Genomic DNA, 57671 nt, shown 5'->3' with positions numbered 1-57671 from the left:
AGCGCGCCACCATGTACCCGTGCGAGCAGCCCTGCTTCCTCCAGCTCGACGATGTCGCGGCGAATGGTCACCTGAGCTACACCCAGTTCAGCGGCGACGTCCGCGGCGACGACGCTGCCATGCAGTTCCAACTGACGGAGCAGATACTCATGTCGAGCGCGCGGCAACACGTGACCTCCCGTTGCGGGCGTGGGCGGCGGTGAAACGTCTGCCCGACCTTAGCTGGTCGCTGATCGGAATAGTCGCCTAATGTCCGCTCGTGCGCGTTCGGGTACCGCCAGGAGTCGCCGCCGTCAGGATCCGCCGTCGCGCGCCGTCGGGACGGAGCACACTCCGTCGACGCACACGCCAGCCCCAGCGTCACCCATGACAACGAGCCCGCTGACCGGCACGTCCTCAGGCGAGGCGTCGTCCATCGGGTCAGCAGCGCGGTCCTGCATGGCTACCCCTCCTTGCCGGCGACACGGTTGAGCACATCGACGAACACATCGGACGGCTGCGCACCGGACACCCCGACTTGCCCGTCGAAGACGTAGAACGGCACCCCGCTGATACCCAGAGTCCGTGCCTGGGCAATGTCCGCGGCTACGTCGGCGGCGAACTTGCCGGACTCCAGCGCATCTCGTGCCGCTCCGGGCTCCAAACCGACCTCCGCCGCGAGCGCCGCCAAGTCATCGATGCGTCCAACGTGCCGGCCCTGCTCGAAGTACGCCTTCAGCAGCCGTTCCTTCAACTCGGCCTGCCGGCCGATCGTCTTGGCGTGATGCAGCAGTTCGTGCGCCTTGAGCGTCTTCGTGTGCTGCAGCGCGTCGAAGTCGAACGCCAAGCCTTCCTCGGCGGCTACGGCGGTCATCTGCGCCAGCATCTGCTCCACGCGCTCACGGGGCATCCCCTTGTGCCGCGCCAGGAAATCCACCTCGGAGCCTTCGAAATCCACCGGTGTATCCGGTGCGAGCTCGAACGAGTGGAACTCGATCGAGGTCTGCCCGCCGAACGAGGCCAGCGCCCGCTCCAGCCGGCGCTTACCCACATAGCACCATGGGCAGGCCACGTCGGACCATATATCGATCTTGATGACGGAATCAGTGGATGTGTTCACACTCTGGCTCAACCAACGCTGTCCAGCCCGCATTCCACCTTGCCGGCCCAGGTCCGGCACCATGCGGACGGATGATCGGAGCATGTTCGGCCCGTTGACGGGTACCGGCGTTACATGACACAGCGACCCGAAGGCATTCCCGCTCAAGAACTGGATGACGACGACCTACGGCGCGAGGTCCGGCACCTGCACGACACCCGGCACGACACACTGCTCGACGGCAGCCAGTCGGCGCTGGAAGCACACACCAAGCGCATGCTGGAGCTGGAGGCGGAGTTCCTGCGGCGATTCCCGGCCGAGACGGCTCCTGATCCTCGCCGCACCCGTGCCGGCAGCCGGAGTGCCGCCGGACGGCCTACGTGACCAGGCTAGACGGGTAGGCACGCGGACACGACCTGCGGGTGGTGTCACCGGGCCGGATTCGTGGCCTGACCGTCGAGCCACAGCACCGCCGACTCGTCGCGGTGCACTCCGTCGCTGCCCACATGCTTCGTGCTGATGCGCTCGCCCTTGGTGATGACGTGCACGAGAGCCATCGCGTGGCCACGGCCGAGGCCGTAGTCCTGCTTCAGCCACTTGAGGATCGGCGTCGCCTTCGTGGAGGCGTCGAATCCACGCTCGCGAGCGAGTGCGATGAACTCGCGCGGTGTGATCCCGGTTTTCGTCTCGATGTTGTCGAGGTAGGCCTGGAACGACATGGCTGCTCCTGTCAGTCACGCAGTGGCGTGCCGGCGAATCGCTCGTCCGCGGTATCGAAGAACGTTTGCTCGATACGTGACGAGGCGTGAATACACATCATCCGTAGAGGCTCCGAGCCGGTGGCTCGGAAGGCGTGCGTGGTACCCGCGCCGACGACCAGTATGTCACCAGCGCAAATATTCGCTTCGCCGTCGTCGGTCCGCACCAAGGCCGAGCCCGACAGCACCACCCACGTCTCGCTGTAGGGGTGGACGTGCGGGTCGGGTCCCTGTCCCGGCTCGTTGTGCACGTGAAAGAACGAGATGCCGGACCCGTACCGCTCGCCCTCGAATCGCACGCTCTTTCCCGATCCGATGCGCAGGTCGGATTCCTTCGCAGCCACCAGCACGCCGGCTCCCTTCGGTGAGGTGACCGGCCTTTTCCGGTCACGTGATTCATCCTGCAGCGCCGGCAGCCGCGGCGAATCCGTAGTGAACACGGAACCACCACGGAACCACCACTCAGGCGTCCTCGAGCCGGCCGCCTGAGTGCCAGCCGCGATAATGACGCAATGGTCGCGCCCACACCCACCGTCTCGCCCCGGGAGCGAGATGTGCTCGCAGCTATTGCCCGCGGCGCGTCCAACGCCGAGATCGCCCGTGCGCTGGTCCTCTCGGTGCGTACCGTCGAGTCACATGTCTCGGCGTTGCTCAGGAAGCTCGGCGCCGCCGACCGGCACCAGCTCGCCTCCATGGCGGCCGGGCTCGTCGACGACGTATCCCGTTCTCCCGGCGGCATCCGCGGGGTGCCCGCGGCGCGCACGAGCTTCATCGGCCGGGACGAAGAGATCGCATCCGTGCGACGCCTCGTCACCGCGAGTCGCATCACCACCATCGTGGCTCCCGGTGGAGCCGGCAAGACGCGACTCGCCGCTGCCGTGGCCGGCGAGGTCGCCGACGCTTTTCCCTCCGGCGGCGGGTTCGTCGACCTCGTACCAGCCACGCCGGGCAGCGTGGCCGAGTCGGTGGCTAGCGCTCTCGGAGTCGCGCAGCAACCGGGCCAGTCACTCGAAGCTACGATCGCCGCCCGGTTGCGCGGGCGCTCGCTTCTCGTGCTCGACAACTGCGAGCACGTCGCGGAGTCCGTCGCCGGGCTGGTGAGCCGGCTGGCCGAATGGCTGCCCGAGCTCAGCATCCTCATCACCAGCAGAGAACGGCTCGCGATCCCCGAAGAGACGGTGATCTACCTCGGACCGCTGAGGTCCGTTGAGGATGCCGTCGCCCTCTTCACCGAGCGTGCCCGCTCCGGGGGCGCCGATCTGGACCCGGCAGACCAACCCCGCATCGCCGGCATCTGTGAGCGGGTCGGCAGATCCCCCCTCGCCATCGAACTCGCCGCCGCTCGGTTCGCCTCACTGGGCTTCAACGGTCTCGAAGTCGCGCTCGACGACCAACTACGTGCCCTGGCCGGTAGCCGCGCGCTGTCCCAGCGCCACAGGTCGATGCGCGCCGTCGTCGCTTGGAGCTACGGCTTGCTGGCGCGCGACGAACGCGACGTTCTCGCGAGGATCTCGCTGTTCAGTACGACGTTCGACCTCCCGTCCGCCGCGAGTGTCGCCGGCGCTGACGTCGCGGTGGTGGCCGACATACTCGGCCGGCTGGTGGACAAGAGCCTCGTGCAACGCGTAGCGCCCGGCAATGGGCCGGCACGCTGGACGATTCTCGAGGTCGTGCGTCAGTACGCGAGGGAACAGCTCGACGAGTCCGCCGATCACGAGTCCACCGTCACCGCGTATGTGCGGTGGGCCGGTACCATCATGGGCCGGCTCCTCGGACGCATCACGGAACCGACGTGGCAGGACGATCTCGACGCGGTGATCGACGACATCAGACAAGCCATCGACGTGCAGCCGGGGGCCGCCGAGCGGTATGGGCTCTCCGTCGACGCCGCGCGCCTGGTGTCCATGCGTGGATTCACCGACGAGGCCGTCGAGCGTTTCCGTGCCGCGGCGGATATCGCGCCGGACGCCGGCGCCGAGTTCGCCGCACTCATCCAAGCGGCGGCGGCCGAACACCTGGTCGCCGGCGCGGGCGCACAGTTTCAGGCGCTGATCCGGCTGGCCGATCGCATGGGCACGCACTCCTCGAATCGTGATGCAGCCGGTGCCCTGGCGGTGATCGTCGCGACTCGGTTCCGGGGCTCGAACTTCGACCCACCTGTCGACTACGACGAACTCGCCGCGCTGATCGGCACAACGCGCGTCGGGGCCGGCACCGAGGACGCGGATCCCGCACAGACTCCCCCGGATACTGTCCACGCGTACCGCGCCGTCGCTCGCGCCTGGATGTCCGGATCCCGGCCGCAGGAAGTCGAGCTCGAGGCAGCGAGTATGGCCGTCGATGCTGCCCAGGCATTCGGTGACCCAGCTCTGACGAGCGCCGCGCTCGACGCACTGTGCACCGCTCACGCCGTGCGTGGCGAACCTGCTTCGTCGTTCGACGTCTGCCGGCGGCGCCTCGATCTGGTCAGCCGGATGGACGCCACCCTCCCGCAGACCGCGGTCGAGGTGGTCGACGCCTACCGAGCGGCGTCAACGTACGCGGTCGCCGTCGGTGAGATCGCGGCTGCCGTGGACACGGCCCGGCGCGCCGCCGCAGACCCCAACGTGACTGCTCATCCGTACGCAGCGGACGGCATGCTCGTCACCGCGCTCGCACTCGCGGGCGAACATGCCGAGACGCAGCGGCTCGGTGAGATCTTGTGGTCCCGGATCGAGGCGGCGGGCCGTCCACGGCACGCACCGCTCGCGGTCCCGCTGCTCGCGGCCGCACTTGCGGCTGGGCTCTCCGACGACGACGCCGGCATGCGACGCTGGCGGGCGCGAGCCGCCACCATGACAGCCGACGGCGTGCTGGCCAACTCGCCGAACCTCGCGCCGTGGGAAGCGTTCGTCCGAGGCCGGGTAGCGCTGCACTCGGGCACTGACCTGGAAGAAGCGCTGGCCGCCGCCTCGGTTGATTTCACCTCCGGCCGATTCGACGGGTATGCCGCTGCCGTCGCCGCCGAGTTGGCGATGCGGTTGAGCGAGGCGGAGGCCGACGAACTGGTGGAACGGGCCGCCGGTTACACCACACACAACCGCTGGGCCGCCGCGAGCCGCGAGCGAGCGCTCGCTCAGCGGGCCGGCGACACGGCCGCTCTGACGGAGGTCGCCGAGTGTTGGGCCCGCATCGGCGCCGAATTCGAGCGATCCGCGACGCTCGAACTGGCGCGCGAGGTCTAGCGTGCTGACGCTTCTCGCGTTGACCATGGCACGCTGAGTACACGCTGACGTGGCCGGGAACCCGTTTTCCAACGTGTATCCAACGTGCCATCCCCATGCCTTGCATCTGAGTGAGGTATGACTCAAGATCTGACTATGAATGAGAATCATTCCCTTCTTCCACCGGCCCCACGTATCCTGATCGGCGCTACCGGATCCATCGCGGTCTCCGAGCTGCCCGCATACATCCGGGCACTCCGGGCGGCCTTCGGCGGCAGCTACACCGTGGTCCTCACCCACACGGCGGAGAAGTTCGTCCAGCCCCAGGCCATCGGGCTCGCCGCCGAGCGCGTCGTCCACGGCGAAGACCCTGCCGACTGGCCCACCGACCGCCCGTCGCGCCTGGCGGGCGACCACGACCTCGTGCTCGTCCTGCCGGCCACCGCGCACATCCTCGCCGCGGCCGCCACCGGCGCCGCACCTAACCGGCTCGCGACCGTGATCCTGTCCGCGTCCGCCCCCAGCGTCTTCGTCCCTCACATGGGGGCAGCCATGTGGTTGAAGCCGGCCGTGGCGCGCAATGTCGCGCAACTACGTGCCGACGGTCACCACGTCGTCGAACCTGTCTGGGAGAACAGCCACGACGTGGTGACCGGCGAGATGATCCGGCACCCGGCGATACCTGCACCGGACCACGTCGTGGCCGAGCTCGCACGGCTGGCCCAGGTACGTGCTGCCCGTGTGACGCCAGCCACGGCCGACAACCTTCAGTAGCGGGCGACGACAACGCTCAGCGGCGGGGTCTCGATGTCGGCAACCTCGACGTCGCCGTACCCGGCTTCGGTCAGCCACTGGCGGTAGTCGGCTTCGCCATGGGCATCCCCGCCGGGCGTGGCCACCAGCATCTGGACACCGAACACCGCACCCACCGGGCCGTGGTCCCGCAGATAGCTGACGATCGCCAGCGCACCTCCCGGAGCAAGCACCGAGCGGATCCGCTTCAGCAGGTCCCGGTTCTTCTGCGCATCGAACATGTTCGTCACGGTCGCGCACAACACGAGGTCGAACGGTCCAGGCGCCAGTCGCTCGAACATGTCCGCCGCCACGAGCTCCACGCCGGCCGCGGGCAGGGCACCGTCGCCGCTGGCGATCTCAATCACCCCGGGCAGATCCTGCATGGTCACCATGCAGCCTCGGCGCCGCAACTCCAGAGCGTAGGCGCCGTGCCCGCCACCGAGATCGAGCACCCGGCCGGCTCCAGGCAAGGTACTCATACACACGTCCACGACCTCGCCGACGCCAAGCCGGCTGGCCTCCTTCAGCAGCGCCAGGCCCACTGCCGTCGGTGGACGTTCCGGCGCCAAGGGCGACTGCGCCGTGCGCTCGCGCAGCCGAGGCCCGGCCAGCGCCGCCCAGCGACGGATCCACACTCCGTGCTGCGCCAAGGCCGCCGACTCCTGTGCACCGAGTTCGGCGGGCCCGCCGGTGTAGCGTCCCGCATCGTCCACAACCAGCAGTTCCCACGCCACGAGCACCTCCAGCAGTGCCCGCAGGGCCAACTCGTCCAGCCCGCACTTCTCCGCGAGTTGCGCGGATGTCCCGGGCAGCGCATCCAGTACGCCGGCGCCAGCCACCGCCTCGTAGGAAAGCGCGAGCCGCCAGTCGACGAGCTCCCCCGGCGGCGCTAGCGCCGTCAGGTGCCGGGTATTCACGCCGGTGCTCATGCCGGAGCCTCCGAGGAGCCCGTGACGAACGCCAGCTTGTTGTTCACGTGAGGCACCAGACCGCCGACGCCACCCGGGGTGTCGAACCAGCCGTCGAACGGATCGGTGCGCACGATAGTGGTCAGCGGCGGGTAGAACAGCGGAAGCAACGGCAGGTCGGCAGCCACCGCCTCCTGTATCTGGTGCGCGATGCGGGTGCGTTCGTCCTCGTCGAGGGCGCGACGCTGCTCGGCGATGAGCTCATCCACCTCGCCATTGGAGTAGCCCTGGGCCCGTTGCAGCGAGCGCGACGTCGACGCGTAGACCTTGCCCATGCCGTCCGGCTGCTCGTCGGTGTTGGTGCCGCCGAAGGTGTTGATCGACAGCTCGGTCTGACCGGCGTTGCGGCGCTCGCCGAATGTCGGCAGGTCAACCGTGACCGGAGTCGCCTCCACGCCGATCTCGGCCAGGGCCGCGACGACGAGTTGCACCGGCGGTTCAGGCTGGGCGCTGCTGATGAGCAGTTCGAAGCTCAGCGGGCCATCCGGGCCCTCACGGACCTGATCCGGCCCTGGACGCTCGTAGCCGGCCTCGTCGAGGAGCTCCTCCGCGCGGGCGACGTCGTAACCGTACTGCTCGACGTCGGTGTGGAACGGGTTGCCCGGTGGGATCAGCCCGGGATTGCCCGGCGCGCCATGGCCGTCGAAGAGTCTGTCGACCAGGTCCTGACGGTCGATCGCATACGCGCACGCCTGCCGGAAACGCGGGTCAGCCAGCGCGCCCCCGGCTTCGATGTTCCAATACAGGGCCGTCACGGTGTGGCCGGCAGGCGCGTCCATCACGCGGAATTCGTCACTGTTCTCGAATGGCTCCACCGCCTGCGGGCGCAGGCCCGTCCCAGGTCCGACGCCGCCCGCCTGGTGGATGTCGCCGGCCAGCAGCGCGTTCAGCGGGTCGCCGACGGGAACATGCTCGATACGCTGGATCAGCGGGTTGCCCAGGAAATAGTCCTCACGGGCGACATAGAGATACGCCCCGGCTCCGAGGTCCATCGATTCCAGCCGGTAGGGGCCGGTGCCGACGAGCAGTTCGGGGTCGTTCTGGGCACCCGGTTCGTCGATGCCCGACCACACGTGCTTGGGCATGATGAAGACACCCCCGGCACCGGTGAACTGCTCAAACGTCCAGTCCGGCTCGCGCAGCCGGAACTCGACGACATGGGTGTCGATGGCCGACACACTCTCGATGTTCTCCGGGGTGGGAGTCGTGATCACCGTAGGCGCCAGCTGGGCGCGGTGCTCCTCCAGGTAGTCGAAGGTGAACGCGACATCCTCAGCCGTGAATGGCTCGTCGTCCGACCACGTCACCCCCTCGCGCAGCTGGAAGGTGTAGCTCAGCCCGTCGTCCGAGCGGTCGAAGCCGGTTGCCAGCCACGGAATGTAGGCACCGGTGCCGTCTTTCCACATCAGCGTGTCGTAGGTGTACGCGGCCTGGATGTAGCCGATCCCGCCACCGTAGGAGAACGGCGAGGGGAAGTTGACGTCGTTACCAGGGAGCCTGATCTCGATCGGTCCCTGCGCCGGCGGCTGCGGCGATCCGGCCGGGCTGGGCGCCTCGGTCTCCCCCGAAGGTCCGGTCGACTCGGTCGTTGTGCCGCATGCGGTGAGGTAGGCGGCCGAAGCCATGCCGAGGCCGGCGCCTAGGAACGTACGGCGGGTGATCATCGGTGTGCCTGTCTTTCTCCGGCCGGGCTGATCCGGCCGGTGTGGTCGATATGGTCGGTGTCGAACGTGTCGCGTCTGTGCTGCGTGTCGTGAGTGTTGTGGGTGATGGGCAAGGACGGAGCGGCCATGATGAGCCGCTTGGCGGTGTCGGTCCGGGGCGAATGGCACACGGTTTCCGTCTGTCCGTGCTCGACCACCCGCCCGTCGTCGATGACGAGCAGACGGTCGGTGGCCTTGCGCACCAGGGCCATGTCGTGCGAAACCAGCACCAGTGCGAGGCCGAGCTCGCTCTGGCGTTCCCGCAGCGTCAGCAGCAGCCGCGCCTGCTCGGAGGGGTCGAGCATGCTGGTCGGCTCGTCGGCGACGATGACGCATGGCCTGGCCAGCAGTGCGCGGGCCACACACAGCCGTTGCAGTTGCCCTCCGGAGATCTGGTGGGTGCGGGACCCGAGCATCCCGGCCGAACCGGGCAGCCCGACGCTGCGCAGCGCCAGCGGTAGCTCTTCAGCGGCCTCATGTTCGCGGCCTTGCAGGACCAGCGGCTCGGCGAGCAGCTCGGCCACCGTCATCCGCGGCGACAACGCCTCCCACGGGTCCTGCTGGATGAGCTGCACCTGGCTACGCAGCAGCCGGTCCTCGCGCCGGCGCCCCTGATTGAAGGGTTGCCCGTGCAGGTAGAGCTCGCCGGTCTCGGACCGGAGGTGACCGGCCAGGATCCGCGCCAGCGTGGACTTTCCGCTTCCGGAGCGGCCGACGACACCCACCGCCTCACCGCTGCGCAGCTCCAGCGACGCCTCACGCAGACCGGTCTTGGCTCTGCGCGACCCGAACGTCTTGCTCACCCCGCGTGCCTCCAGCACTGTGACGACACCGCCGAGGTGGCAGGCGACCCGGCGAAGCGCCAGCTCCGGCACCCCCGCCGGACTCGCGAGTGAAACCGGGGTATCGCGGCACTGTTCGACCGCCTGCGCGCAGCGGGGATGGAACGGGCAACCCGCCGGCAACGCACGCGGGTCAGGTGCCGTTCCACGGATGGGGCGCAGGTCACGCGTCGTGCTCATGACCGGATACGCGGCGACGAGATCACGGGTGTAGGGATGGCGCGGGTCGCCGAGGACGAACCGGCTGGGGCCGGTTTCAAGCGTCTGCCCGGCGTACAGCACAAGGGTCCGGTCAGCCAGCCGGGCGGCCTCGGACAACGCATGCGTGATCATCACCAGCCCGATGCCGCGCTCACGCACTAGCCCGCTGATCGCGGCGCTGAGCTGAGCGGCGGTAACGGTGTCGAGACCTCCGGTGGGTTCGTCCAGGACAAGCAGGTCCGGGTCCAGCGCCAGGGCCATCGCCAGTGCCGCGCGCCGGCGTTGCCCGCCCGAGACCTCGTGCGGATAACGGTCGAGGACCTCCGGCCCGAGCTGAACCTCCTCCAGCAGTGCATGCACCCGCTCGTCGCATTCGCGGCGACGAAGTCCACGCCGTTCCCGCAGCGGTTCGGCGATCTGGTCGAAGAGCGTGAGCACCGGATTGAGAGGTGAACCCTGCACGGCGAGGCCGATCCGGTCTCCGCGCATCAGGCGCCACCGATCAGCCGGCGCGCCCACCAGCTCGTCGCCGTCCAGGCAGATGCTGCCGCTGATCACCGGTGCGTCGCTGAGACCCGTCAGCGCCAAGGCGAGCGTGGATTTGCCGGCTCCGCTCTCCCCCACCACAGCCACCGACTCGCCACGGTCCACATCCAGGTCGACGCCAGCCAGTGCCCGCACACCGCCGCCGAACCCCACCCGCAGGTCACGCACCTGTAGCAACGCGGTCACCGTCGCACCTCCACCCGCCGGTTCGCCAGCGGCTCCATCCCGATACCCAGCACGATGAATGCGCCGACGCACGTCACGATGGCCATCCCGGTGGGCAGCACCCACCACAGCCACGCGGAAGAGAAATAGACACCTGGCTCGGCAAGCGCCCGATTGATGTCCAGCCCCCACGAGACCGCGTTGGAGTCGGCCACGCCCAGGAACGCCAGGCCGGTCTCCAGCAGCAACGCGCTACTCGCCACGGCCATCGCCTGGGCGATCACCACCGGTCCCAGCGCCGCGGCGACATGCCGCCGGATCAGGTATGCCCCGCCGGCACCGAAGCCTCGGGCAGCCTCAATGAAGCCGCACCTGCGCAGGCTCAACGTCTGGTTGCGTAGCACCCGCGCGATCGGCGCCCAGGCCAGCAGCCCCAGGGCGAGCACCACACTCACCCGGGTGGCACCGGCCAGCACACCGACCAGGATCAGCAGCGGCAGCCGCGGCAGCGCGATCAGCACGTCCACGATTCGCATACACACCAGATCGGCCACGCCACCGGCCAGCCCGGCGACGGCGCCCACCACGATGCCGAGAAAGACCGCGATGGCGGTCACGGCGGCGGCGGTCGGCAGCGATGTCCGTGTCCCCCAGATGACCCGCGAGAGCACATCCTGGCCGATGTTGTTGGTGCCCAGCAGATGCTGTGCCGACGGTGCATCGAACGACATGCCCGCCGGGACGTCCGGATCGTAGGGCGCCAGCCACGGCGCCAGCACGGCGACCAGGATCAAGAGCCCGAGCAGCACCGCGCCGGCCACCCGCAGCCGGAACCCGGCGCTGCGAGACACCCCGGTGGCGGCGCCGCCAATGCCGGCGACCTCAGCGCCTGGGACGCCGGTGACCGAATCCGTGCGACGAAAACTCACTGTGCCGTCCGTGGGTCGATGCGCGCCGTCACCAGGTCGGCGACGAAGCTCGCCACCAGCACCAGGCAGGTGAGCAGGAGGAAACAGCCCTGGATGAGCGGATAGTCCCGGTGGCTGATCGCATCGACCAGTAGCGAACCGATGCCGTCGTAGCGAAAGACGGTCTCGACCAGGACAGCACCCGTGATCGCGACACCGGCCTGCACTCCGAGCAGCCCGATCACCGGCAACATCGCGTTGCGGGCGGCGTGGCGGCGGCGCACCACCCGCTCCGGCAAGCCTTTGGCCCGAGCGGTCAGCAGATGGTCCGCACCCAGCTGCGTCACCATGCCGGCGCGCATCACCAGGAACTGCGCCGCGGCGTGATACACCACCAGCACACTCGCCGGCAGCGCCAGATGCCACAACACATCGACGACGCGCTCAGCCGGACCGAACGCCGCGAACCGGGTCCCGGACCCCGATACCGGGAACCAGCCGAGCTGGACGGCAAGGACATAGCAGGCGGCGCTGGCAAGGAAGAACACCGGCACGCTGCGCACCACCGTCACCACCGCGAGCGCCACCGAATCGAAGCGCCCACCACGACGCCAGCCCGCCACCGCCCCCGCGGCAACCCCGGCGGCGGTACCGAGAACAAGCGCCGTGCCAACCAGCAATACCGTGCGCGGCAGCCGCTCGACCAGCATGTCGCTCACCGGACGCTGGTAGCGCACCGAAACGCCGAGATCGCCAGTGGCGACTCCGGTGATGTACGTGCGAAACTGCCCGGTCAGCGGCTCGTCGAGCCCGTAGAAGTCGCGCACCGCCTGCTGTAGTTCCGGGTCGTGGATGTAGCTCGGCGAGCCGGCAGCCAGTTGAGCGCTCAGCGGGTCCCCCGGCATGGCGCGGGGTAAGGCGAAGTTCAGCACGAGGAGGACGAGGAGGGTCACCAAGTAGCCCAGGCTGACTGTGACGACGCGCCTATTGGTTCCCCCGGCCCGAGGGCCGGGGAGGGGAGTCTCTCCTTGCCCAGCAGACTCGCTCGTTCCTCGCTCGCTGATGCCCACCACACCATGGAGAGACTCCCCTCCCCGGCTCCGTGGTGCCTCCTCATCGCTCGCGCCCGCCGCAGCTCGGAGAGACTCCATCTCCCGGGGTCTCCTGGGTCCTCCCTCGTCTGCCGCAGCTTGGAGAGACCCTGCTCCCCGGCTCCGGCGTGCTTCCTCCGCCGGGTCGCCAATCAAACCGCCCGCCGCAGCTTGGAGAGGCTCCCCTCCCCGGCGCGGGTCAGCTGTGGTCATCGACGACGAGTTCCATCACCGCGAAGGGCAGCGCGAACGGGCCGCGGGATGTGCGGGTGACGCCGGCGACGCTCAGGCCGGCGTCCCGGGCCAGGTCCTGGAACTCCTCGGCGGTGCGTTCGCGGCCGCCCAGGAGCACCAGCATCTTCAGATCGAGGTGCGTTGCCCAGGACTGGTCGGTGGTGTCGTCCACACATCCTTCGAACACCACGATCCGCCCGCCCGGGCCTGCTGCCTGTGCCGTGCGGCGCAGGATCTCAGTGGCGTCGGAGTCGTTCCAGTTGTGCAGCACGGATGCGAGCAGGTAGGTGTCTGCGCCGCTTGGGCGCACCTCGTCGAAGAAGCTGCCGGTGACCACCTCGCAGCGGTCGGAGACGCCGTTGGTGGCCAGCAGGGCTGGTGCCTGCTCGGCGGTGCCGGCCAGTTCGAACAGGCTGCCCCGCAGGTGGGGATGGCGGGCCAGCAGGTAGACCAGCAGCTCACCCTGGCCGCCGCCGACGTCGACGACGTGCCGCACGCCGGACCAGTCCAGGTGGTCGACCATCGAGCCGTAGTCCACGGAGTCCTGGCTCATCAGTTCGTCGAACGAGCGATGCAACTCGGGGTCCGCTTCGAGGTCGTCGTAGAAGGAGCGCCCGTGCATCTCCGCGTACGCCGCGCCGCCGGTACGCACCGAACTCAGCAGCTGAGCATAGGCCTGGTCCATCCGCCCGGCCGCGCCGTCCATGGACAGCCACTCGTGCATCCGGGATGGGTGTCCCGCGCGCAGGCAGCGCGCGGCGTCGTTCAATTCGAACAGGCCCGGGGCCACCTCGAAGAAGACGCCGCGGGCGGCCAGATGCCGCAACAGCCTGGCCAGCGCGCCGGAATCGGCTCCGGTCCGCTTCGCCAATAGCGCCGCGTCGACCGGACCGTCGACGAGCAGATCGGCCACGCCCAGCGTCACCACCACCCGCAGCGCCCACGGTGTGGTCAAGTCGCTGAGCTGCCACAGTCGCCATGCATGGTCCGCTTCACTCGGACCAGGCTGAGTCCCGGCCGCACCGGTGACGTCGTCGTTGTTCATGTTCGATCCCTCTCAGTCGAATCCCGGCGGGGCTTCGCCCCAGCCCCAGTACGGCATCGTGGTTCGGCGACTGAGGGTGGCTCCGGGCTGGGAGTTGCTCATCGCCCGTCGCGAACCCCACTCGACATAGGCGGCGAAGGCGGACCGGAACTCCGCGTCGTCGGGAAGCCCGACGGTGTCGGCGGCTTGCATCATCAACTGCACCCAGCGGGCGCGCTGCTCGGGTTTGATCGCCCTGTTGACATGCCGGGCCCGCATCGCTTTGAACCCGCCGCGTTGCTCGGAGTACGCCGGCGGACCACCGAACACCTCGCCGAACCACAAGGCGACGTGGTGCGGGTGGTCGTCGGACATCCGGGCGAACAGGGGCGCAAGGAGATCGTCGGCGCGCACGGTCCGGTAGAACTCGGTCATCAACCGGTCCAGCGCCTCGGCGCCGCCGGCCCACTCGTAGAGGGTCGGGGTTTTCTCCTCCATCAGCCCACCTCCAGGCTGCTGATGGCGTAGACCCGTTCGGTGCGAAGATCCGGGCGGGGACCTCGCCACATCCGCACGACGTGGAAGTGCTCAGCCAGGCCGAGATCGGTGAGTAGGCCCGCCGTAGCCGGCTGAAGATCGGGGGCGAAGACGGACATGGTTTCACCGGCGGGCAGCTCGGCGGTCAGGGATTCGAGCAGGGCATGTGCGATCTCAGGGGTGTCCGCGGTCAGCGGCCCGATGCGGTGTCCCACCGGCGCCGGGCGGATGACACCGTAACCCGCCACGCCGTCGTCGCTCAGATACACCAGCGCGCGGTGTCCCTCGGCGAAGAGCCATTTCTCCAGGAAAGGACCGCGCCGGGCTGGAAAGGACTCCGCGTCGTAGTCGGCGACGGCGTCCAGGTGCGCGGCTGTTATCGGGACCACCTGCTCGTGCTGCGAGCCGGTCCGGGCGAGGTCGCCATACCAATGGACGGTCTTGTGGATCGGCTGGGAGCCGTCCTTGCTGTAGTTCTGTACCTGTTCCGGCATGGCGTCACCGGCGGTGGTGCGATTCCCGGAATGCCGGCTGGCGACCTTGCACACGCCGATGCCGTAGCCCTTGCCCCGCTCCCCCGGCGCCACCAGATAGTGACCCCATACGGCGTAGGAGTCGTCGTAGTTGACCAGCGACACCGCGGAAACGGGACGTCCGCCGGCTTTGCCGAGAAAGAACCCGCCGGGGTCGATGGCGAAGAAACACTCGGGGTCGCGGAAGCCGATGTTCCAGTGCTCACCGTTGCCCCACTCGGTCACCACCTTCCACTCCTCCGGGGTGGCGACCTCCACCGTGAAATCACCGAGGTCGTACTTGGTGTTGTTCGCCTCTCGGTTGTGGTGTTGTAGTGCATCGTCGACGGTGCTCATGAGGTGTCCTTTCCTAAGACAGACATCGGGTTCAGAGTCCGAGGGAGCGGCCGATCAGTTCCTTCATCACTTCGGTGGGACCGCCGTAGATGGTCTGCACCCGGCTGTTGATCCATTCCCGGGAGACGTCGTTTCCGGCCAGGTAGCCGTGGCCTCCGTGCAACTGAAGTGCGCGGTCGGCCACCCGGACCTGCAGCTCGGTGGTCCACCACTTGACCTTCGCGGCGTCGGCCACGGTGAGCCGGCCCTCGTCGAGCTCATCGATGCAGTGCTCGAGGAACACCCGGGCGATGGAGACCTCGGTGTCCAGCGTCGCCAGGGTGAAGCGGTTGTGCTGAAGGCTCCCAAGCGTTCCGCCGAACGCCTGTCGGGTCCGGGCGTGCTCCAGGGCATCGGCCAGCACCAGTTCGGCCGCTGACACCGCCACGACAGCGATACTCAGCCGCTCGCGGGGCATACCCGACATCAGGTACATAGAGCCGGCGCCTTCGGCGCCGATCAGGTTCTCAGCAGGCACCCGGCAGTCTTCAAAACGCAGGTTGCACGTGTCGCTGGCCAGCCAGCCCAGCGTCGGTAGCCGCTCCCCGCGGGTGAAACCAGGTGTGCCGCGTTCCACCACGATCAAGCTGATGCCCCGCGTGCCGGGGGCGTCGGAGGTGCGGCAGGCCACAACCACGACGTCGGCGTTCTCGCCGTTGGTGATGAACGCCTTCTCACCGTTGAGCACGTAGTGCTCCCCCTCGCGCCGGGCCGTGGTCCGTAGAGCCGCGAGGTCCGACCCGCCGGTGGGTTCGGAGATGGCGATCGCGGCGACGAGTTCACCGGCGGCCAGCCCCGGAACCCAGCGGCTACGCTGCTCGGGTGTAGTTCTGGCCAGCAGGTAGGACGCCGCGACGTCGTTGTGGGCGACGATGCCGGGTGCTGTCACCCGGGCCCGGATCAGCTCCTCGGTGAGCAAGGCGGCATACCGGAACTCCGGCCGCCCAGCGCCGCCGAGTTCGGCCGGCGCACCCATGGCGAGCAGCCCAGCCTTGCCCGCACCGCGCCAGAAATCGCGGCCGACGATTCCGTCGCGCTCCCACTGCGCGTGGTGCGGCACGACATCGCGTTCGAGAAAGTCCCGGCACCTCTGCCGGAACGCCTCATGATCAGGATCATCCGGGCTGGTGCGCATGCTGACCCTCTCTGGTGATGTGACGGTGGATAACGGCCCAGACCGGCTGGGGGTCGCGCATCACCGCGAAGTGATCACCGTCGACGCTCACCTGTTCCGAAGGCACCGTGCTGTGCTCGGCCCACGCGGACATCCGATCCGGCGGCGCGTACGTGTCCCCTCTCGCGGAGATGATCGACAACGGGATGTCCACCCGCAGCCCTCGCTGCCGCGAGAATTGGCTACGGATCGCGTGGTCCTCGCGGAAGTGCCGCAAGATCCGGTCCCGCACCGGCCCGGCGCCCAGCAGGGACTTGGGGGTGCCACCGATGTCACTGATCTGCGCCAGAAGCGCCTCGTCATCCAGACCGGCGGCCTCGTCCACCGCCGAGTGCTGCGCCGGCGGCAGACCCGCCGAAACGATGGCCCGGACCGGGGCACGGCCGGCCTCGGCGACGGCGGCCGCGGTCGCCAGACTGACGACGGACCCGAAACTGTGCCCGAACGTCATCCACGGCACGTGTGGATCGTCGGCCAAGTCCGCCAGCACCTCGCGAGCGCAGGCCTCGACCAGCTCGGATAACGAGGCAGCCGCTGGTTCCCTGGTACGTAGGCCGCGGCCGGGCCGGTCGACGGGACGGATGTCGGTCGTGGGTCCGGCCATGGTCTGCCAGGGGCGATAGACCGATGCGGTGGCACCAGAGTGCGGGAAACAATAGAGGCGCAGGCGCCCGGTCATGATGTCAACATCTCCTTCGCGATTCGCTCGGCGAGCATCATGGTCGTGAGGTTGGTCGGAGTGCTCGGTATCGACGGGAAGACCGACGCGTCGACGACGCTCAGGCCCGCTACCCCGTGCACCCGGCAGCGCTGATCCACCACCGCCGCGGGGTCGGCCGCCGGCCCCATTCGGGCGGTGCCGACGGCGTGCCAGCCGGGATTCGCGATATTGCGGATGCCGCTACGCAGGACGGCCGCGTCGTTCAGGGTGCGAGCGGACCAGAACTGGACGCTGTCGATGTGCTCACCGATACCGGGCGCGTGCAGCAGCTCCCACGCGGCCCGGACACCACCGGCCAGCCGGTCCAGATCCTCCGGAGCCGAGCACAGCCCGAGTTCGACCACGGGCGGCACAGCTGGATCGGCCGAGCGCAGGAACACTCGTCCGCGCGATTCCGGACGCATCAGCATCACCGACATGCCCAGCGCTCCGCCCCGCAGCCGTCCAGCGAAGCCCGGGATAGCTGAAGTGTCGACATTGTTCAGCAAGCCGACCTGCAGGTCGGTCTGCTCGTCGTAGCCGCTGCTGAGCCGGGCCAGGACGTCGCGCCAGCGCGGGCTCGGCGAGCCCACACCCGCGCGCGGCACCGCCCAGATCACGACCGACACGTGATCGCTCAGCCCCTCGCCCACCCCGGGAAGCTCCGCCACGGCGGCGATGCCGAGCGCCCGGCACAGCGCGGGGTCGCCGATACCGGAGCGCAGCAGGACCTGCGGGCTACCGATCGCGCCGGCGCTCAGAATCACGCGGTCAGCCGGAAGGAACTGACTGCCGGTGCCCGTCAGCACATCCACGCCGGCTACGCGGCCTTGTTCGACGACTACGCGCATCACGTCGGTGTTGGCCCGGACCTCGAGGTTCGGCAGCCGGCGCGCCGGCGCGAGGTGGGTGCTCGATGCATCCATCCGCACGCCATCGACCGAGTTGGTGGGAACCGGGCCGACACCGGCCTCGGAACCGTCGTTGAGGTCCTTGCGCTCCGGGATGCCGAGCTGGACGCAGGCCGCCAGGAACGCGGCGTCGAGCGCATTGATCTCCTCCGTGCGGGTGATGGGCACCGGACCGCCGACGCCGTGCAGCTCGTCGCCGTCCCCATCACTGCCCGCGGCCCCTGGGTCGTGTTCCAGTCGCCGGTAGAAGGGCAGCACCGAGCCCCACGACCAGTCCGTGTTCCCCTCGCGTACCCACTGACCGAAGTCGCGAGGAAGAGCCCGCAGCGCCACCGCGCCGTTGACCGCCGACGACCCGCCCACACCCCGGCCGAGTGCGTAGGGAAACCGCGCATACAACGCCCTGGCGGCGGGTGCCCCGGCGGCGGTGAGTCGCCCGGCTAGCAGATCCTCTCGCGCGCTGCTGGAGCGCAGGTTGACACGGTGGTCCCAGTTGTGTCCCTTCAGGACCAGGGTGCTCGCCGAACGCAGCGGATGATCGGGGGCTTCGTCGTCGGAACGGTCCGGCCCGCTCTCCAGCAGGAGCACTCGGGCGCCGCTGCCGGCCGCGAGCCGCGAGGCGAGTACCGATCCGGCCGACCCAGCGCCGACAACGATGCAATCCCAGCCGGTCACGCGGCTCCCCGCTTGACGACCTCGGAGAACGCGGCGACGTCGGCGTTCATGAACAGTGTTTCGACGAGGTCCTGCTCAGCCTCGGCGCTGACGCCGAGCTCCTCCCGGACCTCGCGGAGAATGCCGACCGCGTGCAGGGAGTCGCCACCGATGTCGAAGAACCCGTCGGTGGTGCCGAACTCGTCGTGCCCGAGTTGTTTGGCCCAGATCGCCGCGACCTTCGCCTCGACGTCGTCCTTCGGCGCCACCTGGACGGCAGCGCTGGTTTCGTCGTCGGCCCACGGCGATACCAGGGCAGCCCGGTCGATCTTTCCGTTTCCGGTCAGCGGGATGTGCTCGGTGGGTAGATAGTGGCTGGGCACCATGAAGCTCGGCAATGACTCCGCGCACGTTTGCCGCAACGCCTCGATGTCGAAGAGCCCGTTGTCCGGCCGAGCTTCCGGAACCACATACGCGACGATCTGCCGCTGGCCCGTCCGCGGATGCTGCGGAGCGGTGACCAGCACCTGCCGGACACCGGGTGCGGCACTGAGGCACGACTCGATCTCGCCGAGCTCCACCCGATACCCGTTGATCTTCACCTGGTGGTCTTCACGTCCGAGGATCTCGATGTCGCCGCCGGGCAGGTACCGGCCGAGATCGCCGGTTCGATACAGCCGTTCCCCGGTGGCCGGGTGGACGATGAAGCGCTCCTCGGTGCGGACCGGATCTTTCCAGTAGCCTTGCGCGACACCCACGCCACCGATGTGAATCTCACCGGTCACCCAGGTAGGGCACGGCTGCAGCCAACGGTTGAGGACGTGCATCCTCTGGTTGGCGAGCGGCTTGCCGTACGGGATGCTCACCCATTCGGTCGAGACCTGCTCGATCGGATGGTAGATAGACCAGATGGAGCCTTCCGTGGCGCCACCCAGGGAGATGATCTGTGCCCGGGGAAAGCGAGCGCGGATCCGGTCCGGCAGGTCGACTGGAATCCAGTCGCCGCTCATCAGCACCAGACGGAGGGTGTCGCCGGCTCCGGTCCGGCCCGGCTCCTCGAGGCTGTCGATCCACAGCCGCATCGGTGCTGGCACGGTGTTCCAGATCGTGACGCCGTGGCGGGCGACGAGTTCACTCCAGTGGTGCACATCCGCCGCCCGGGAAGGATCTGGGACCACGACGGCGCCGCCGGCGGAGAGCACGCCGAAGATGTCATACACCGAGAGGTCGAATCCGGTCGGCGCCAGCGACAGCACCCGGTCATGGCTGCCGGCCCGAAAACGCTCGTTGATGTCCTGCACGGTGTTGGCGGCGCTGCGGTGAGTGATCATGACACCTTTGGGCTCGCCGGTGGAGCCAGAGGTGAAGATGACGTACGCGAGATCGTCGTAGCCTTGCGCGCTCACCACTGCTTCCGTGCTGTAGGCGCGGGTGCGCTCGCCGTCGGCCGTCACGACGTCGACGCCGTCGGGCCAGTGGAGCGTCTCGGCCAGCACGGTATCGGTGACGACGGCACGAACCCGGCAGCGCTGAAGCAGCGTGGCGCGCCGTTGAGCAGGGAGTTCGGGGTCGATACAGACGTAGGCGCCGCCAGCGTGCAGCACGCCGAGGATGGCCGCCAGCTGCTCGGCTCCGGCCTGCATGCAGACCGCTACCAGTTCGCCGGGGCGCGGCGCGGCGACCTCGCGCAGGTGCCGGGCGACCTGGTACGAGCGCGCGGCCAGGTCGCCATGGGTGAGTTCGCCGGAAGGGCCGGCCACAGCCAGTGCGTCCGGGTGACGCCGGGCGGCCTCGGCCACGAGGTCGTGTAGGCGGGCCGCCGGTATATCGCTCGCGGTGGAGTTCGCCTGCCGCTGTTCGGCCGCGGCCTCGGCCGGCAGTGGCACCAGGCTGCCGCTCTGCTGCCACAAGGACTCATCGGTGGCAAGGCGATCGAGCAGATCGCGGTACGCCGCGAACATGGCGTCGAGCACACCGGCGGCAAGCAGCCCATCCACGGCGTGCCAAGTGACCACGATGCCTTCCGCGGACTCGATGACCTGGTTCTCCAACCAGACCTGTGGCGTATCGGTGCTGATCTCGATCAGCTCACCGAAGGCGGCCAAGCCGTCAGGCGCCGCGGTTCCCACCGTGGAGGTGAACACGACCGGCATCGACACCCGGCCGGTATCGGACCGGCGGCTGAGCTCACGCAGCACCTGGATCCCGCTGTAGGCCAGCTGTTCGGTGTCCTCGCGCATGCGCCGCTGCAGATCAGCGGCCCGTTCCAGAAATGTCTGCCCCGCCTCGGCGGAGACTTCGAGCAGGCTCGGGATGCTGAACTGTCCGACGGCCTCGTGCAGGCCAGGAACGACGGCTCGTGGTTCGTGCGCGGTGAGGGTCAGGGTGAACTCGGCGTTTTTGGACCACGTGCGGACAACCTCGGTGAACGCGGCGAGCAGCAGCGTCGAGGGTTCCAGGCCGTGAGCCCGCGCGGCCGCTTCGAGGCGCTGCCAGGTGCGGACGTCGAGGTCGGTTCGGAGTGAGGTGAACTTGGGACGGCCGAGCTGCTCGGGCGCGACCGCCAGCGGGAGCTCTGGGGCGTTGGGCAAGTGATCGAGGCGCCGCTGCCAGTACTCGGCAGCGGCCTGGCCTTCGGCTCCCGCGGCCCGCCGGTCGATCGCGGCGACGTAATCACCGAACCGGCCCGGTGCCGGGCCGGGTGGGTCGCCGTCGACGAGAGCACGGAGCTCGGCCAGCAGCCGGAGCACGCTCCGCAGGTCGAGAAAGAGCAGTTCCACCGCGACGTGCACGTGACAGCGGTTTTCGCCGACCCGGGTGAGACTCAGCTCCACCGGCGGGCCGATTGTGTCGGAGCCCGCGCGCATCCGGCGACGGGTCTGCTCCAGCCGCTGGTCCCGCTCTGCCTGCGGCAACCCGCTGACGTCCGCGTACTCGACGCTCGGCGGCGCGGGGTCGGCAACGTGCAGCCGATCTTCCCCGGCGAGCCGGGCGCGCAGCATGTCATGGCGTTCGAAAAGCTCCCCGGCCGCGGCCTCGAAGCGGTCGATGTCCAGGTTCTGACCCGCCAGCTCGAGGTAGCAGCGAGGCGCCAGACCGCCCAGCTCGAGTCCGGGCCTGCGGCCGAATAGGTAGGCGTGCTGAATGTCAGTGAGACCGAAGAACCGTGAGTGATCATCGGTGCGATCTGCGGCCGTTTGCATGGCGTACGGCCCGACATCGGTCGAGGTCATGCGGCTCCTTCCAGCTGCGTCACCCCATGGAGAGGCGGACCCAGCAGGCGCTATAAGACTGAGAATCATTATCTATACTGACATTGGGGATGTCCACTTCCCGGTGAAGGGAGAACACATGGGGTTCGCTGATCGACTAGCCGGGGCGGTGGCGGCTCCTCCGGCGCACGCGGACGCCCTCGTGCACCAGGACGGGTGGTGGACCTGGGGACACATGCGCGCGCTGATGGCCGCCACCGAGGATTTCCTCCAGGCGGCCGGGTGCGGCTCCCAGCAACGTGTCGGGATTGTCCTGGACAACAAGCCCGAGCACATCGCGGCCGCGCTGGCTGTGCTGTCCAGCGGGCGCTGCCTGGTCTCGCTCAGCGCCATCCAGCCCCCGCCGGCCCTCGCCACCTCCCTGACACATGCCCGCCTCCCGGTGGTACTCGCCAGCCCCGCGACCCTCTGGGACACGCGCGTAACAGAGGCGATCCGCGCCACCGGGACCCGCTACGGCGCGCTCCTCGCCGACGGAAACGTCGTCCCCGGCCCAGCCGCTCATCCTCAACCGAACCCGGCGCCGGAGCACGCGCCGCCCGGCGCCACAATCGAGATATCGTCGTCCGGCACCACCGGCCCGCCACGCACCATCACCCTCCATGAGCGGCAGGTGGAGGCGTCACTCGCCGCGAGCGGCCAGTACAAGACCACCGACCAGAACGGCATGGCAGCGCCGCGGCCAACCACCGTCATCGCGCATCCGATCTCGCACATCGCCGGACTCTGGGCCCTCCTGGGCGCCGTCGTGTCCGGTCGCCGGATCGTGCTGATGCCGCGCTTCCACGTCGACGACTGGGTGGCCGCAGTCCACCGGCATCGCGTCCATACCGCGTTCCTGGTCCCCGCCGCGTTGCGGAGCATCCTCGATGCCCGGCCGCCCACCGACCACCTATCCTCACTGGCGCTGATCAACACCGGCGCCAGCCACTGCCCCCCTGAGGTCACGCGGGGCTTCTGGGATCACTACGGTATTCCGGTCCTGACGACCTACGGCACCACCGAATTTGCCGGCGCCATCGCGGGCTGGACACGACAGCTACACGCCGACTGGGTGCGGTCCAAGGCCGGGAGCGCCGGCCGGGCCTACCCCGGCGTCGAACTCCGGGTCAGCGACGCCGCTGGGACCGTACTCCCCCGCGGCTGGGTGGGCCGCCTGGAAGTCCGCTCCGACCAGGCTCAACCCGGCACATCGTCCTGGACGCGCACCAACGACCTCGCCCGCATCGACGCCGACGGCTTCCTCTGGATTGCCGGACGGGCGGACGCGGTCATCCAGCGCGGCGGCTTCAAGATCCAGCCAGAACGGATCGAGCAGGTACTCCAGCGCCATCCCGGCGTCCGTGAGGCCACGGTGATCGGCATGCCCGACGAGCGCGTAGGCGCGGTCCCCGTCGCAGCCATCGAACCCGAGCCGCACGCGGAGCCGCCCACGGAGCAAGAGCTACTCGACGCATGCCGGTCCAACCTCGCACCCTACGAACAGCCGCGCGACATCGTGTTCTTCGATCTGCCGCGGACACCATCGGGCAAGATCATCCGCGCCGACGTCGCTGATCGCGTCCGGGAAGCACAGCAGATCCGCGACGATGCCGCGTCCTGACCTGCCCACCCACCTCGCCTGGCGCGACACCACGCGGGACTTGCCGGGAAGGTTGCTGCCGAGCGAAGCCTCAGCCGTGCGTCGCGCGTGCGCCAGTCGACGTGCTGAATTCACCACCGGCCGGATCCTCGCCCGCGCCGCGCTCCGCGACGTCGGAGCATCGGTATCGGCCATCGGCACCCGTCATCGCGCGCCAGTCTGGCCAGTGGGCTTCTGCGGTTCCATCACCCATTGCGCCGGCTACCGTGCGGCCGTCGCGGCGAGCACGACGCGGATCCGAGCGGTCGGCATCGACGCCGAGCCTCAACTCCCGCTACCGGCCGAGCTGTGCGGGGAGGTGCTGTCCGCCTCCGAGATCGAATTGCTCGCTGACACCGCAGCACATGTCAGCTTTGCCTGCAGGGTTGCCTTCTCCGCCAAGGAGTCGCTCTACAAGCTGTGGTCCGCGGTCACTGGACGCTGGCTGGGCTTCCACCACGCCCACATCGTGCGCTTTCACTGGGACGGCGCGGGCGGCACGATCCGGCTTCGGTTGCAGACGCCGGTCCGGGATTTTCCCGGCGAGATCGAGGTATCGGGCGCGGCGTCCGACGGCATCGTCGTCACGGCCGCGTACATTCCCTCATGATCATTGTGCTCGTTTAGGTGCTATAGCCCCTAAACGAGCACAATGATCACCGCGCACCGGGCTGCGTCGGTTGCATGTTCATGCAAAGCAGCGCATACTTTTGCCTATGTCCAAGGTCATCACTTCCCTGCCTGCCGGCGAACGGATCGGCATCGCCTTCTCCGGAGGTCTCGACACCTCCGTCGCGGTCGCGTGGATGCGCGACAAAGGCGCGGTGCCTTGCACGTACACCGCCGACCTTGGGCAATACGACGAAGCCGACATCGACTCGGTCCCGGGCCGAGCGACGCTGTACGGCGCCGAGATCGCGCGCCTGGTCGACTGCCGCGCCGCGCTGGTAGAGGAAGGGCTTGCCGCCCTGACCTGTGGAGCGTTCCACATCCGCTCCGGAGGGCGGTCCTATTTCAACACCACGCCGCTGGGCCGGGCGGTCACGGGCACACTCCTGGTTCGGGCGATGCTCGAGGACGACGTCCAGATCTGGGGCGACGGTTCGACGTTCAAAGGCAACGACATCGAACGGTTCTACCGGTACGGACTGCTGGCCAACCCCAATCTGCGCATCTACAAGCCGTGGCTCGACCCGGCCTTCGTCGCTGAACTCGGCGGCCGCAAGGAAATGAGCTCGTGGTTACAGGCTCACAACCTGCCCTACCGCGACAGCGAAGAGAAGGCGTACTCGACCGATGCCAACATCTGGGGCGCCACCCACGAGGCCAAAACCCTGGAGCACCTCGACACCGGGGTGGAAACGGTCCAGCCCATCATGGGCGTGCGCTTCTGGGATCCGGCCGTAGAGATCGCCGCCGAGGACGTCACCATCGGCTTCGAGCGGGGCCGCCCGGTCACCATCAACGGCACCGCGTTCGACACGGCCGTCGACCTGGTCAAGCGGGCCAACGAGATCGGCGGCCGGCACGGGCTTGGGATGTCCGACCAGATCGAGAACCGCATCATCGAAGCCAAGAGCAGAGGCATCTACGAGGCGCCCGGCATGGCGCTGCTGCACACCGCATACGAGCGGCTGGTCAACGCGATCCACAACGAAGACACCATCGCGAACTACCACGCCGAAGGCCGGCGGCTCGGCCGGCTCATGTACGAGGGCCGCTGGCTCGACCCGCAGGCACTGATGCTGCGCGAGTCGCTTCAGCGCTGGGTCGGCTCGGCCATCACCGGAGAAGTGACTCTTCGGCTCCGCCGCGGTGAAGACTACTCGATCCTCGACACCACCGGCCCCGCACTCAGCTACCACCCGGACAAGCTGTCCATGGAACGCACCGAGGACTCGGCCTTCGGGCCCCTGGACCGGATCGGCCAGCTCACCATGCGCAACCTGGACATCGCCGACTCACGCGCCAAACTCGAGCAGTACACGGGGCTCGGCCTGGTCGGGTCCGCCCACGCGGAGCTGATCGGCGCCGCGCCGCGCCCGGAACTGATCGGGGAAATGGCCCACGGAGGAGCCGAAGCGATCGCGTCTCGCGGCGAAACCGACGACGACGGCACCCTTCTCGACCGTGCGGCCATGGAGTCCGGCACCGACTAGCACTAGGCGAACTCGGGATCACCCAACCCGCGAGACACCATTGCCGGGGAGATCCCGGCGGACGGCACTAGTGCTCGTCGTAGTGGCCGTCGTGCGCGGCATGACGGTGGGCTCCGTGGACATAGTCGACGTGGTCACCATGTTCGACCGTGGCGTGCCCGCATCCGGGACCATGCTCGTGATCATGCGAACCGTCGACGACGTGGACTTCGACGTCATGCTCGTCGACATGGTCTTCATGCGCGTGGTGCAGGTGGCCGTCATGCAGATAGTCGACATGGCCTTCGTGCTCGACAGCGACGTGCCCACAGTCAGGTGCGTGCGTGTGGGTGTGGCCGTCATGGGTGACGTGTGTAGTGCTCATCATGCGCCCTTCTTGTGGTGGCTAACGGATTCCTCGTGCTCATCACCCGGCTGCTCGACGTCGCCGGGTTCACCGCCCCGCAGAGGCTCACTCACGTGCGAGATCGCGTCATCGACGACGTGCGCGACGTGTTCGTCCATCAAGCTGTAACGAACCTCTTTGCCGTCGCGCTCCCCATGCACGAGACGCGCACCGCGCAACACCCGCAGGTGCTGCGACACAAGTGATTGCGACAGGCCGGTCACCTCGACCAGCTCGTGGACACACGCCTCATGCTCGGCCAGGCGGCGGATGATGGCCAGCCGTGCAGGTGAGGTCAGAGCCTTGAATAGCTCCGCCACCAGCTCCAACTCTGACCTATGCATCACGCAAACACATTAGCATGTGTTCATATAACGTGCAGGCGCACAACAGAATCGGGCGCACCGAAGCCGCTGGCCGGCGACGCCGCCGGCCAGCGTTCCAGTGCGGGACCGCAGAAGGTCCGCCGCGTTAGAGGGCGGTCAAGCTCGCCTCCACAGGGACAGCCGCCACACAATCCCCGATCGCTTCCCACACATCCCAGGCGCCACCCGCCGCCGGCTCTTCGCCCTGCGTCCACCACCGGGCCCGATACTCGACACCCTCATGGCTCACCGTGTCGCCGCCCAGGTAAACCGCGCTCGCACTCCAGGCGGGCGCTTCGCACTCCGGTGGCTCGGGGTCAGGGTCGCCGGGGCCGCCGCCGTTGCCGTTGAACACCACGTCGTGACAGGCATAGAAAGCATTGGGCGTGTCCGCCACGGTCCATACGGCCAGGATGAGGTGCCGGCCCTGCTTGTCAGCGGGCAGCTGCGAGACGTGTGAATACTCGAAAGGCGGCTGTCCCTGGAACGGGACGGTGGCGAACGGCTCCGGCTCGAGCATGTCCCGGGTCAGCGGATCAAGTGGGTTATAGCTGTCGTTGGTGACGAAATACTCGAACTTCGACGTGCTGTGCGGGGCGGTGAACTGCCAGCGGAACTCGTGGTCAGCGCCCGCCACCAGGGTCTCGGTAGGCCAGTTGCCGCCACGTGGGTTATCCAGCGGAGCGAATGACTGATTGCCCCCCGCGCAAATCTGGCCGTCGGGCGGGCCCGCGTCCGGGAAGCCGTCCGGACCCTCAACGCTCTGCGGCTCCCATTGGATCGGGCCACAGTTGTCGACCGTGCCTTGCGCGCAATGCAACTGCCTGCTGACAGGGCTGTCGGTATAGCCGTGCGCAGCGGCGGCGGGAGCGCCGACGAGCCCCAGGGCGACCACCATGGCGGCGCCGGTGAATGTGGCAAACCCGGTTCGGATCAGCGTGGTTGTCATGTTCCAGCCTCCTCCTGTTATCCCCGTTCACTAGCCCCCGCTCGCTTGCCCTCCCTTCGTCCGCTTGCCGTCGCGTACTGTAAATTGCCTTTCCTTTTTACCGATCCTCTCCAGCGGCCGCCACATATCAGATTGGTCCTAATACGGGACTTATCTTTCGCCCGCGCGTTCCCCCGGGCACCGCGCCGCACGTTGGCCTCGATCTGCGATGCTGATGACGGACGAGGCAGACCCCGGCGCACAGCTGTGGCTCGGCGCCGCGAGCGAAGCCCGGGAAGGGAGAGCCATGACCGACCAACCCTGTTGTTCAGCCAGCCGGCCTGAAGGTCAGACGGTGGCCATCGACGCCCTCCCGCAGCCTTCCGGCACCGGCGACGCCACCGCCGGCATGACACACCTGCCCGGAGGCACGTTCCTCATGGGTACCGACGCCCAGGACGGCTATCCCGCCGACGGCGAAGGGCCAGCACGAGAAGTCACGCTGAGCCCGTTCTGGATCGACACCACCACCGTCAGCAACGCTGACTTCTCCGTGTTCACCGAAGCCACCCGCTGGATCACCGTCGCCGAACGGCTCGGAACCTCTTTCGTCTTCGCCGGCTTCCTGCCCGACAACTTCCCACCTACCCGCGGCATCGCCGAGGCTCCCTGGTGGCGCGAGGTACACGGCGCGGACTGGCGCCACCCCGAGGGCCCGGACTCCACGATCGACGACCGCATGAACCACCCAGTGGTCCACATCACCTGGCGCGACGCCCGCGCCTACGCCAAATGGGCGGGCAAACGCCTGCCCACCGAGGCCGAGTGGGAGTACGCGGCCCGCGGTGGCCTGGTGCAGAACCGCTACCCGTGGGGCAACGAGCGCGAACCCGGCGGCCAGCACCGCATGAACGTCTGGCAAGGCACCTTCCCAACGAAGAACACCGCCGCTGACGGCCACACCGGCACCGCCCCCGTCGATGCCTACGAACCCAACGGCTACGGCCTGTACAACATGACCGGCAACGTCTGGGAATGGTGCTCCGACTGGTTCGACCCCACCTGGCACCTGACCGGCCCCAGCGTCGATCCGGCCGGCCCAGCCCGCACCGGCCGCAAGTCCATGCGCGGGGGATCCCACCTATGCCACGCCAGCTACTGCTACCGCTATCGCGTCGACGCACGAAGCTCGAACACTCCGGACAGCTCAGCAGGCAACATCGGCTTCCGCTGCGTCCGCTCCGGGTAGACAACAGCACTGCGCAGTGAGCAAGGACACACAGGCAATCTGGCCAACAGCGCGCTACTGGCACGTAACCGGCCGGACATCAGCGTAGGATCCAATTGCGCGTGAATGCCCCGCGCCCACATTCGTAAGCAAGACCCAGCGCCCGAGCGCTGGCCGCACCACCGCTCCACGTTGCGGCGCCGGTTTCGACCCGGCGTCCACACGCGCCGCTGAAGTCGCCGTGCGAGCTGCTGACCACTTCACTCGCAGGGGCCCGATAGCTCCGCGAATCGCTCGCGATACCAAGGATGACATTGCCGACAACGCCTGACCCTGCCCTGCCCAAGAAGCCCCGCACGTCCGACCGCAAGACTCGCCCGTCATCCAGGTGGGCGCGGTTCCGCCAGGCATGGCTGTCCAACCCCCGCGCCGACATCCTCGCCGGCATCGTCGTGGCGCTGGCGCTGATTCCCGAGGCGATCGCCTTCTCGATCATCGCTGGCGTGGACCCCAAGGTGGGCCTGTACGCGTCGTTCTCGATCGCGATCATCATCTCCATCGCCGGCGGCCGTCCCGGAATGATCTCCGCGGCGACCGGGGCGATGGCCCTGATCATGGTTCCGCTGGTCCGTGAACACGGTGTCGAGTACTTGTTCGCCGCCACGATCCTGGCGGGGGCGCTTCAAGTGCTGCTCGGCGCCCTCGGCGTCGGACGGCTGATGCGCTTCGTTCCCCGGACGGTGATGGTCGGGTTCGTCAACGCCCTGGCCATCCTCATCTTTCTGGCGCAGGTGCCGCACGTCGTCGGTGAGGCGTGGCAGGTCTACGTCCTCGTCGGCGCCGGCCTGGCGATCATCTACCTGCTGCCCCGGCTCACCAAGGCGGTTCCCTCGCCCCTCGTGGCGATCGTCGCACTCGGTGTCGCCGCCACGACGTTCAGCATCAACGTGCCGACCGTGGGCGACATGGGCGAGCTGCCCAACGCCTTGCCCGTCATCGGTGTGCCGATGGTGCCGATGAACTTCGAGACACTGGTCATCGTGGCGCCGTTCGTCGTCACCCTGGCCTTCGTCGGCCTATTGGAATCGTTGCTGACCGCGCAGATCGTCGACGACTTCACCGACACCAACTCCAACAAGGACCGCGAAGCACGCGGGCAGGGCATCGCCAACGTCGCCACCGGGTTCTTCGGCGGGATGGCGGGATGCGCGATGATCGGCCAGTCGGTCATCAACATGAAGTCCGGCGGCCGTACCCGGCTGTCCACACTCACATCCGGCGTCGCGCTGCTCATCATGATCCTGGTGCTGGGTGATCTGGTGGCGATCATTCCGATGGGCGCGCTGGTCGCGGTCATGGTGATGGTCTCGATCTCCACCTTCGACTGGTCGAGCATCCGCCCGAGCACGCTCAAACGAACCCCACTGAGCGAGACCGCGGTGATGGTGACGACCGTGGCGATCGTCGTCGTCACCCACAATCTCGCCTACGGTGTCATCGCCGGGGTACTCCTGGCCGCGATCTTCTTCGCCCGCCGCGTCGCCCACCTCGTGGACGTGTCCAGCGTGCTGGATCCCGACGGCGGCATCCGGGTCTACGCGATCACCGGCGAGCTCTTCTTCGCCTCCACGAACGAACTCGTCCACTCCTTCGACTATGCCGACCCCACACCACGTGTCGTGATCGACCTGACCGACGCCCACGTCTGGGACACGTCTGCCGTCGCGACCTTGGACACCGTCGTGGCGAAATACGCCGCACGTGGTGTCACGGCCGAACTCATCGGCCTCAACGAGCACAGCGCGGAACTCCACGAACGCACCACCGGCCAGCTCACGGACGCCCATTGACCGGGTGAGACACTGGGGCGGCCGGCCCGGGTGCGGGGAAGCGTCGTCGATTGGGAGCCCGATGAGTGCACGGCTCGAGGAACTGGACTGGCGGTCCACCCCGTGGGGCGAGATCAGCTTGCGCCGTCGCTGGGACCCGGTCTTCGACGCTGAGGTCTATGAGATCAAGCTCGACGACGACTTCCTGATGTCGAGCATGTTCACCGCGGCCGAGATCGAGATGGTCCGATTGGCTCTCGCGGACACCGGCGAGCGCGAGATCGACGTGGTTGTCGGCGGGCTCGGCCTCGGCTATACGGCACAGACCGTTCTGGAGTACTCGCAGGTTCGCTCGCTGGCCGTGATCGAGGCGGTCGGCGAGGTGGTGGAGTGGCATCAGAGCGGTTTGATTCCGGCCGGCGCCACCTTGACATCCGACGACCGATGTCGCCTCGTTCACGGCGACTTTTTCGCGTTGCTTCGCGACGGCGGAGGACTCGATCCGGCTGACTCCGCTCGGCGGTTCCATGCCGTCGTCGTCGACATCGACCACTCGCCGCGTCATGTTCTCCATCCCAGCCACGCTGATTTCTATACGTCCGCGGGATTGGGCCGCCTCGCCGCCTGTCTCCATGAAGGGGGCATCTTCTCCTTGTGGTCGAACGACCCTCCCGACGACGAGTTCATCGAGGTGCTCGCGACGGTCTTCCGCGACGTGCGCGCGGAGGTCGTCAGGTTCGACAATCCATTGCAGGATCACGACGCCACCAACACGGTGTATCTCGCGCGCGTGTAACCAGCAGCCCGGAGAAGTTGAACTTGACATCAACGTCAACTTCTACGATGCGGCCATGACGAGCACAAGGCAGAACGACCTCTTCGACTACAGCCCGATAACCGACCGGCAGCCGATCAGATGGCCGGACGGCGCCCGCGTCGCCGTCTATGTCGGCCTCAACATCGAGCATTTCCTCATCGACCGGCCATCCACCAGCATCTGGCCCGGCACCGCCGATCTTGTCCCCGACGCCCTCAACTACGGCTGGCGCGACTACGGACCCCGCGTCGGTATCTGGCGCACGATCGAGAGCCTCGACCGGCACGGCATCCAGGCAAGCGTGCTGCTGAACTCCGCGGTCGCCGACCATTACCCGCAGATCATCAGCGCCGGTCTCGAACGAAACTGGGCCTGGCTCGCCCACGGGCGGACCAACTCCATCCTCCAGGCCGGGATGACCCGCGAAGAGGAACGCCGTTATCTCGCAGACGTCGTGGGCACCATTGCCGCCGCTACCGGCCGCCAGCCACGCGGCTGGATGGGGCCGGGCCTGACCGAGACGTTCAACACCCCGTCGCTGCTCGCGGAACTCGGCCTGGACTACGTCCTGGACTGGACCAACGACGACCAGCCTTACCGGCTCAATGTGCCTGGCATGATCAGCGTCCCGTACACGGTGGAACTCAACGACCTGCTCCTGTTCGGCAACGGCACCACCGGGCCGGAGTTCGTCCAGATCGTCAAAGACCAATACGAGCAACTACACACTGACGCCGAACACAGTGGCCGGGTGATGGCCTTGGCGCTGCACCCTTTCGTGATCGGCCAGCCATTCCGGCACAAGTACCTCGACCAGGCGCTGGCGTACCTGGTGGCCCAACCCGACGTGTGGCTGACCACCAGCGACGAGATCGCCGGGCACTTTCAACGCATGTCCCGGGAATAGCCCTATACGCGGGCCCGGCGTCGCTGCGACCACAAGGACATGGTCCACGCGCCCCCGGCCAGCGCCACCGCCGCGGCGACGCCGAAGGCCCAGGGGATCCCCATGGCGGCAGCCACCATGCCCAGCAGGATCGGCCCGCCGCCGAGACCAAGGTCAAGGAAAATGCTGGCCGTGCCCGAGGCCGCACCACGCTCGGACGGCCGGGCCGTCGCGAAGATGGCCGCGAAGAACGCCGGTGTGCTGAACGTGACGCCGAGTGCCATCATGACCGTTCCCAGGATGATGCCCGCCGGGGACGTCCACAACGCCACCACGGCCAGCCCGGAGGCGATCATGGCCAACGCGGCGGCACCCAGGATCAACGGTGGAAAGCGGTCGTGAATCCGCGCGAAGGCGATGCGGCCGACGACAACCACGCCGCCATAGACGACCAGCGGGATGCCCGCGCGAGCCATCCCCACCTCCCCGGCATGCAGAGCGACGAAGGCAAGGAATGCACCCATCGCAACAACCGAGGCGAAGAAGCCCAGAGCCGGTGCAAGCGCCCTGACATGGATCAAAGGCGGCCGCTGCTCCGGGACCGTCCGATTGACCTGGGTCTCCCCGATGTAGACGACGGCCAGCACGGCGAAGACGGCCAGTGCCGCCGCCCCGTACCACGCGACGGTGAATCCCCACCGGCTGACGAGGAACTCGCCCAGCAAGGGACCACCCGCGATGCCGACGTAGAGACCCAGCGAGTTGTAACTCAGCGCTTCACCGATCCGGCTCGGCGGTGCCAGATCGGCGAGCGCGGCGAACGACGCCACGAAGAACGCGGCCTCCGCCACGCCGAGCAAGAGCCGGATCACGACGACGAGGACGAGTCCGTCGACGTGTGCGGTGGCGGCCATGCAAGCCGCACAGAGCAGAGCACCGGTGATCAGCAGTGGGCGGCGCCCGAGTGTATCGGTCAGGCGGCCGGCCAGCGGACGGAGCGCCAGCGCGGAAACGGCGAACGCTCCGAACGCGATGCCGGCACCTGCGGTGCCGGACCCCACTGGGCCGGTGACGTATAGCGGCAGGACCAGCAAGGACATGCCAACGGCGGTGAAGTACGCGAGGTCGGCGACGGTCAACCCGATGAACGCCGGGGTGAACAACCGCTCCGGGACCTGGTCCGACCTCGGCTTGGAAGATGCGGTGGATGTGGACATGCCGTCAGTCTTGGCCCGCGGAGGCGCCTCGGCATGAGTAGACCTACCTAACTTCTGCCCCGGCCAAGCCGTGTTCCATCGCGAACATCGCGGCCGCCGCGCGGGTCGACACACCGATCTTCGTGTACAGGTCCTGCACGTGATTCTCGGCCGTTCGTCGCGAGATCACCAGCCGGTCTGCGATTTCGCGATTCGACAATCCGTGTGCCACCAGCCGTAATACCTCGACCTGGCGCTCGGTCAGCCCGGCCGGGCGGACGCGGCGGGCACGGTGCTCATGGCCCGCGGCCTCGAGCACCGCCTGTACGGCGTCGCCATCCAAACACCCAGCCCGCGCCTCGTCGTTGAGTTGCTGTGCCGCAACCGCCGCCGTTGCCGCGGGTCTCCCCGGACGTTCTTCCATCGACGTCCGGTACGCGTCGGCGACGGCCAGGACACGCGCGGCCATGGGCATCCGGTCACCCGTCAGGCCGCGATGGTACCCGCTGCCGTCGCATCGTTCATGATGCTGTCCGGCCAGCGCCGCGACACCCGCGAACATCGGAACACGCGCGAGCACCCGCTCACTGTGGTACGGATGGAGCCGCGTCTGGTCGAGTTCGGTCGCGCTCAGCGGTTCGGTCTTGTCCCAGATCCGGCTCGAGATCGCTACCCGGCCGATGTCGTGCAGATAGCCGGCGACCCGAACATCGTCGATGTCGTCGTGGAGACCGAGCACGCTGGTGGCGGCTGCGGCCAGCTCCCCTACGGCGGAGGAATGCCCCCGTAGCCGAGGGCTCTTCAAGTCCGCGAGATCACCGAATGTTCTCGCCACGGCCTCGAGTTCCGGCTCGCTGACCATGAAGACCGGATCGGGCTCGCTGTCCAGGACGGTTGGATAGGCATCCATGGTCTCCACATCGGACAGCAGCTCTTCGCCATGTGCCAGGAACAGGTCGGCCAGCTCTGGTTCCAGATAGCTACCGCTACGGCGCCGCACCTCCGCCAGCGCCGCGTCCGTCCCGGCATGTAAGAGAAACAACACAGCGACGGACGAGACGTGCATGAGCCTCGTGCTCAACGGGATACCCGGGCCGGAAACCTTGGGATAGCCTTTCCCGTTCCACATCGACACGGTGTGGCCAAGGCAGTTCTGAACCGACTCCGGCAGGCCGAATCTGCGGGCTGCCTCGCGCGCTACATCACAGGTGGCAGCCGGGGCGTTGGCATTGACCTCGCGCACCGATCGTAGGGTCGAGGCGAGCACGCGCATGCGCGACCGGCCAGTCGCCTCGGCCATCCCGGGCGCCCAGACCCGCCAGATGTCTCGCGGATCGGCTTCGTTCATCAGGAACGCGAACCGGTTGGTGGCGACGTCGTCACCCCAGATTCGGGCCAGTTCATGCGCGTAGGCCGTGCAGCCGAGGTGCTGGAGCAAAGACACGTAGACGACCTCGCGCACCGCCTCGTCGTCACAGCCCGCGACTCTGGCCAGCCGTGCGGCAAGCACGCAGCGCCGCAGCGACTCATCGGGCGCGGCGCCGGTGCCCAGATCCGTCACGGCTGCCAGCCCTCCGAGCAGCCCGAGCAGGCGGAACACCTTTACATAGTGGCCCTTCGGGGCCGGATGCGCCAGAACATCCCCTTCCGACGTCAAGCCCACGCAAGGCCCCGCCGGCCGAGTGGTACGGCGCCGCACTTGTCGTCCACCGGGTCGAGGCGTACTTTCGAGACGACGAGATCGTCATCACGGCCGTCAGGGCCGACACCATCGTGCAGGGGGGATGCACCGTGGCCAAACCCAACAAGACCTCGTCCGACCAAGAGCTGAAAGTGCGCCATCGTGCTATGTGGGCGTTGGGCGACTATCCGACAATCGCCGCCGACCTCATTCCCGAACTGGGCGAAATCCTGGTCGAAGCGGCCGGCGTCGGACCTGGCCAGCGTGTTCTGGACGTCGCTGCCGGCGCCGGCAACGTCGCTATTCCGGCCGCCCGGGCCGGGGCGGACGTCGTCGCGAGCGACCTCACACCCGAGTTGCTCACGGCGGGCCGCGCTGCGGCAGCACAACAGGGTGTCGACATCACCTGGGACGAGGCAGACGCCGAGAACCTACCCTACGCCGACGATACGTTCGATGCCGTCTTGTCCTGTGTTGGGGTCATGTTCGCACCCCACCACCAAGCCAGCGCGGACGAGTTGATCAGGGTATGCCGGCCAGGCGGAACGATTGGCTTGATCAACTGGACGCCGGAAGGGTTCATCGGACAGATGTTCGCGACAATGAAACCCTACGCTCCCCCACCACCCCCAGGCGCCCAGCCGCCACCACTGTGGGGTCACGAGGACCATGTGAGAGTTCTGTTCGGCGATCGGGTCGACGAAGTGACCGTACGCCGTCAGTCTCTCGTGGTCGATGCCTTCGACGATCCTGACCAGTTCCGCGAGTACTTCAAAGCCGGTTACGGGCCCACAGTGGCGATTTATCGGGGTATCTCCAGCGATACCGATCAAGTGACCGCCCTCGATCATGATCTTTCCGAACTCGCCAGGCGATTCGACCAGGGAACCGAACGGATGCAGATGGCTTGGGAGTACCTGCTGTTCACTGCACGGAAGGTTGTACGATGACTGCATGACCTGGCGACATTGATCTTCACCTCGCTCTCGACGAACCTCTCGCCGCGCTCCAGCGGCCATGCTGGCAGGCAGGCTCTATGCCTATGCCTTCTGCCAGGATCTGATTCTGCTGTATCCGCTTTATGCGTTGCTGTTCGCTGAAACGGGCCTGACCACCGCGCAGATCTCGTCGTTGTTCGTCATCTGGTCTGTCGCGAGTCTCACGATCGAGATACCGTCCGGCGTGTTGGCTGACGTCGTCTCACGTCGGCTGCTGCTGGTCCTGGGACCGTTGTTGACCGGTGCGGGGTTCGCACTATGGATCGCCCTCCCCTCGTATCCAGCATTCGCCCTGGGCTTCGTCTTGTGGGGTGCGGGGAGCGCGTTCCAGTCCGGAGCACGAGAGGCGCTCGTCTACGAAGAGCTCGACCGGCACGGCGAAGCGTCGCGCTACGCCCGTCTCATCGGCCGATCGGCGGCCGCGAGCACAGTGGCGGTCGCCATGGGTATAGTCGCGGCCGGCCCGGCCTTCGACGCCGGCGGCTACTGGCTCGTTGGAGTGGCGAGCATCCTGGCGTGCGCGGCGTCCGCCGCCATCGGGGCGACGTTCCCCGAACACCGCGACAATAAGATTCCGGACCCCGACACTGGATTCCGCTCCTATACCGCGACTCTGGGGCTCGGCGTCAATGAAATCAGGACACAGCGGCCGGTGCGTTCAGCAGTACTGTTCCTGATCGCGATCAGCGCGATCTGGGGCTCGCTCGAGGAGTACGTCGGCCTGCTTGCCGCTGATACCGGCGTGGAAACCGCTGAGGTGCCCATGCTCATCCTCGCGGTGTACCTCGGCATCGCCATCGGTGGGCTGCTTGGTGGTGTAGGCCGCCGGCTGAGCCGTCGCACGCTGGCCGTCTTGCTCGTTCTCGCAGCGGCCGCCCTCGCTGCCGGTGCTCTGGCCGGCAACCCGCCAGGGTTCATGCTGATCGGGCTGGCGTTCTGCGTGTTCCAGATGGCGGAAATCGTCGCGAACACCCGGCTTCAGGACGCCATCACCGGTCCGGCGCGGTCGACCGTGACATCAGCGGCCGGCTTGGGGACAGACGTCGCGGGAATCGGTGTCTACGCCATCTACGCTGCTGCGTCCACGGCGGCTGACCACTCCGCGATCTTCGCCGGCTGGGCCGCAGCCTATGTCGTCATCGCACTCCTTCTCGGCGCAAGACCTCAAGGGAGACATTTTGCCTCGCGAGGTGGATGATGTGAGATGTGAAGGCTCGCGCGGAGCCTGCCGAAACGCAGAACGAGGCGGCCGGCTGGTCGGCGCTGGCGCGGCGGGATTGGGACGCCGCCTGGCGCCGCTTCGCCGCGGCCGTCGCAGAACACGAAACCGCCGAAGCGCTCGAGGGCCTGAGCTGGGCGGCATGGTGGCGGGCGGACCTCGACACACTCTTCGACGCCCGCGAGCGTGCCTACCGCGCGTACCGGGCAACCGGTCGCAATCGGGACGCGGCACGGGTCGCCGCCTGGCTCGGAACCGACTCGGTCGACTTTCGCGGCGAGATCGCCGTGGCCCAGGGCTGGTTACGCCGCGCGCGGGGACTTCTCGAAGGAGACGGCGCCAGCCCCGAGCTGGGCTGGCTCGACGTCCACGAGGCCGAGAAGCTGCTCTTCGCCGGACACAGCGAACAGGCTCGGGAACTAGGCACCCGGGCCGCTGTTCACGGTCGGGCGTTCGGAATCGTTGACCTGGAAATGATGGGGCTGGCCACCCAAGGTCTGGCCCTCGTCCGCCAGGGCAACGTCGACGAAGGCCTCGACCGGCTCAGCGAGGCGACAACTGCCGCGCTCGCTGACGAATTCACCGAACTGTGGTCCGCCGGCTGGTGCTGTTGCTACATGATCTACGCCTGTGAGCAAGTACGCGACTACGATCGCGCGGCGCAATGGTGCCGCAAAGTGGAGGCCTGGTCACAACGTTTGAACCTGCAGTTGCTGAACCGGGCATGCCGGGCCAACTACGCAGGTGTCCTGATCTGGAGGGGAACGTGGCAGCAAGCCGAGTCCGAACTCGCCGAGTCGATCAGCCTGCTTGCGCAGCTTCGGCCTCCCACCGCGCTCGACGCGTCGGTCCGGCTCGGTGAACTGCGGCGTCGCCAGGGCCGCTACAACGAGGCCGCAGCAATCTTCGAACAGGCCAGCGAGCATCCGCTGGCGATCCTCGGTGCCGGCGAGCTGTCCCTCGATCTCGACGAACCCGGCATAGCCTGCGAACGTGCCCAGGAATACTTGCGGCAAGCATCGCCCGACGCCGCCACCTACCGGGTCGCGGGACTGGAGCTGCTGGCGCGGGCCGCAGCCATCCGTGGTGACCTGGACCTCGCCGGCTCCGCACTGCAGGAACTGTCCACCATCGCCGAGCGGATACCAACTGATCCGGTCCGAGCGTCAGTTGCCTATGTCCGGGGCGCAGTCGCATCAGCCCGGGGCGAAGGCGATCGCGCCCGCATCGCTTTCGAAGACGCTGTTCGCTACTACCACCGTGCCCGGGCGCCTTTCGAAGAGGCCCTCTCCCGGATGGCACTCAGCCGCCAGCTCGACCAGGCGGGACGTACACCACAGGCACTGCACCACGCCCAGGCTGCCGCGCAGTTGCTGCACGACGTCGGTGCCGCGAAAGCGGCCGAATCCGCGGATGCCTTGATCCGTACGCTCGAACCCGCCAAACACGTTGCGCTGCTCACCGCTCGGGAGCGCGAGATCCTGCGTTTGGTGGCCGCCGGTGAGACCAACCGAACCATCGCTGGCCTGCTGGTGCTCAGCGAACACACCGTCAACCGGCACATCACCAATGTCCTCACCAAACTCGATACCGGCTCGCGGTCCGCGGCCGTCGCCGAGGCGTTGCGGCGGGGCCTGATCTGACCCGGACCCACCCAACCCCCGCGGGCCACCATGGCGCGAACACGCCATATCCCCGCCGTCACGAGAGTTGGCGCACTCCTGCGAAGCGATCCGTCCCGCCGACCAGCAAGGCTGACAACCGACCGCTTCTGTTCTGAGGAGGAGCCATGAGCAACACGATCGCGGAGACCGAAACCGTCCGTAAGGCGACCGCCGCGGACGCGGGCCGGCTGGCCGAGACGCTGGCAGCGGCGTTCTTCACCGATCCGGTCCTGTCCTGGTGTTATCCCGACCTTGCTCGCCGGGCGTCGATCCTGCCGGCCAGTTTTCGCGTCATCGTGGACGCAGCGATGCCGCATGGCGGTGTCGACACCGTCGCCGACGAGGTCGCCGGCGCGGTCTGGATCCCGTTCGAGGCCGACGTCGACGACGACGCCATGGCAGCCGAGCTGGGCCGGTTGTCGGCGGAGTACGCAGAACGGAGTTTCACGCTATTCGAGCTCATGGGCGCCCACCATCCGCACGAGCCCCACGACTACCTGTTCGTGTTCGGCACCCAGCCGGAATGGCAGTCACGCGGGCTTGGCTCCGCCCTGCTGCGTTCGGCGCTCGCCAGCTGCGACCGGCACGGCATGCCCGCTTACCTCGAGGCGACCAGTGAACGCAACATGCAGCTGTACCGGCGGCACGGGTTCGACGTCACCGAGGTCGTCACGTTGCCCGACGGGCCGCCGTTGTGGTGCATGTGGCGCAGGCCCAGCAGCATCACGGGTTGAGGAGGCGGTCAGTCTCCGGCCTCGCCCGCATCGATGTGTTCCTGGCCGTGCCTGGCAACCAACAGCGCCTGGCCACCGTTGATGTGCTTTCCCTGGCCACGACGAGATCGGGCGCTCCACCTGGAGTCCGGGGTGGTTCCCTGGATGGACCGCCGCAGCCCGGCGTCGTGCATAGCACTGAACCCGCCGACGGCTACCCGGTGCGCCTCGCTGGCCTCCCGCGGCAGCCGGACGCGAAGCTGCTCCAGCACCTCCCGGCCGAGCGCCGTCTTCGGATCCACTCCGCTGTATCCACGCTTCTTCGCATAGATGTGCGCCGCGGCGACAGACGACGCGACGCCTAGAACACCGGCCAGTCCAACTGTCCACGACGACTGAAGGTCCTGGAGATCCTCATATGATCCAACTGACCGCAACGCTCCGAACAGGCAGGCCGCAAGCCCTGCCAGCATAGGGAACGCGACCTTGGTCGGCCCCCATGCCTGCCGCACCGGACTGACCACAAGATCATGGCGGACGAATTCGGCCAGCGCGTGCCTCAGTCTGTCCTTCGGCGCCAGCCGTCGCACGTGATCGAGGCCATCTTGGCCGACGTCCCGGATCAGCTCGAGCATACGTACGTCCTCGTCGCTGACCCCGGAGCCGCACGCGTGTTTCCACGCCTCGGCCAGCAGTTGCTCAGCGCCCGGCGTGATGGTCAATCGGCCGGCCGCGTCTCCGCGCACAAAACCGAGCTCAGCCAGCCGCACAACGTGGGCGTCGATCGCCCGGGCCACTCCCCCGCTCAGCATGCCGGTCCAGGCGAGATCGAACCGCGACTGGTCCACTATCCGAGCGGCTTCCTCGCCGTGCGAACGACGGTCCATACGCACGGATCCCCAGGCGGATCCGAACCCAAGAGCCAGAACTAGGCCGTAGGCGATCCACCAGAAGGTCACCAGAGCCTCCGCGCCCACACAATTCGCGCCACAACACCCCTGTACACCCGAGGAATCTTCTGGACAGGTTCATCCTGGCCGGATGGGGGAACGGGAGCCGACTTCGGGTGGCAACGACGAGTGAACACCGGGCAAAAGGTTCGAACCACCGATGGGGACACGCCAGGTTCGCTGCAAGCCGGCAAGTCCCCGGCGTGCCCCGGGAGACCGAGACACCCGCCGCGCCATTGTCAGACCCGGCGTCGCGTTCGTCACGTGGCTCACCGTCGGTCGCCCGATCGGAGATGTCACCGCCATCGACGCCTATCTTCTCGGGTCCAGTGCCGCCTGCGCCGGTCAACGGTGAGGGACGCGCCAGGGGTACGGGTCAGGCGAGAATTCGAGCGAACTGCTGGATCCGGTGACGCCTGAACGAGGTGCTCAGCTACCGGAGAAGTCGGCGATGAGCTCCGCGCAGTTGTTCCACGGGGTCAACGGCGCGCCGGGAACAACCGCATGGCCGGCCTTGGTGCGCAGCATCTCGCCGGCCGTGCCGGTGTGGACGTGAGCGTGGTGAGCGTTGAGCGGGACCGGTTTGCCCGCGGCCAGGTCAACGCAACGCTTGAAACCCACGGGCTCGCCGTCGGCATCGAGTTGCAGCCCGAGCACGAGCATGTGCGGGTGCGGAGGTACCTCCGACTGGGCCGGCATGGCGGTGGCACCAAGCAGGAGTCCCCCAGCGAACAAAAGCATGAAGATGCGCCTCATCGTGTTCCCCCCTTCATGTGGCGGGTCTCTACCCCGCGACGAACGATGACGTACGCGAACGACGGCCCACACTTCGTCTCGATAGAGGCGAGTGCACGCTCACCGGAACGTGAGCTGAACCGCCTTTCATGCTTGGACCACATAGTCAAGAAATGGTCAAGAACGACTCATGTCCGGCGGACGCCTCGATCCACGGGACTCGACACTATTCACGGGTGCCGCCAGCCAGCTCCGAGTTGACCCGATCCAGGATGCTCTCGCCAATGTCACGGAGACTCTTGAGTTCGTCAGCGGTGAGCACACCGATGACGAGGTGCCGTACGGTCTCGACGTGGCCCGGCGCGGAGGCGACGATCTTGTTCCAGCCAGCATCGGTGAGTAACGCATTGGTGTAGCGGCCGTCGTCGGGACAGGCTTCGCGACGCGCCCAACCACGCTGCTCCAGCCTCGTCACGACATGTGAAAGCCGAGACAACGAACTACTGGTCCGCTCGGCGAGATCACTCATCCGGAGCACCCGGCCGGGAGCCTCGGAGAGCATAGCGATCACAAAGTACTCGAAGTGACTCATGCCGGCATCGCGACGCAGCTGTGCGTCAAGAGCCGCCGGGAGTTTGGTCAGGATCCTGGCCAGCGGCAACCACGCGTCCATCTCATCTGATGTCAGCCACCGGGGCTCGGCCGAGGGTATGTCCGTCTGATCCGCATTCACAGTGTCAAGAGTACGCAGTTTGGTTGAAGCTTCATGTGAAGCTGATCACCTTGACTTGAAGCTTCAAGTGATTCAGTCTAACTTTTGGTTGACGCTTCAACTAATCGGATGGAGAAGCATGATGATCACTGTCACCGCAGCAACCGGGCAGCTTGGCCGCCTCGTCGTCGACGCCCTGCTCGATCGGGGCGTTCCCGCCGACCGGATCGTGGCCGCCGTACGTAACCCAGGCAAGGCCGCCGATCTGGCCGAGCGAGGTGTCCACGTGCGGGAAGCGGACTACACCAAACCAGAGACCTTGACCTCCGCCTTCGCCGGCACCGACAAGCTCCTGCTCATCTCGTCCAGTGAAGTGGGCCAGCGCCTCGATCAGCACACGAATGTCGTCAAAGCCGCACAGGTGGCTGGGGTCTCACTGATCGCGTACACGAGCATCCTCAACGCCGACACCACTGGCGTCGGCCTCGCGGCGGAACACAAGGCCACCGAGGCCGTCATACGGGACTCAGGTCTGCCGAATGTGTTCCTGCGCAACGGGTGGTACATGGAGAACTACACAGAGAATCTCGCTCCGGCTCTCGAGTTCGGCACGTTGCTCGGGGCCGCTTCGGGCGGGCGCATCTCCGGCGCCACCCGGGCCGACTTCGCCGCCGCAGCGGCCTCGGTTCTGACGAGCGACGGTCACGCCGGCATGGTCTACGAGCTCGGCGGCGATACCCCGTTCACGATGGCCGAACTGGCCGCTACCGTCACCGCGCAAAGCGGCAAACAGGTCACCTACCAGGACCTGTCTGCGGTGGATTACACCAAGGCCCTCGTTGCCGCGGGCCTTCCCGAACCGGTCGCCGACATGCTGGCCGACAACGACCTCGCCGTAGCCCGAGGCGAGCTGTTCATCGACAGCCGCGACCTGTCCACCCTGATCGGTCGGCCTACTACTCCCTTGACCGACGCCGTCACGGAAGCCCTTCGGGCCTGACACCGCACTTCAAGATCAACCATCAATTCGTTCGTAGGAGTATTTGTGTTTCGTTCGCCCCTCATTCGTGATGTCGCTCTACTGCTTGCGCGGATAGGTATTGGATCCGTATTCATTGCCCACGGGTGGCAGAAGCTGTTCGATTTCGGCATCGACGGAGTCGCGGCGGGCTTCGACCAAATGGGCGTGCCGTTTGCCACCGCCGCGGCATGGTTCGCGGCACTGGTCGAACTGGTCGGAGGCGCGGCGCTGGTCCTCGGCCTGGCGACTCCCGTCGCGGCATTGCTCCTGGTTGCCAACATGGCGGGGGCTTTCGTCTTCGCACACGCAGGCAATGGCATGTTCGTCGATCAGGGCGGCGCCGAACTAGTACTCGCGCTGGGCGCGGCGAGTCTCGTGTTCGCCGGCCTCGGCAGTGGGCGTCTCGGCCTCGATCACGTCATCGCACCACGACTCCAGCCTGGCCCCAGCGCCGTCGCGTCCTGACGAATCAGCGGGCTCGGAGCTCAGCAACTCACCACAGTTAACGCGTACGCGTTAACTATTGACCTCTCTCTGACGGACCCGGTGTACGGTCCTCGACAGTGCTCAGCTGCCTGTCGATCACGCCAGAGAGAAGGTCTCACCATGCGTAATCTCCGAGCCCGCGCCGTCGGTGCCGGCTTTGCCGGCGTCGTCGTAGCGCTCGGCGCCTGCAGTAGCGGCAACCCCGGAACCCAAGCCGACACCGATGCCGGAACTGCCGGTGATCCGGTAACTGGCGGTGATCTCGTCGTTGCCTCTCTGCCGACGGTCATCGATCCGGCCGCGTCCACCTCGCGGACCAACTGGATGGTGGCCGCGACCGTCTGTGAAGGGCTCTTCGCCAACGGCGCCGATCAGCAAGTGCACGACGGCCTGGTCGCGGCCTGGGAGTACGACACCGACGAGTTGGTGTACCGCATGGCGCTCCGTGACGACGTCGTCTTCCACAACGGAGACCCACTCACAGCCGACGACGCGGTCGCGTCACTCGAACGTTATGGAGCCAGCGACTCCGGGGAACAGTTCGGCGAACTCGTAGACGGTTACACCATCGATTCCGACACCGAGTTCACCATTGAGCTCAACCAGCCCAGCGGCGCCATTCCCGCGCTGCTCGCCACGCCGGACTCCCCCGCGTACATCATGCCGGCTTCAGCCATCGATGGCGCCAGCCCCGATGACGCGCTGGAAGAGCTCACCTGCACCGGCCCCTATCAACTGGACTCGTTCACAGTCGACCAGAACGCGAAGCTCTCGCGCTTCGACGGCTACGTCTCCCGAGACGAAGAGCCCGACGGCTCGGCCGGGGCGAAGACCGCGTACGTGGACACCATCGAGTTCATCCCGTTCAACAGCGCCAATGCCTTGAACCAGGTCCGCACCAACGCTGTGCACGTCGCCCCGCAATTTGTCAGCCTCGACCAGCTCGACAGCTACGAGTCCGACCCGGCACTGGCGCCGGTGGTCCAGGTTGACGGTGGGTTCAAACTCTTGCAGTTCAACCACGAGGAAGGCCCGTTCACCGATCTCCGTCTACGCGAGGCGGTGAAGCTGGCGGTGGATCCAGAGGCGATCGCGATCCAGAACCTCGGCGGTCTGGACTACTTCTCGGACAACTCCAGCATGTTCGCCGAAGACTCCCCCTGGCATTCCCCCGCGGGTGAAGACGTTTACCTCGACCGGGCGAACCCCGAGTCGGCGGCAGCCTTGCTCGACGAGGCCGGGTACGACGGAACCCCGGTGCGTATGCTCTACCGGCCCGACCAGGACGCCTACGGTCCGCTGCTCCAGCAGCAACTGGAGGACGCGGGTTTCGTCGTCGAACCGCTGGCCGTAGATGCCGCCACATTCACGGCTACGCGGACCGAGCCGGACAGCTGGGATCTGTTCCTGGCCGGCGGCACCAGCTACTCCGACCCACTGACGGTCGTGTTCCTTGCCGACAGCTTTCCGGGCTGGTGGGTCTCTGACCGCAAGACCGAGCTGATGAACGCCATCCTCGAGGGCGCCGACTTCGACGAGCGCAAGCCGGCGTGGGACGAGCTCCAGGGGCTGATCTGGGAGGAGCTGCCGTTCATCAAACTCGGCTCCGAGCCTCGGATGGCGATCACCAGCGTTGACGTCGGCGGGTTCGAGCCGCAGCAGGGCACGGTCCGGGGCTTCTACAACATCTGGCTGAACGGAAGCTGATCCGGTGCTCCGACGACGTCTCCCCGACCTGCTGGGACACCGTTCGGCGATGGCGGGCGTGCTGATCATCAGCGTGGTCATCGCGCTCGGCTTGCTCGCACCGCTGCTCGGCGGCGATCCCGCCCGGGTCGACCCCGCGAATCGGTTGCGTCCACCATCGTCGGAGTTCCTCCTGGGAACCGACGAGATGGGCCGCGACCTCTGGACCATCCTGCTATATGGGGCACGAACCTCCATCGGCATCGCGGGGGTGTGCACCCTGCTGGCGATCATCCTCGGCTACCTGGCCGGGGTGTTGTCCGGCTACTTTCCCGCCGTGGACGCCGTCGTCATGCGCATCATGGACGGGCTGATGTCCTTCCCCAACATCATCCTGGTGATGGCTCTGATCGGCGTCATCGGCAACGGCATCGGCGCCGTGGTCTTCGGCCTCACCGTGGTCCTGGTCCCACCCATGGCACGAGTGGTGCGCAGCGCCACACTCGCCGCCCGCGAGCTGCCGATGGTCGAGTCCGCCGTGTCATTGGGCGCCCGGACCCGGTGGATCCTCACGAAGTACGTCGCGCCTGAAGCCATCTCAGTGGTGATCGTGCAAGCCACCATGGCGTTCTCGATGACAGTACTGTCCATCGCGGCGCTGTCGTTCCTCGGCATCGGGCTTCCGCCAGACGTGCCGAGCTGGGGTGCCAGCCTCTCCTCCGCGCAGCAGTACTTCAACGTGGCGTGGTGGATCGGCATCTTCCCCGGCGCGGCCATCCTGGTCACTGTCCTCGGACTGATCCTGCTCGGCGACGGCTTGCGCGACGTCTTCGACCCGCGCTCCAGTACCGTCAAGGCCCCGGTGGTGTGACGGATGCTTGCATATATCGCACGACGTCTTCTCGCGTTGCTGCCCACTGTGGCGGTCCCTATGGTGCTGCTCTTTCTTCTGCTCCGGCTGACCCCTGGCGACCCCGCCGCCTCCATCCTCGGTGAGGACGCCACCGTCGAGCAGATCGAGGCGCTTCGGGAAGAGATGGGGCTCAACGCTCCGCTGCCCGTGCAGTTCGTGGAATGGCTCGGGTCCGTCGCCAGGCTCGACTTCGGCGACTCGATCTTCCTCCGGGCGCCGGTGATGGATTTGGTCGCGGAGCGCGCGTTCGTGACCCTGCAGCTGGCACTACTGGCGATACTCGTGGCTGTGCTGGTCGGCCCGGCACTCGGCACATTCGCGGCCACCCGCCGCCGAAAGAGCGTTGACCAGACGCTGGTGGTGGCCTCGGCGGTCGGCGTGGCGATGCCGACGTTCTGGCTGGCGATCATCCTGATCGCCGTCTTCGGTGTCCAGCTCGGTGTGTTGCCGGTGGCCGGATACGTGAGCGTGCTCGACGATCCGGTCGAGGCGCTGCGCTACCTCGCGCTGCCGGCCATCTCGATCGGCCTGCTCGAGGCGGCGGTTCTCTTCCGATACACCCGCTCCGGGGTTCTGGACGCGCGGTCACAGCCGTTTGTCACCACGGCGCGCGCTCAGGGGATTCCCGAGGGCACCGTCACGCGGCGATACATCTTCCGGGCGGCGACGGTTCCGGTCGTGACAGTCCTGGGGCTGACCGTCGCGGGCCTGCTGGGCGGCGCCGTCGTCACCGAAAGCATCTTCTCCATTCCGGGCATCGGGCAGCTTCTGCTCACCGCGGTGTCCCGACGCGACTACCCGCTGATCGAGGGCACGATCTTCTTCATCGCGATCGTGTTCGTTCTGGTCAACCTCCTGGTTGACGTGGTGTACGGCTTCCTCGACCCACGCATCCGGCTCGGCGCGGCGAAGGGATAACCGATATGGTCACAACTGCTACCGACGTCACCGCGGCCGGCCCGCAGCCGCCCCTGTTACGCACCGAGAACCTCAGCGTGTGTATCGACTCACACGGTGAACGGAACACCGTCGTCTCCGACGTGAATCTGGAGCTCACGGCCGGCCGGACGATCGGCATCGTCGGCGAAAGCGGCTCGGGCAAGTCCATGACCGCCGCGGCGATCATGGGTATCCTCCCGCCGGTCGCCACGGCCCAGGGCCGGGTTTTCTACCAGGGAACCGACCTGCTCACGCTGGACGACAAGGCCCGGCGCGCCATATCCGGCCCGGAGCTCGCCTACATCTTCCAAGAGCCGATGAGTGCTCTGCATCCAATGCTCAGCATCGGCGCCCAGATGATCAGGCCAATGCGTATACATCTCGGCCTGTCGAAGAGAGAGGCCCGCGAACGCAGCGCCGAGCTCCTGGACCAGGTCGGCATCCCCAAGTCCAGGGGCCTCCTCGGGGCCTACGTCCATCAGCTCTCCGGAGGTATGCGGCAACGGGTCATGATCGCGATGGCGATCTCTTGCCAGCCCGCTCTGCTGCTGGCCGACGAGCCCACGACGGCACTCGATGCCGCCGTGCAGAAGCAGATCCTCGAACTGCTGCTCGATCTACGCGACCAGCTGGGCCTCGGCCTCGTCCTGATCAGTCACGACCTGGGCCTGATCTCCCGGTACGCCGACGACGTCCTGGTGATGCTCGACGGCGACGTCATGGAACAGGGACCAACCGCGGACGTCGTCGCGAATCCGACACATCCGTACACGCGTGGGCTGATCGAGTCGGCACCGAGGATCGGGCACGTCCCACGCCGATTGCCCACCATCGACCGGGCGAAGTTCAGTACGCGCGCTCTCGCCGACAAGGAGGCTCGATGACGCCCACAGCACCGGCCCTGCAACTCGAGCACGTGAGCAAGGATTTCCGTTTCGGGTCACTGTTCAGCCGCGCGGTGCATCACGCCGTCGTGGACGTCAATCTCCATCTCGAACGGTGTCACGTCCTCGGCGTCGTCGGCGAAAGCGGCTCGGGCAAGTCCACCCTAGGACGGATCGCGGTGGGACTGATTCCGCCGACGTCCGGCACTGTCACCGTGGCCGGTGAGCGGCTCGACAACCTCGATGCCGGTGCCCTGCGCCGCAAACGACGCCAGATGCAGATGATCTTCCAGGACTCGTCCAGTTCGCTCAACCCGCGGATGACATTGCAGGACCTGCTGATGGAGCCCTTCCGAGTCCAGGGGCTACTCACCGAGCCCGATCGTCGACGACGGGCCTCCGAGCTCGCGGACGAGGTTCAACTCGCCCAGGCATTCCTCCCACGGATGCCCCACGAGTTCTCCGGCGGCCAGCGGCAACGCATTTCCATCGCGCGTGCGCTGGCACTCGACCCGGGGTTGATCGTCGCCGACGAACCTGTCTCGGCGCTGGACGTCTCCGTGCAGGCGGCGATCCTGAACCTGCTGAAGGACATTCAAGAAGCCCGGGACCTGTCGATGCTGTTCATCAGCCACGACATGGCCGTCATCGAATTCATGAGCGACGACGTCGCGGTGATCTACCAGGGCCGGATCGTCGAGCACGCCGCCTGTCAGGAGGTCTTCGCCAAGCCGCGCAACGACTACACCAAACTCCTTCTCACCTCCACGCCGTCGCTCTGAAACAGCCGGCACAGCACCGCACAGGGGTACACACGTGAACACCACAGTCGAGTCGAGCATGACCAGGCCCGCGCAGATAGCGGGCCCGGTCCCGGTCACCCCCACCTCCGAGCCAGTGATCCTGGAACCTTATGGCCGGGAGCGGATGGCCACCTACGGATACGTCGAGGACGAGTACTTCGTCTCCGGCGAGGCGGCCGGCGCGCCATACCGGACGCGGATCCTGGTCCGCCGCCCGCGAGACCCGGCCAGGTTCAGCGGGGCGGCGGTCGCCGAGGTGTCGCACATCTGGGGCGGAACCTCGGTCTGGCGTGCGCTCAACCGGCATCTCATGCGCTCCGGGCACATGTGGGTGGAGATCGACTCGCAGGCTCCTAGCGCGCTCGAGCTCATCGCCGCGGCCGATCCTGACCGCTATGCCTCGATGACGTTCGCTGACGCCCCCGGAGCGAGGAAGTTCGCGAGCACCATCCCGTTCGACCCCGACGCCAGCAAAGACGAGTTGGCTCGCCGTTATGACGAGTTCAAGGCGCGCTGGTGGGCGGCCACCCCGCAGTCGTTCGACATCATCGCGCAGGTAGCCGCCGCGCTGCGGCGAGGGCTCCCGGGAAGCAGCGCCGTCAGCGAGATTTACCTGGCCGGCATCTCCCAGACCGGCGGCGTGGTGCGCAAATTCGTCCAGGAGCACCACGTGGTCCAGCGGCTGGACGACGGCGGCCCGGTCTTCGACGGCTACCTGCCCGCCGCATCCGGCGGTGCCGCGTTGCCCGACGTGGACGTACCGGTCATCGAGTTACTTGGCGAGGGCGAGTTCCAGTCCGTCCGCCTGCCCTGTGGTGTTTCCGGCCAGGTGCGCGGCGTCAGCCACCGCCGGGCCGACAGCGACTCCTTCCGCCTGTACGAGGTGGCCGGAATGGCACATCGCGAAACCCGGTTCATGTCCGACGCCGACATCCACCGCCTCCGGAATTGCCCGCTGCCGCCCCGAGCCATCTGGAGCACCTTTCCCAACTCACACGTCTACGCCGCGGTACTCGACCAGCTGATCGGGTGGGCACGCGGGGTGAGCGCCCCACCGCCAAGCATGTGGCTGCGGACCGCCGGTGCGGGCGATGACATCCAGCGCGACGAGCACGGCAACGCACTGGGCGGGCTGCGGACCCCCTACGTCACGGTGCCAGTGTCGTCGCTGGTGGCCGCTACCCCGGTTGGACGGCCGTCCTGGTACCACGGACACGAGATCCCGTTCGACGTCGCCACTCTCGACACCCTGTACGGATCCGCCCCTGTCTACCGGCGCCGGGTCGCCGACGAGATCGCCCGCATGATCGATGATGGTCTCTACGATCCGATCGACGCCGAAGAGATCCGGCAGCAGGCAGAGAGACTGAGCTGGTGAGCAGATGGCCATAACGGTGGAGTTGTCGGGCGTGCGCGCCAGCGATGTCAGCGTGCAGTTGTCCCCCATCGCCGAACTCATGGCGATCTTGCATGTCGTCGCTGAGCCCGGGCATCATCCAGACCGCACGTCCTTCGTCAAACACCTTGGCAGCGTGATTTCCGAAGACCTTCGCCGCGTGCTCGCCGAGCTGTCTCCGTTCTGGGCGAGATTCCGCTCCCGGCATCTGATGCCGCTGAGCGCCGGGCCCGACGGCTCCCTCGACGACGAACTGGCCACGCTGGGCCGGCTTTCCGTGGACGCCTTCACGGCGATGGCCTCAGAAGCGCTGCTCGGGGTGCGATCGGCCGAGTTCCGCCACCTGCGCGACGACCCGGCGCTTGCGAAGACCTTCGTCGAACGCTGTCAGGAGAAGTCCGACCGCCGGGGCTTCCTGGCCGCGCGTCTCGCCGAAGACCCCAACGAACTCCAGCAACGTCTCGTGCACGCACTGGAGCAGTGTGGTCGTGAGTTCTTCGATGCCGAATGGGCACAGCTGCGCCCCCGCCTGACACCGGCCAAACGCGAGATCGAACAACAGTTGCGCCACCAGTCCGTGCCGTTGGTCTTCGCCTCGCTGACCCCCACCGTCAAGCTCTATCCCGCGGCTGCCAGGGTGGTGTACGACAAGCTCCAGACCGAGACCGTGCGCGCGGACTCACGCGCCTATGTGCTCGTGCCGTCGCTGTTCACCCAGCCGCATCTGCTGGTGAAACACGACCGGACCTACACCAACGACGTCACCGACCTGCCGGTCGTCATTCAGTTCCCGGTTATGGACATGGAGATGTCCACCGGCTTCACGCTGGAACACCTTCGGCAACGCCTACTGGTGCTCACCGATCCCGCCCGGCTTTCCCTGTGCCGCCATCTTGTCAACGAGGAATGCACCACCAGCGAGCTGGCCCGGCGCACCGGCATGCCAGCTCCGCAGGTATCCCGGCACCTCGCTCGACTACGTGATGTCGGATTGTTGCTGTCCGACCGAGATGGCCGCTACATCCGGCACCGGCTGTTGCTTGCCCGGATCTATCGGCTCGGCCCCGAACTGGTGAACTCGATCGTGCGTTGAGTTCAACTCGAAGAACGCCTCCGCCGGAAGAGCAGGTAACCGCCGACAGCTACCCCGACAGCCGCGACACCGATGATCATCGTCCACCACGGCGTGCCGGATGTGTCGGCTTCCGCGGCAACCAGCGCCGTAGCGTCCTCGCCTGCCTTGGGCAACACGGATACCTGGTGGTTTCGCGCCTGGGAGAAGTACACGCTGCCCGCGCCGTCCACCGCGAGAGCTGCGGCGCCGGTGTCCCCCGGGGTCAGCACCGTGATGATTCCGTCGGTGCCGATCGCCTGGATCGATCCCCACCTGCTCAGATAGATCGTGCCGTCGTCGTCCGCCGCGAGATCGTAAACCCTCAGGTATACCTCGGTGGCTGGCACTCCCTCGGTGGGATCCTCGTACTCAGGTGCTTCCTTCCCCCCGACCGTGGTGATCACGCCATCCGCATCGACGGCACGGATTCGGCTGTCGTTGCTGTCCGAGACGTAAAGCGTGCCGTCATGACCGACGTCGATTCTGGTCGGCCTCTCCAGCTCCGCTTCTACCGCGGGCCCGCCGTCGCCGGAGAAGCCCGCGTCCCCGGTCCCGGCGATCACCCGCACGGTTCCGTCAAGATCGACGTGCAGGATCTGGTGAGCCTGCGAGTCCGTGACATACAGGCTTCCGTCCGCAGCCGCGGCCACGTCATGCGGCGCGTTGAACGCCACGTGGGTAGCCACCCCGCCGGCCGCGGCAGCGTTGCTCTCGTCGGGAGGTGCCCCGGTGCCCGCGACCGTCGTGATCACGCCGCCTGGGCTTACCTGACGAACGCGCTTGTTCTGCCGGTCGGCCAGGAAAAGCGTGCCGTCGGCGGCCACGTCGATCCCGGTGACACCACGCAGGCCGACCTCTGTCGCCAACCGGCCGTCACCCGTCATGGGCCCCGGTCTGAGCGAGTCGGCCCAGTCCGGGCCGCCTCCGGCAACCGTGGTGATGGTCCCGTCCGGGTGGATCGCACGTACCAGGCCGTTGCCGGAATCCAACACGTAGAGCGTGCCGTCCGGTCCGACGGCGAGATCGTCCGGGCCGGACAGCTGGGCGTCACCCGCGGGTCCGTCGTCGCCGGAATACCCTGCCTCTCCGGTACCCGCCACCACGGTGATCTCGTGCGCGTTCACCTCCGCCCACAGGTCGGGGGCATCGACCACGGTGTCCGGCACCTCGGACTCAGCACCACCCCCATCGAGTGGAATCCGGTGTACCTGACCCTGATCGCCGTCGCCGACGTAGAGCGCGCCGTCCGGCCCTATGGCCAGCGCGGACGGATCCTTGAAATAGGTGGGCAAGCTGTGGATCGTGCCATCCGGCGTGATCATCCGAATCCGGTGATGCCTGGGGTCCACCAGATAGACGGTTCCGTCCGGGCCGACAGTCAGTTCTCGCGGGAAACACAGCTCGGCGTCTTCGGCGGGTCCGCCGTCGCCGGTGTAGCCGCATGCCTCACCGCCGGCGATGGTGGTGATGACACCCTCAGTGTCGATCCTGCGGATCCGCTGACTCGGGATGTCGTCATCGCTTGCCCTCATCCGGAACACGTCCGCCACGTAGAGGTTGCCGGCGGAATCGACCACGACGTCGAACGGCCGGGTGAACGACGCCTCGGCAGCCGGTCCACCGTCGCCGCTGGACTCCTCCGCCGCGTCGCCAGTCCCGGCGATCGTGGTGATGACGCCGTCGGTGTCGATCCGGCGGATATAACCACCAGCGTCGGCGATGTAAAGCTCGCCGTCCTGGCCGACAGCCACGCCGGCAGGGGACCGCAGCTGGGCTTGTGCGGCTGGTCCGCCGTCGCCGGCGTGTCCGTAGTCGCCGGTGCCGGCCACGATGGTGGGCTCCTCACCAGGATCCACACGCATGACCTGGCCGACGAGGCTGTCGGCAATGTACAGCTCGCCATCCGGCCCGGCGGCGAGGCTGGTCACGCCTGCCAAGCCGTCAGGCGTCATACGCTGCCTGCCGGAGTCATCGGACTCCGCCACCAACCCGCCGGCCACGGTGCTGATCGTCCCGTCTGGTGCGACCTCGCGGATGTAGGCGCCGCGCTCGGCACCATCGACGCGAGTGGCGATATAGAGGTTGCCTGCGTCATCGAACGCCAGGTCACGCACTTCACCGAGGTTCGCGTCGACGGCCGGCCCACCGTCACCCGAGTGGCCTAGTTCGCCAGTTCCCACCACCGTCTCCAACGGGCCTGGCTCGACCACCGCGCCGCCCATCGGTGAAGCGCTTACCGGGACGGCGCTCGCGCCGGCAGCGGCGACGCCCGTAGACAGGACGGCACAGAACGACAGCGGAAGAAGCGAGATTCGCAGCACGCCCGATTATGACACGTCACGATCTTCGTGAATCGGGCGTGCTAAGACACTCGGCGCGACGCAAGGTGGCATCGCTCACCGCCCGCCGTCCGGGCCGAGCACACCGTCCAGCAGAATGTTCGCGATCCGGGGCCCGGTGGGCATCATCGTGACCAGCGTGAGGTGATCGAAGTTTCCGGCTTCGCCGGGAACAACCCAGGATCCCCCCGTGGTGCCAAGCCGGATGAAGTCTCTCCCTGCCAGTTGGCGCCGCCGATAATTGTGCACATGGCCAGCGAAGACGGTGTACGGACGCTCACCCAGCGCCCGCAGCACGCGGTCGAAGCCGGGCGCTCCGGCACCCTGCCATGCGGGCATGTGCATGCACAGGATCGTCCAGCGCACGTCTGGATACTCGGCCAGAATCTGCTCCACCCATGACAGCTGTTCGGCGCTGAAACGTGCCGGCATCGTCCCCTCCCACCCGTCTACGGACATATCGAGATGGACGTCGCCGTCACCTGGCCGGGGCGAATCCTGCGTGTCCAGGGCGACGAACAGAACATCCCGGTAAACGAAGTGATAGTGAAGCGCGCCGTATCGACTGAGCCACTCGGTCCGCATCGTGTCGTTACTGACGTCGTGGTTTCCCGGAACCCGGAACATCGGCACGTCGAGTCGGGCCACCGTCGTGTCGAATGCCGTGGACTGCCGAGCGATCTCCGCCGCATCGCAGGTGTAGCCCTCGATCGTGTCGCCCAATTGGATGACGAAGTCAGGACGTATCAGGTTCGTCGCATCGACCGCCCTGCCGAATACGCCCGGCCGCTCCCCGCCCGTCAGATCCGACAGGAGGGCGAAGGTGAACTCTGCCGGCCGTTCCGGCAACCGATCGAGCTGCGCCCACGGGGTCGCGCCTTCGAACGCCGGCAGCAATAGGGCGGATCGATCTGTCATGGGGCGCCTCCTCAGGCGGATGTGTGCGCAGCCGGGCTCACCCGACACTCTCCAGCTGCAACGGTAGAGGAAGGGAACCGGGTAGCCATCGAGGACCGGCCCTCGCAATCACCGATGCAGCCCAACCCGCCCCCTCCTCGGCAGCAAGCACCGGTTCACATCGTCAGCACGATTTTGCCCCGTCCGTGTCCGGTCTCAAGCTCACGATGCGCATCGGCCGCGCGCTCGAGTGGGTACGTCGAGCGGATCAGCGCGGTCAGCGTGCCCTCGGCGTACATGTCGACCAGGCTCGCGAGCCGGGAAGCGGAGCGGGCACCGGACAAGGTGGCGATGCCCGCCTTCGGTCCCGCTTCGTGCTCGTAGATCGTGCGGGTCCGGGTGAGATCCTTGGCCAGCTCCAGCGTGGCCGCGAGAGCTTCTCGCCCTGCGCCGTCGAGCACGACGTCCACACCGGCGGGCGCGAGATCCCGCACCTGTTCCACCAGGCCGAACCTATAGTCGATGGGTTCGGCGCCAAGTTCGCGCAGATAATCGTGATGCTCGGAACGGGCGGTGCCGATCACCCGCGCACCACGCAGCCGGGCCAACTGCACGGCGAACCCGCCGACGTTCCCAGCCGCGCCATGGATCAACACCACATCGTCCGGCCCCGGCTTGACTTCCTCCCAGGCGATCTCCGCGGTCTGCGCACCGGCAGTGAACCCGCCGGCCACTTCCCACGGCATCGACCACGGCTTCTCGACGATCTGCCCAGCATCGACCACGACGTATTCGGCGTAACAGGAGAGGAAGTTGAAACCGAGCACCTCCGTGCCCGCGCGCCACTCACTGACCCCGTCTCCGACCGCATCGATCACCCCCGCGAACTCGTTGCCCGGCACCTGAGGCAGCTCACCCTCGGCATACTGCGGGCGCCACCCGGAGCGGATCGCGAGATCAAAGGGCTGCACGCCCGCTGCCCGCACCCGGACCCGTACCTGGCCTGCCCCTGGCTGCGGGTCCGACAGTTCGCGAACTTCGAGCACCTCTGGGCCTCCAGGGGTACTGACGTAGGCAACCTTCACCGAGTCTCCTCACTCTCGTTAGTTGCCGCTCAGCTTTCCACCTGAACTAAAGTTGAGGTCAAGAACACCCCACCACCGCGCCCGGCCGAGCCTCGTGGCCTCTTGTAACGTTTCCGGGCGCGAATCCGCCCCCATCCGTTACGCCAGGCCACGAAGCCGCACTCGACCATCACGCGCCGCGGGAGCACATCCCTGACTCGACGGGCTCTGAGCCAAAGTCCGGGCCTATATTGTCGGTGCACGCTTGTAACGTTCCCTGTCATGTCGAACCATTCGACCCCCACGATGCGGTGTTCCGACGGATTCTTGGTGAACCAGAAAACGCGGCGTCCCAGCTGCGCGCCGTACTGCCGCCCGACTTGGCCGACAGCCTCGATCTTGACCACCTAACCCGAGTCTCTGGCAGCTTCGTCGACACCAACTTGCGCTGGCGACACTCCGACCTGCTCTTCACTGCACCGCTGGATGGCCACGACTCGTTCATCTATGTCCTCGTCGAACACCAAAGCAGCACCGACACTCTCATGCCGTTTCGGATGCTGCACTACATCGTCCGGATCTGGGACCGCTACTTGAAACAACACCCCGACACCACCCGACTCCCCGCCATCATCCCTCTGGTCGTGAACCACAACCGCCGCCCTTGGACGGGCCCCACCGACGTCATCGACCTCATCAATCTGCGCCCTGACACCACAGAAGTCACCCGGGCTTACCTGCCGCAGTTCCAGTTCCTCCTGGACGACCTTGCGCGCGTAGACGAACAAACGCTGCGGGCACGGCCACTGACCCCGCCGACACGGATGACCCTGCTTTTACTCAAGACCGCGCCCGGCAATACCTCCCTCGCCGACGACTTGCGACGCTGGGCCGACGACCTGCGCGCTATCCTGAATCGGCCCAATGGCAAAGACGACTTTCTCAGCCTGGTGACGTACATTGAAAGCGTCGGAGAAGCACCCACCGACGAGCTACATGACCTGTTCATTCAACTCGGGCCCGAAGCAGAGGAGGCATACGTGACCACCGCAGAAATGCTCCGCGCCGAAGGCGAGGCCCGCGGCAAGGCGGAGGGCAAGGCTGAGGGCAAAGCTGAGGGTCGTGCGGAGGCACTCGTGCAGTTGCTTAACCTCAAGTTCGGCCCACTCCCCCACAACACAGAGGACATGGTGCACGCCGCCACCACCGACCAGCTCGCAACTTGGACCGCTCGTGTCCTCACCGCCGACACGCTCGAGGACGTTTTCCGCTGAAGCCAGCCCGAGCACTTCGGGCCAGCCCGCCACCACCGCCGCGCGCGGCAGAATCCACGGGCACTTGTCCTGTGACTCGACGGCCGGCTGAGCTGGTCACCGTGACGGTCACCAGCTCATCAGCTGTGTCGGTCACATCGCCGCGACGGGTTCGGCGCGCAGGTCGCCCAGCAGCCGTTCCACCTCGGCCAGCTCGTCCGGGGCCAATGGGCCGTACTCCATGGCGCCGGCGTTCTCTTCCACCTGCGCTACGGTGCGGCAACCCGGGAGCGGGATGGTGGCCTCGCTTCGAGCCCAGATCCAGGCGAGTGCGCCCTGGCCCAGAGTGCGTCCACCGCTACGCAACACGTCCCGCACGGCGGCGACTCGCTCGAGCCAGACCGGGACCGGACGGCCGTCGTCGAAGTACTTCAACCACTCCGGCGCAACGCCGCGGACGTCATCTGGCCCCAGCCTCGACGCCGCGGTGAACTTGCCGGTCAACAAGCCCATGGCCAACGGGGAGCGGTTCAGGCTGGCCAGACCGTAGGACTCACACACGGCGAGGATCTCGCCGGCATCTTGCAGCACGGAGAACGCGTGCTGGATGCCGACGCAATGCTCACCGTCGCGTGCCCACGCGGTCGCCCGGTCGGGATAATCCGTGCTCCAGCCATACCAACGGATCTTCCCAGCCTCGACCAGCTCTTCGAGCGTGCCGAGCAGCTCTTCGGCCTGGGGTATCGGCAGATCGTTGAGATGCAGCTGGTAGAGATCGACGTAATCGGTGCCGAGCCTGCGGAGCGAGGCTTCGAGTGCCGTGCGCAGATAACCGGGGCTAGGGTCGCTGCCGGTGAGTTGCCGCGTGGACTCGTCGATCGTGTTCCCCCACTTGGTCGCGATCACGACGTCGTCGCGGTCCGCCTTGAGGGCCTCTCCCAGGATCCGTTCACCGTGCCCGGTGCCGTAGGCGTCGGAGGTATCGAACAGCGTGACGCCGAGTTCTAGCGCGCGGCGTATCGTCCGGCGGGATTCGTCGTCGTCGACCTCTCCCCAGCCACAGGGCTGGCTTCCGGCCCAAAAGGGGCCTCCAATCGCCCAGCAGCCCATCCCGAGCG

52 protein-coding genes and 2 pseudogenes (2 of these 54 only partly in view) are annotated in these 57671 nt (G+C 67.2%); 24 read left to right on the top strand and 30 right to left on the bottom strand.

The window, feature by feature from the left end; all coding sequences use genetic code 11:
* From F7O44_RS02065 to F7O44_RS02055, 3 genes are all read right to left on the bottom strand, one after another.
* Window positions 1-170 carry the start of a substrate-binding domain-containing protein gene (locus F7O44_RS02065; protein WP_162448516.1) on the bottom strand. 910 nt of this gene lie to the left of the window's left edge, so only the first 170 of its 1080 coding nucleotides appear in the window; its start codon is at window positions 168-170; its stop codon lies beyond the left edge, outside the window.
* A 123-nt stretch (window positions 171-293) separates the two neighbouring features.
* Window positions 294-440, bottom strand: a complete 147-nt coding sequence (locus tag F7O44_RS02060) for a hypothetical protein (RefSeq protein WP_162448515.1) — start codon at window positions 438-440, stop codon at window positions 294-296.
* 2 nt (window positions 441-442) lie between these two features.
* Window positions 443-1099: a DsbA family oxidoreductase gene (locus tag F7O44_RS02055; protein WP_222850960.1), complete on the bottom strand. Its 657-nt coding sequence runs from the start codon at window positions 1097-1099 to the stop codon at window positions 443-445.
* A 114-nt stretch (window positions 1100-1213) separates the two neighbouring features.
* Between F7O44_RS02055 and F7O44_RS02050 the strand changes: the two genes are divergently transcribed.
* On the top strand, window positions 1214-1462 hold the full coding sequence (locus F7O44_RS02050; RefSeq protein ID WP_162448514.1) for a DUF6158 family protein: 249 nt from the start codon (window positions 1214-1216) through the stop codon (window positions 1460-1462).
* Between the two features lie 44 nt (window positions 1463-1506).
* Here the strand turns inward: F7O44_RS02050 and F7O44_RS02045 are convergent, their stop codons facing one another.
* Both F7O44_RS02045 and F7O44_RS02040 read right to left on the bottom strand, forming a co-directional pair.
* Window positions 1507-1797, bottom strand: a complete 291-nt coding sequence (locus tag F7O44_RS02045) for a DUF4287 domain-containing protein (RefSeq protein ID WP_162448513.1) — start codon at window positions 1795-1797, stop codon at window positions 1507-1509.
* Window positions 1798-1808: 11 nt separating this feature from the next.
* Window positions 1809-2276 (bottom strand): cupin domain-containing protein, encoded by a 468-nt coding sequence (locus F7O44_RS02040; protein ID WP_222850959.1) that lies wholly within the window; start codon window positions 2274-2276, stop codon window positions 1809-1811.
* A gap of 72 nt (window positions 2277-2348) precedes the next feature.
* Between F7O44_RS02040 and F7O44_RS30895 the strand changes: the two genes are divergently transcribed.
* Together F7O44_RS30895 and F7O44_RS02030 are read left to right on the top strand one after the other, a co-directional pair.
* Window positions 2349-5060: an ATP-binding protein gene (locus F7O44_RS30895; protein WP_162448512.1), complete on the top strand. Its 2712-nt coding sequence runs from the start codon at window positions 2349-2351 to the stop codon at window positions 5058-5060.
* A 135-nt stretch (window positions 5061-5195) separates the two neighbouring features.
* On the top strand, window positions 5196-5813 hold the full coding sequence (locus tag F7O44_RS02030; RefSeq protein ID WP_162448511.1) for a flavoprotein: 618 nt from the start codon (window positions 5196-5198) through the stop codon (window positions 5811-5813).
* On the opposite strand, the gene F7O44_RS02025 is transcribed toward F7O44_RS02030, so the two are convergent.
* The 12 genes from F7O44_RS02025 to F7O44_RS01970 form a co-directional block, all read right to left on the bottom strand.
* Window positions 5807-6763 (bottom strand): methyltransferase, encoded by a 957-nt coding sequence (locus F7O44_RS02025; protein ID WP_162448510.1) that lies wholly within the window; start codon window positions 6761-6763, stop codon window positions 5807-5809. The genes F7O44_RS02030 and F7O44_RS02025 overlap by 7 nt on opposite strands.
* The gene (locus tag F7O44_RS02020; RefSeq protein WP_162448509.1) at window positions 6760-8466 is read right to left on the bottom strand and encodes an ABC transporter substrate-binding protein; all 1707 of its coding nucleotides are present in this window, start codon (window positions 8464-8466) and stop codon (window positions 6760-6762) included. The genes F7O44_RS02025 and F7O44_RS02020 overlap by 4 nt, the downstream gene beginning before the upstream one ends.
* Entirely contained in the window at window positions 8463-10280 is a 1818-nt protein-coding gene (locus tag F7O44_RS02015; protein ID WP_162448508.1) for an oligopeptide/dipeptide ABC transporter ATP-binding protein, read from the bottom strand. The genes F7O44_RS02020 and F7O44_RS02015 overlap by 4 nt, the downstream gene beginning before the upstream one ends.
* Window positions 10277-11188: an ABC transporter permease subunit gene (locus F7O44_RS02010; RefSeq protein WP_162448507.1), complete on the bottom strand. Its 912-nt coding sequence runs from the start codon at window positions 11186-11188 to the stop codon at window positions 10277-10279. The genes F7O44_RS02015 and F7O44_RS02010 overlap by 4 nt, the downstream gene beginning before the upstream one ends.
* Entirely contained in the window at window positions 11185-12318 is a 1134-nt protein-coding gene (locus F7O44_RS02005; protein ID WP_281353362.1) for an ABC transporter permease, read from the bottom strand. The genes F7O44_RS02010 and F7O44_RS02005 overlap by 4 nt, the downstream gene beginning before the upstream one ends.
* A gap of 139 nt (window positions 12319-12457) precedes the next feature.
* Window positions 12458-13537, bottom strand: coding sequence for a methyltransferase (locus F7O44_RS02000; protein WP_162448505.1), 1080 nt, complete (start codon window positions 13535-13537; stop codon window positions 12458-12460).
* 12 nt (window positions 13538-13549) lie between these two features.
* Window positions 13550-14014 carry a group II truncated hemoglobin gene (locus tag F7O44_RS01995; RefSeq protein ID WP_162448504.1) on the bottom strand — a complete coding sequence of 155 codons (465 nt, stop codon included), beginning with the start codon at window positions 14012-14014 and terminating at the stop codon, window positions 13550-13552.
* Window positions 14014-14922: a GNAT family N-acetyltransferase gene (locus F7O44_RS01990; RefSeq protein ID WP_162448503.1), complete on the bottom strand. Its 909-nt coding sequence runs from the start codon at window positions 14920-14922 to the stop codon at window positions 14014-14016. The genes F7O44_RS01995 and F7O44_RS01990 overlap by 1 nt, the downstream gene beginning before the upstream one ends.
* A gap of 31 nt (window positions 14923-14953) precedes the next feature.
* On the bottom strand, window positions 14954-16096 hold the full coding sequence (locus tag F7O44_RS01985; protein ID WP_162448502.1) for an acyl-CoA dehydrogenase family protein: 1143 nt from the start codon (window positions 16094-16096) through the stop codon (window positions 14954-14956).
* Complete coding sequence (locus tag F7O44_RS01980) at window positions 16077-16814, bottom strand: thioesterase II family protein (protein WP_162448501.1); 738 nt, start codon at window positions 16812-16814, stop codon at window positions 16077-16079. The genes F7O44_RS01985 and F7O44_RS01980 overlap by 20 nt, the downstream gene beginning before the upstream one ends.
* Window positions 16811-18421, bottom strand: coding sequence for a GMC family oxidoreductase N-terminal domain-containing protein (locus tag F7O44_RS31515; RefSeq protein WP_162448500.1), 1611 nt, complete (start codon window positions 18419-18421; stop codon window positions 16811-16813). Before F7O44_RS31515 ends, F7O44_RS01980 begins: the two co-directional genes overlap by 4 nt.
* On the bottom strand, window positions 18418-21633 hold the full coding sequence (locus tag F7O44_RS01970) for a non-ribosomal peptide synthetase (RefSeq protein WP_162448499.1): 3216 nt from the start codon (window positions 21631-21633) through the stop codon (window positions 18418-18420). The genes F7O44_RS31515 and F7O44_RS01970 overlap by 4 nt, the downstream gene beginning before the upstream one ends.
* A gap of 118 nt (window positions 21634-21751) precedes the next feature.
* On the opposite strand from F7O44_RS01970, the gene F7O44_RS01965 reads away from it, so the two are divergent.
* The 3 genes from F7O44_RS01965 to argG all read left to right on the top strand — a co-directional run bounded on the left by F7O44_RS01965 (window position 21752) and on the right by argG (window position 25452).
* Entirely contained in the window at window positions 21752-23275 is a 1524-nt protein-coding gene (locus tag F7O44_RS01965) for a class I adenylate-forming enzyme family protein (RefSeq protein WP_162448498.1), read from the top strand.
* Window positions 23262-23903, top strand: coding sequence for a 4'-phosphopantetheinyl transferase family protein (locus tag F7O44_RS01960; protein WP_162448497.1), 642 nt, complete (start codon window positions 23262-23264; stop codon window positions 23901-23903). The genes F7O44_RS01965 and F7O44_RS01960 overlap by 14 nt, the downstream gene beginning before the upstream one ends.
* A gap of 106 nt (window positions 23904-24009) precedes the next feature.
* Complete coding sequence (argG, locus tag F7O44_RS01955; RefSeq protein ID WP_162448496.1) at window positions 24010-25452, top strand: argininosuccinate synthase; 1443 nt, start codon at window positions 24010-24012, stop codon at window positions 25450-25452.
* Between the two features lie 67 nt (window positions 25453-25519).
* On the opposite strand, the gene F7O44_RS01950 is transcribed toward argG, so the two are convergent.
* From F7O44_RS01950 to F7O44_RS01940, 4 genes and pseudogenes are all read right to left on the bottom strand, one after another.
* Window positions 25520-25816, bottom strand: coding sequence for a threonine dehydratase (locus tag F7O44_RS01950; protein WP_162448495.1), 297 nt, complete (start codon window positions 25814-25816; stop codon window positions 25520-25522).
* 86 nt (window positions 25817-25902) lie between these two features.
* Window positions 25903-26181, bottom strand: a pseudogene (locus tag F7O44_RS01945) (ArsR/SmtB family transcription factor); the annotation flags it as partial.
* Between the two features lie 127 nt (window positions 26182-26308).
* Complete coding sequence (locus tag F7O44_RS31510) at window positions 26309-26557, bottom strand: carbohydrate-binding protein (RefSeq protein ID WP_343073821.1); 249 nt, start codon at window positions 26555-26557, stop codon at window positions 26309-26311.
* Window positions 26552-27151, bottom strand: a pseudogene (locus tag F7O44_RS01940) (lytic polysaccharide monooxygenase auxiliary activity family 9 protein); the annotation flags it as partial. The pseudogene F7O44_RS01940 and the gene F7O44_RS31510, both read right to left, overlap by 6 nt.
* A gap of 286 nt (window positions 27152-27437) precedes the next feature.
* On the opposite strand from F7O44_RS01940, the gene F7O44_RS01935 reads away from it, so the two are divergent.
* The 4 genes from F7O44_RS01935 (at window position 27438) to F7O44_RS01920 (ending at window position 31911) form a co-directional block, all read left to right on the top strand.
* The gene (locus tag F7O44_RS01935; protein WP_162448493.1) at window positions 27438-28379 is read left to right on the top strand and encodes a formylglycine-generating enzyme family protein; all 942 of its coding nucleotides are present in this window, start codon (window positions 27438-27440) and stop codon (window positions 28377-28379) included.
* A 287-nt stretch (window positions 28380-28666) separates the two neighbouring features.
* Window positions 28667-30208 carry a SulP family inorganic anion transporter gene (locus tag F7O44_RS01930; protein ID WP_162448492.1) on the top strand — a complete coding sequence of 514 codons (1542 nt, stop codon included), beginning with the start codon at window positions 28667-28669 and terminating at the stop codon, window positions 30206-30208.
* A gap of 61 nt (window positions 30209-30269) precedes the next feature.
* A complete protein-coding gene (locus F7O44_RS01925; RefSeq protein WP_162448491.1) occupies window positions 30270-30983 on the top strand; it encodes a spermine/spermidine synthase domain-containing protein in 714 nt (237 codons plus the stop codon).
* Between the two features lie 55 nt (window positions 30984-31038).
* Window positions 31039-31911, top strand: a complete 873-nt coding sequence (locus tag F7O44_RS01920; protein ID WP_162448490.1) for a polysaccharide deacetylase family protein — start codon at window positions 31039-31041, stop codon at window positions 31909-31911.
* Window positions 31912-31913: 2 nt separating this feature from the next.
* Here the strand turns inward: F7O44_RS01920 and F7O44_RS01915 are convergent, their stop codons facing one another.
* Window positions 31914-33107, bottom strand: a complete 1194-nt coding sequence (locus tag F7O44_RS01915; RefSeq protein WP_162448489.1) for an MFS transporter — start codon at window positions 33105-33107, stop codon at window positions 31914-31916.
* A 43-nt stretch (window positions 33108-33150) separates the two neighbouring features.
* A complete protein-coding gene (locus F7O44_RS01910) occupies window positions 33151-34686 on the bottom strand; it encodes an HD domain-containing phosphohydrolase (protein ID WP_162448488.1) in 1536 nt (511 codons plus the stop codon).
* A gap of 248 nt (window positions 34687-34934) precedes the next feature.
* On the opposite strand from F7O44_RS01910, the gene F7O44_RS01905 reads away from it, so the two are divergent.
* From F7O44_RS01905 to F7O44_RS01890, 4 genes are all read left to right on the top strand, one after another.
* Window positions 34935-35717: a class I SAM-dependent methyltransferase gene (locus F7O44_RS01905; RefSeq protein WP_162449273.1), complete on the top strand. Its 783-nt coding sequence runs from the start codon at window positions 34935-34937 to the stop codon at window positions 35715-35717.
* A 67-nt stretch (window positions 35718-35784) separates the two neighbouring features.
* Window positions 35785-36963: an MFS transporter gene (locus tag F7O44_RS01900; protein ID WP_162448487.1), complete on the top strand. Its 1179-nt coding sequence runs from the start codon at window positions 35785-35787 to the stop codon at window positions 36961-36963.
* Between the two features lie 8 nt (window positions 36964-36971).
* Window positions 36972-38627: a LuxR C-terminal-related transcriptional regulator gene (locus tag F7O44_RS31505; RefSeq protein ID WP_343073799.1), complete on the top strand. Its 1656-nt coding sequence runs from the start codon at window positions 36972-36974 to the stop codon at window positions 38625-38627.
* Window positions 38628-38773: 146 nt separating this feature from the next.
* Entirely contained in the window at window positions 38774-39382 is a 609-nt protein-coding gene (locus tag F7O44_RS01890) for a GNAT family N-acetyltransferase (RefSeq protein WP_162448486.1), read from the top strand.
* A gap of 8 nt (window positions 39383-39390) precedes the next feature.
* On the opposite strand, the gene F7O44_RS01885 is transcribed toward F7O44_RS01890, so the two are convergent.
* From F7O44_RS01885 to F7O44_RS01875, 3 genes are all read right to left on the bottom strand, one after another.
* Window positions 39391-40320, bottom strand: a complete 930-nt coding sequence (locus F7O44_RS01885; protein WP_162448485.1) for a DUF2207 domain-containing protein — start codon at window positions 40318-40320, stop codon at window positions 39391-39393.
* A gap of 420 nt (window positions 40321-40740) precedes the next feature.
* Window positions 40741-41052: a hypothetical protein gene (locus F7O44_RS01880; protein ID WP_162448484.1), complete on the bottom strand. Its 312-nt coding sequence runs from the start codon at window positions 41050-41052 to the stop codon at window positions 40741-40743.
* A 220-nt stretch (window positions 41053-41272) separates the two neighbouring features.
* On the bottom strand, window positions 41273-41719 hold the full coding sequence (locus F7O44_RS01875; RefSeq protein WP_162449271.1) for a MarR family transcriptional regulator: 447 nt from the start codon (window positions 41717-41719) through the stop codon (window positions 41273-41275).
* Window positions 41720-41900: 181 nt separating this feature from the next.
* Here F7O44_RS01875 and F7O44_RS01870 point away from each other — a divergent pair, with 181 nt between their 5' ends.
* From F7O44_RS01870 to F7O44_RS01830, 9 genes are all read left to right on the top strand, one after another.
* Window positions 41901-42758 (top strand): SDR family oxidoreductase, encoded by an 858-nt coding sequence (locus F7O44_RS01870; RefSeq protein WP_162448483.1) that lies wholly within the window; start codon window positions 41901-41903, stop codon window positions 42756-42758.
* Between the two features lie 45 nt (window positions 42759-42803).
* Window positions 42804-43244, top strand: a complete 441-nt coding sequence (locus tag F7O44_RS01865; protein WP_162448482.1) for a DoxX family membrane protein — start codon at window positions 42804-42806, stop codon at window positions 43242-43244.
* A 141-nt stretch (window positions 43245-43385) separates the two neighbouring features.
* The gene (locus F7O44_RS01860; RefSeq protein WP_162448481.1) at window positions 43386-44972 is read left to right on the top strand and encodes an ABC transporter substrate-binding protein; all 1587 of its coding nucleotides are present in this window, start codon (window positions 43386-43388) and stop codon (window positions 44970-44972) included.
* Window positions 44973-44976: 4 nt separating this feature from the next.
* A complete protein-coding gene (locus F7O44_RS01855) occupies window positions 44977-45822 on the top strand; it encodes an ABC transporter permease (RefSeq protein ID WP_222850956.1) in 846 nt (281 codons plus the stop codon).
* A 3-nt stretch (window positions 45823-45825) separates the two neighbouring features.
* Window positions 45826-46782: an ABC transporter permease gene (locus tag F7O44_RS01850; RefSeq protein WP_162448480.1), complete on the top strand. Its 957-nt coding sequence runs from the start codon at window positions 45826-45828 to the stop codon at window positions 46780-46782.
* A 5-nt stretch (window positions 46783-46787) separates the two neighbouring features.
* Window positions 46788-47687, top strand: coding sequence for an ABC transporter ATP-binding protein (locus F7O44_RS01845; RefSeq protein ID WP_162448479.1), 900 nt, complete (start codon window positions 46788-46790; stop codon window positions 47685-47687).
* Window positions 47684-48469 (top strand): ATP-binding cassette domain-containing protein, encoded by a 786-nt coding sequence (locus F7O44_RS01840; RefSeq protein WP_162448478.1) that lies wholly within the window; start codon window positions 47684-47686, stop codon window positions 48467-48469. Before F7O44_RS01845 ends, F7O44_RS01840 begins: the two co-directional genes overlap by 4 nt.
* 34 nt (window positions 48470-48503) lie before the next feature.
* The gene (locus F7O44_RS01835; protein ID WP_222850955.1) at window positions 48504-49868 is read left to right on the top strand and encodes an alpha/beta hydrolase domain-containing protein; all 1365 of its coding nucleotides are present in this window, start codon (window positions 48504-48506) and stop codon (window positions 49866-49868) included.
* A gap of 4 nt (window positions 49869-49872) precedes the next feature.
* On the top strand, window positions 49873-50979 hold the full coding sequence (locus F7O44_RS01830; RefSeq protein ID WP_162448477.1) for an ArsR/SmtB family transcription factor: 1107 nt from the start codon (window positions 49873-49875) through the stop codon (window positions 50977-50979).
* Window positions 50980-50981: 2 nt separating this feature from the next.
* On the opposite strand, the gene F7O44_RS01825 is transcribed toward F7O44_RS01830, so the two are convergent.
* From F7O44_RS01825 to F7O44_RS01815, 3 genes are all read right to left on the bottom strand, one after another.
* Window positions 50982-53321: an NHL domain-containing protein gene (locus tag F7O44_RS01825; protein WP_162448476.1), complete on the bottom strand. Its 2340-nt coding sequence runs from the start codon at window positions 53319-53321 to the stop codon at window positions 50982-50984.
* Between the two features lie 75 nt (window positions 53322-53396).
* Window positions 53397-54257: a metallophosphoesterase family protein gene (locus tag F7O44_RS01820; RefSeq protein WP_162448475.1), complete on the bottom strand. Its 861-nt coding sequence runs from the start codon at window positions 54255-54257 to the stop codon at window positions 53397-53399.
* Window positions 54258-54412: 155 nt separating this feature from the next.
* Window positions 54413-55321 carry a zinc-binding dehydrogenase gene (locus F7O44_RS01815; RefSeq protein WP_162448474.1) on the bottom strand — a complete coding sequence of 303 codons (909 nt, stop codon included), beginning with the start codon at window positions 55319-55321 and terminating at the stop codon, window positions 54413-54415.
* Between the two features lie 290 nt (window positions 55322-55611).
* Between F7O44_RS01815 and F7O44_RS01810 the strand changes: the two genes are divergently transcribed.
* A complete protein-coding gene (locus F7O44_RS01810; RefSeq protein ID WP_162448473.1) occupies window positions 55612-56574 on the top strand; it encodes an Rpn family recombination-promoting nuclease/putative transposase in 963 nt (320 codons plus the stop codon).
* A 132-nt stretch (window positions 56575-56706) separates the two neighbouring features.
* On the opposite strand, the gene F7O44_RS01805 is transcribed toward F7O44_RS01810, so the two are convergent.
* A protein-coding gene (locus tag F7O44_RS01805; RefSeq protein WP_162448472.1) for an aldo/keto reductase crosses the window boundary here: on the bottom strand, window positions 56707-57671 show its 3' portion. The gene runs 49 nt beyond the window's last position; only the last 965 of its 1014 coding nucleotides appear in the window; the start codon falls outside the window, past its right edge — the gene reads right to left on this strand; it ends in the stop codon at window positions 56707-56709.

The sequence above is a fragment of the Phytoactinopolyspora mesophila genome (genome assembly GCF_010122465.1).
In the GTDB taxonomy this organism is placed as follows: Bacteria; Actinomycetota; Actinomycetes; order Jiangellales; family Jiangellaceae; genus Phytoactinopolyspora; species Phytoactinopolyspora mesophila.
The sequence above is the reverse complement of the archived record's forward strand: the minus strand, read 5'-3'. Positions and strand labels throughout refer to the sequence as shown.

Excerpts from the sequence above, each read along its gene's own strand:
- F7O44_RS02060 (WP_162448515.1), bottom strand. The coding sequence starts at position 440 with ATGCAGGACCGCGCTGCTGACCCGATGGACGACGCCTCGCCTGAGGAC.
- F7O44_RS02050 (WP_162448514.1), top strand. The coding sequence starts at position 1,214 with ATGACACAGCGACCCGAAGGCATTCCCGCTCAAGAACTGGATGACGAC.
- F7O44_RS02045 (WP_162448513.1), bottom strand. The coding sequence starts at position 1,797 with ATGTCGTTCCAGGCCTACCTCGACAACATCGAGACGAAAACCGGGATC.
- F7O44_RS30895 (WP_162448512.1), top strand. The coding sequence starts at position 2,349 with ATGGTCGCGCCCACACCCACCGTCTCGCCCCGGGAGCGAGATGTGCTC.
- F7O44_RS02030 (WP_162448511.1), top strand. The coding sequence starts at position 5,196 with ATGAATGAGAATCATTCCCTTCTTCCACCGGCCCCACGTATCCTGATC.
- F7O44_RS02025 (WP_162448510.1), bottom strand. The coding sequence starts at position 6,763 with ATGAGCACCGGCGTGAATACCCGGCACCTGACGGCGCTAGCGCCGCCG.
- F7O44_RS02020 (WP_162448509.1), bottom strand. The coding sequence starts at position 8,466 with ATGATCACCCGCCGTACGTTCCTAGGCGCCGGCCTCGGCATGGCTTCG.
- F7O44_RS02005 (WP_281353362.1), bottom strand. The coding sequence starts at position 12,318 with ATGGAGTCTCTCCGAGCTGCGGCGGGCGCGAGCGATGAGGAGGCACCA.
- F7O44_RS02000 (WP_162448505.1), bottom strand. The coding sequence starts at position 13,537 with ATGAACAACGACGACGTCACCGGTGCGGCCGGGACTCAGCCTGGTCCG.
- F7O44_RS01995 (WP_162448504.1), bottom strand. The coding sequence starts at position 14,014 with ATGGAGGAGAAAACCCCGACCCTCTACGAGTGGGCCGGCGGCGCCGAG.
- F7O44_RS01990 (WP_162448503.1), bottom strand. The coding sequence starts at position 14,922 with ATGAGCACCGTCGACGATGCACTACAACACCACAACCGAGAGGCGAAC.
- F7O44_RS01985 (WP_162448502.1), bottom strand. The coding sequence starts at position 16,096 with ATGCGCACCAGCCCGGATGATCCTGATCATGAGGCGTTCCGGCAGAGG.
- F7O44_RS01980 (WP_162448501.1), bottom strand. The coding sequence starts at position 16,814 with ATGACCGGGCGCCTGCGCCTCTATTGTTTCCCGCACTCTGGTGCCACC.
- F7O44_RS01970 (WP_162448499.1), bottom strand. The coding sequence starts at position 21,633 with ATGACCTCGACCGATGTCGGGCCGTACGCCATGCAAACGGCCGCAGAT.
- F7O44_RS01965 (WP_162448498.1), top strand. The coding sequence starts at position 21,752 with ATGGGGTTCGCTGATCGACTAGCCGGGGCGGTGGCGGCTCCTCCGGCG.
- F7O44_RS01960 (WP_162448497.1), top strand. The coding sequence starts at position 23,262 with ATGCCGCGTCCTGACCTGCCCACCCACCTCGCCTGGCGCGACACCACG.
- argG (WP_162448496.1), top strand. The coding sequence starts at position 24,010 with ATGTCCAAGGTCATCACTTCCCTGCCTGCCGGCGAACGGATCGGCATC.
- F7O44_RS01950 (WP_162448495.1), bottom strand. The coding sequence starts at position 25,816 with ATGAGCACTACACACGTCACCCATGACGGCCACACCCACACGCACGCA.
- F7O44_RS01935 (WP_162448493.1), top strand. The coding sequence starts at position 27,438 with ATGACCGACCAACCCTGTTGTTCAGCCAGCCGGCCTGAAGGTCAGACG.
- F7O44_RS01930 (WP_162448492.1), top strand. The coding sequence starts at position 28,667 with ATGACATTGCCGACAACGCCTGACCCTGCCCTGCCCAAGAAGCCCCGC.
- F7O44_RS01925 (WP_162448491.1), top strand. The coding sequence starts at position 30,270 with ATGAGTGCACGGCTCGAGGAACTGGACTGGCGGTCCACCCCGTGGGGC.
- F7O44_RS01920 (WP_162448490.1), top strand. The coding sequence starts at position 31,039 with ATGACGAGCACAAGGCAGAACGACCTCTTCGACTACAGCCCGATAACC.
- F7O44_RS01915 (WP_162448489.1), bottom strand. The coding sequence starts at position 33,107 with ATGTCCACATCCACCGCATCTTCCAAGCCGAGGTCGGACCAGGTCCCG.
- F7O44_RS01905 (WP_162449273.1), top strand. The coding sequence starts at position 34,935 with ATGTGGGCGTTGGGCGACTATCCGACAATCGCCGCCGACCTCATTCCC.
- F7O44_RS01900 (WP_162448487.1), top strand. The coding sequence starts at position 35,785 with ATGCTGGCAGGCAGGCTCTATGCCTATGCCTTCTGCCAGGATCTGATT.
- F7O44_RS01890 (WP_162448486.1), top strand. The coding sequence starts at position 38,774 with ATGAGCAACACGATCGCGGAGACCGAAACCGTCCGTAAGGCGACCGCC.
- F7O44_RS01880 (WP_162448484.1), bottom strand. The coding sequence starts at position 41,052 with ATGCTTTTGTTCGCTGGGGGACTCCTGCTTGGTGCCACCGCCATGCCG.
- F7O44_RS01875 (WP_162449271.1), bottom strand. The coding sequence starts at position 41,719 with ATGGACGCGTGGTTGCCGCTGGCCAGGATCCTGACCAAACTCCCGGCG.
- F7O44_RS01870 (WP_162448483.1), top strand. The coding sequence starts at position 41,901 with ATGATCACTGTCACCGCAGCAACCGGGCAGCTTGGCCGCCTCGTCGTC.
- F7O44_RS01860 (WP_162448481.1), top strand. The coding sequence starts at position 43,386 with ATGCGTAATCTCCGAGCCCGCGCCGTCGGTGCCGGCTTTGCCGGCGTC.
- F7O44_RS01850 (WP_162448480.1), top strand. The coding sequence starts at position 45,826 with ATGCTTGCATATATCGCACGACGTCTTCTCGCGTTGCTGCCCACTGTG.
- F7O44_RS01845 (WP_162448479.1), top strand. The coding sequence starts at position 46,788 with ATGGTCACAACTGCTACCGACGTCACCGCGGCCGGCCCGCAGCCGCCC.
- F7O44_RS01840 (WP_162448478.1), top strand. The coding sequence starts at position 47,684 with ATGACGCCCACAGCACCGGCCCTGCAACTCGAGCACGTGAGCAAGGAT.
- F7O44_RS01830 (WP_162448477.1), top strand. The coding sequence starts at position 49,873 with ATGGCCATAACGGTGGAGTTGTCGGGCGTGCGCGCCAGCGATGTCAGC.
- F7O44_RS01820 (WP_162448475.1), bottom strand. The coding sequence starts at position 54,257 with ATGACAGATCGATCCGCCCTATTGCTGCCGGCGTTCGAAGGCGCGACC.